We start from the raw sequence: 42,171 nt of genomic DNA, 5'->3' as shown, positions 1-42,171 counted from the left end.
CTCAACCCCACCGGGCCCGACACCGCCTCGGGCGGGGCGCGGGCCCCCCCCGCCCCCCCCCCCCACCGCCCCCGGCCCCCCCCCCCCCCCGGCGGGGCGCCCGGTCGCGTCCCCGGGGACCACGACCGCCCGCCAGGCGCTAGGTCGCGATCGGCGGCAGGTGCAGGTCGATGCCGAACAGCACCAGCGGCCACAGGATGACCGCCACGACCAGCGACAGGACCTCCGAGATCCCGGCGACGCTGTTGTAGCCCTGGGTGAGGGCCACGACCAGGCCGACCGCCAGGTACACGAGGGTGAACAGGGACATCCGCACGCTTCCCACCTCCGGTGTCGGGGGAGGGGAGTCTGCGCCGCCGGCCTGTGGCCCGGCTGCGAACAGGCTGGGAGTCCGGCGGTGACCGCACCGGCCGCCCCGCCACGGGGGACGGCGGCGACGGCCAGTGCGGGGTCCTCAGGCGCCGACCAGCGACCGCCACCCGCGGACGGCGAACCGGTCGGTGCCGGCGCGGGCGGCCAGCGCGGTGGCCGCCGCCGTCGACCGGGCACGGACGTCGGCCTCGTCCGCCGTCGTCAGCGCACCGCCGGACACCACCAGCCGGCCGTCGACGTAGACCCGCTCGACCTCGTCGCCCCGCTGGCTGTAGACCAGGGACGAGACCGCCGCGTGCACCGGCGTGGCGCAGAGGTTGGTCAGGTCCAGCACCACGACGTCGGCCCGCTTGCCGACCTCCAGCGAGCCGATCGAGTCCGCCATGCCCAGGGCGCGGGCACCGTCGATGGTGGCCATCTCCAGCGCCTTCTCGGCGGTCATGACCTCCGGGTTGCGGTGCACCCCCTTGTGCAGGAGCGCCGCGAACTTCATCGCCTGCAGCATCGAGTGGTTCGACGACGAGGCCGGGCCGTCCGACGCGAGGCCCACGGTGATGCCGCGCCGGTGCATCGCCGGCACCGGCGCGAAGCCCGACCCGAGGTAGAGGTTGGAGCACGGGTTGTGCGACACCTTGGTGTCGGTCTCCTGCAGCAGGTCCAGGTCGTGGACGTCGACCTGGACGCAGTGCGCCGCCAGCAGGTCCGGGCCGAGCAGCCCGGTCTCCGCGGCGAACGGCACGTCGCGCACCCCGAAGCGGCGGACGGACTCCTCGACGTCGAACGGTGACTCGGCGAGGTGCATGGTGACCAGCGCCCCCGTGGCGTCGGCCAGGGCGCGGGTCTCCCGCAGTGTCGCCTCGTCCACCGTCCAGCTCATGCACGGGGCCAGCCCGACGGTCACCCGGGACCCGGGCCGGTTGTGGGCGCCGATCAGCCGCTGCGCGTCGGCCAGCGCGTCGTCCAGCGGCTGCACCAGCTGCGCCGGGGCACCGACGTCCGCCCCCGCCGTCATGTAGCCCCGGGCCATCACGCCCCGGATGCCGACGTCGTCCATCGCCGAGGCGACGGCGTCCCCGAGCCCGGGGCGCGGGTGCACGTACATGAAGTCGAGGAGCGTGGTCGTGCCGGTGGTCAGGGCCTCCGCGCAGCCGTGCAGCGCGCCGGCGTAGCAGTCCTCGGGGGTCAGCTCGACCGCCGAGGGGCCGGTCATCGTCAGGAACCAGTCCGACAGCACCCGGTCGTCCCCCAGCCCCTTGAGCAGGGTCTGGAACAGGTGGGTGTGGGTGTTGACGAAGCCCGGGAGCACCAGCCGGCCCGCGCAGTCGACCATCTCCGCGCCCGGGTGCGCGGCGAGCACCTCCGCGGTCGGGCCGACGGCGAGCAGTTCGTCGGAGAAGGCCACCGCGCCGTCGGTGAGCACCCGGCGCTCGGCGTCCATGGTGACGACGGTGGCCCGGGACAGCACCGTGACCGGCGTCGACGGACTCACTCCGGCGCCCCCGCCGACCGCAGCAGCTGCCACACGACCGCCGGTTTGAGCGGGGTCCGCGTGACCCGGACGCCGAGGTGCTCGATGGCGTCGGCGACGGCGTTGGCCACCGCGGAGTGGCCGCCGATCGCGCCGCCCTCGCCCATGCCCTTGACACCCAGCGGGTTCAGTGGGGACGGGGACTCCAGGTGGCCGATCTCGACGTCGGGCACGTCCAGCGACCCGGGCATCAGGTAGTCCATGAACGACGTCGACTGCGGCTGGCCGTCGGGGGCGTAGACGAGCTCCTCCATCAGCGCCCCGCCCAGGCCCTGGGCCACCCCGCCGACGATCTGCCCCTCGGCGTTGCGCGGGTTGATGATCGTGCCGGCGTCGTTGACCACCACGTACCGCTCGACGGTCGTGTAGCCGGTGTCGGGGTCGACCTCCACCTCGGCGACGTGGATGCCGTAGGAGTACGGCGCGGCCGTGTTCTCGAAGTACTGCACCGACTCGAGGTCGGGCGCCATGCCCGCCGGCCGGCTCCCGCCGGGACTCGCGGCCGCCGCCACCTGCGCCCAGGTCACCGACGCGGACGGCACGCCCTTGACCGCGAAGGAGCCGTCCTCCAGCACCAGGTCGGCCGGGTCGGCCTCGAGCAGGTGCGCGGCCAGCTCCTCGGCCTTCTCCCGCACCGTGCGGGCGGCCAGCACCACGGCCGAGCCGGCCATGACCGCGTTGCGGCTGGCGTAGGTGCCCATGCCGAAGGGCAGCCGGCCGGTGTCGCCGAACACCACCTTGATCGAGTCGTGCGGCACCTGCAGCTCGTCGGCGGCGATCTGGGACAGCATGGTCGCCGTCCCCTGACCCATCGGGGCGGCACCGGAGACGATCGTGACCTCGCCGGTGGGGTCCACCCGCACGCTGCCGCCCTCGAACGGGCCCGGCCCGGTGATCTGGTGGTAGACGCAGATCCCCAGGCCGATCAGCCGGCCCTCCGCCCGGGCGGCGTGCTGACGGGCGGCGAACCCGGCGTAGTCGACCATCTCGAGGGCCTTGTCCAGCCCGGCCGGGAAGTCGCCGCTGTCCAGGACGACGGCCGCCTCCAGCGACGCCAGCCCCGTGTCGAAGGGCAGCTCCTCGGGGGTGAGCAGGTTCTTCCGGCGCAGCTCGGCGCGGTCGATGCACAGCTCGCGGGCGACGATGTCGAGCAGCCGCTCCCGCGCGAACGTCGACTCGGGCGCACCCGCGCCGCGGTAGGGCGACGCCGGTGCCTTGTTGGTGGAGGCGCACACCGCCTCCACCCGGTAGGCGGGCACCCGGTAGACCCCGCCCAGGCTGGTGGCGGCCAGCGAGGCGTTGATGACGCCGAGCGGCCGTTGGTAGGCCCCGCAGTCGGTGACGTGCCGCGCCCGCAGGCCGAGGATCGTGCCGTCGGCGCGCAGCGCGATCTCCACCTCGTGGACCTGCTCGCGCGAGTGCGCGATGGACAGGAAGTGCTCGTTGCGGTCCTCGATCCACTTGACCGGCCGGCCGGTGCGGGCGGCGGCGAAGGGCACGAGGAAGTCCTCGGCGTTGAAGTCGGCCTTGACGCCGAACCCGCCGCCGATGTCGGGGATGAGCACGCGGATCGCGCGCACCGGCACGCCCAGCATCCCGGCGAGGATGGTGCGCACCGTGTGCGGCCACTGCGTGGAGTCCCAGACGGTGAGCTCACCGGTGACGGCGTCCCGCGAGGCCACGACGCCGCGGGTCTCCAGCGGGATGCCCGTGTAGCGCTGCATGTCCAGCCGCTCGCGGACCACCCGGTCGGCGGCGGCGAAGGCGGCGTCGACGTCGCCGTACTCGTAGACCGAGCGGGCGGCCACGTTGTCCGGCGCGTTGGGGTGCAGGACCGGGGCGCCCGGCGCGATGGCCTCGAGGGCGTCGACGACCGCCTCGAGCGGCTCGTACTCGACCTCGATCAGCTCGAGGGCGTCCTCGGCGACGTGCCGGCTCTCGGCGACCACGACGGCCACCGGCTCGCCGACGAACCGGACGGTGTCGACGGCCAGGGGGTGCTGCGGCGCGGGGTGGAAGGTCTCGAGCGCGAACAGGGCGGGGATCGCCGGGGGCCCGGGACCCAGGTCGGCGGCGGTGAAGGCGTCGACGACCCCGGGCAGCTCGCGGGCGGCGCGCACGTCGACCGACAGCAGCCGGGCGTGGGCGTGCGGGCTGCGCAGCACCGCCATGTGCTGCAGCCCCGGCACGCGGAGGTCGTCGACGTAGGCCGCCTCGCCGCGCAGCAGCCGAGGGTCCTCCTGGCGCGGGACGCTGGCGCCGATCGTCTGCACGCCCATGTCAGCGCTCCCAGGTCTCGTCGGCGGCCTGGACGGAGCGGACGATCCCCTGGTAGCCGGTGCACCGGCAGAGGTTGCCCGACAGCGCCTCGCGGATCTCGGCCTCGTCGGCTCCGCGGTTGTCCCGCAGGAAGTCGTAGGTGGTCAGCAGGATGCCCGGGGTACAGAAGCCGCACTGCAGGCCGTGGTGGTCCCAGAACGCCTGCTGGATCGGGTGCAGCCGCTCGCCGTCGGCCAGGCCCTCCACGGTCGTGAAGGCCGCGCCGTCGCCCTGGACGGCGAACATCAGGCAGGCCCGGATCGGTTCGCCGTCCATCAGCACGGTGCAGGCACCGCACACGCCGTGCTCGCACCCGACGTGCGTGCCGGTCAGCCCGAGGTCCTCGCGCAGGAAGTCGGCCAGCGAGCGCCGCACCGACACGGTCCGCTCGTGGACGGTCCCGTTGACCGTGACCCGGATCTGCCGTTCCGCGACGGGCGTGCCGGTCGGCACGGCCGGGCGGTCCTCGACGTGCATCGTCTGCTCTCCTCCTCGGCCGGCCGGAGCCGGCGCACTGGTCGGGTCGGGTGCTGCGGTCAGCGGCGGCACGGTCAGGCCGCCGTGGCGGTGGACGTGCCGGTCGCCTCGGTGAGCGCGCGCTCCAGCAGGTGGGCGGCCAGCGCCCGGCGGTACTCCGCGGGGCCGTGCACGTCCGGCGGCGGGTCCAGGGTGGCGGCGTAGTCGGCGGCCAGGCCGGCGAACGTGGCGGGCGCCGGTTCCTGGCCGACCAGCCCGGCGACGAGGTCCTGCGCGTCCACGGTGCCGGCGGCCACGCCGGCGAGGGCCACCCCGGCCCTGGTGATCCGGCCGTCGTCCACGGTGACGGCGGCGGCGACCGCGACCTGGGCGAAGTCGCCCCGGCGGCGGCTGACCTCCAGGAAGGAGGTGCCCGTGCCGGCCGGCCACGCGGGGAAGCGGACGGCGACGAGCAGCTCCTCGGGAGCCAGGCAGGTGGTGAAGAAGCCCTCGAAGAACTCGTCGGGGCCGACCTCGCGCTCACCCTCCGCGCTGCGCAGGCAGAAGGTGGCGCCCAGCGCGGTGACCGCGGCCGGCAGCTCCGCGGCGGGGTCGGCGTGCGCGAGGCTGCCGCCCACCGTCCCGCGCGCGCGGATCTGCTTGTGCCCGACGTGGGCGACGGCCCGTGGCAGCAGCGTCCACGCGGAGGACGGCGGCAGCCGGTCGGGCAGCCGCGTCTCCAGCGCCCGCTGGCGCACGGTGGCGCCGAGGGTGAGCGTCTCGCCGTCGACGGCGACCTCGTCGAGCCCCGCGACGGAGTTGACGTCGACGAGCACCGCCGGCCGGGCGAGCCGGAAGTTGAGCATCGGCACCAGGCTCTGGCCGCCGGCCAGGACCTTGGCGTCGTCGCCGTGCTCCCGCAGCACGGCGAGGGTCTCCTCGACCGTGGTGGGCGCGAGGTAGTCGAACGGGGCTGGCTTCACGAACTCGATCTCCTCCCGGGCGCGGTGCCGAACCCGCGCGCGGGAGTCATCGTGGCCGGACCGGCCCGCCGGCTCCATGGACGTCCTGTGGCGAGTTGGCCGGTCCGGACTGGACGTTCTGTCCGGTCGTTGGTGGACTCCCCCTGTGCTGACGACGCTGCGCGAGGTCCTCGGGGTCGACGCCCTGCAGCGCGCCGCGCCGGAGGTCGTCGTCGGGTCCGACCTGCTCGACCGGCCGGTGCGCTGGGTGCACACCAGCGAGCTCGCCGAGGCGGCCTACCTGCTGCGGGGCGGGGAGCTGCTGCTCACCACGGGCCTGGGCATCGGCGGCCGCGGGGCGGTGGGGGAGGCCGCCTACGTCGCCGCCCTGGCCGAGCGCGGGGTCGCGGCGCTGGCCCTCGAGCTGGGCTGGACGTTCCCGGAGGCGCCCGCCGCGCTGGTCGCCGCCTGCCGGCGGCACGCCCTGCCGCTGGTCGTGCTGCGCGAGATCGTGCCCTTCGTCGACATCACCGAGCAGATCCAGACGCTGCTCATGGAGCGCGCCGCCGCGAGCTCCCGCCGGGACCGCGACGTGCGCCAGGTGCTGACCGACGCGCTGCTCGACGGCGCCGGCCCACAGGAGCTGACCGCGGTCATGGCCGAGCTCGCCGGAGCCCCGGTCGTGGTCACCACGGCCGACGGCGCCCTGGTGGCCGCGGCGGGGCAGGCGCCCGGTGCGGCCCGGCGGTCCGGCCGGCCGGTGGCGCGCCGCGACGTCGTCCTGCTGGAGCGGCACTGGGGCCAGGTCGCGGTGCTGCCGCCCGGGCGGCCCGACGACCCGGCGCTGCCGGTGGTGGCGTCCTACGGCGCGGAGGCGCTGGGCCTGTCCCTGCTGCGGTCGGCCGTGGGCGGTGACCTCGACGACCGTCGCCGCCAGCTGCTGGCCGACCTCAGCGAGCGGCGCTGGCGCACGCCCGGCGAGCTGGTCACCCGGGCGCGCGTGCTGGGCCTGCCGTTCCCGGCGGACGGTCGGTACGCCGCGCTGCTGGTCACCGACCTTGGGGACGCCGACCTCGACGGCGTGGTCCGGGCGGTGGGCGGGGCGCTGGCGCCCGGCACCGCGCTGGTGGCCGACGTGGGGGGCGATGTCGCGGCCGTCGTCCGGACGTCGGCGGTGCTCGCCGCCGCGCGGGCGGTGCTCGCCGCCGTCGACGCCCTGGGCGTGCCCTCGGCGCGCGTGGTCGCCGGCACCGTCGTGGGCCGGCTGGAGGACGTCGACCGCTCGGTCGGCCGCGCGCGCAGCGCCCTGCACCTGGCCGGCGCCGGCGAGCGCGTCGTCGCGGCCGGGGCGATGACCGCCCGGCTGCTGCTCGACGGGGTCCGCCGCGAGCAGCTGGCCGAGCAGCTCGTCACCGAGGAGATCGGCCGGCTGGTCGCCCACGACGCCGCCTCCGGCAGCGAGCTGGTGCACACGCTGCGGACCTACCTGGCGCACTCGTCGTCGAAGGTGCGGACGGCCGACGCGCTGCGGCTGCGGCGGCAGACGCTGTACCTGCGGCTGCAGCGGATCGAGGAGCTCATCGGGGACGTGCACGCCCCCGGGCGGCACGCGGCGCTGGTCCTCGCCCTCGCCCTGGCCGACCTCCCGGGAGCGGGCGTGCGCCGAGGGCGTCCGTGACCGGGGGACCTCCTGCATGACGGTCCAGTGACGTGTCGTCACACGCATCCCGCGCGGGGGTGCCGCGGGCGTCGGGCCTGGCAGGGTTCCCGTCCGGCGAGAGTCGCCCGGACTTCCGAGAACGAGGAGGACCCCATGACCTGCGCTTCCTGTGGGGCTGCCGACCAGCGCGGTCGGTTCTGTGTCGGCTGCGGCACGGCCGTTCCGCCGTCCCCCCGCCCGGCGCCCCGCCCGCGGTCGCCGCTGGCCGACGAGCTGACCCAGCCGGTGCTGCGGCTCGAGCGCCCCGCGAAGCCCGCCGTCCCGGCCCGGTGAGGGACCCCTCGGGGGCGAGGGTCGATGACCGGCGCCCCCGAGGACGTGACGCGGTTCACTGCTAGCAATCCGCTTGCAGGAGTTAGCGGCGTCGGTCGGCGGGGCATGCCTTGTGGCGTCAGGTCATCCCCGATGTCTGGAGACCCCCGTCATGACCGACACCCGACTCACGGCCGACACGGCCAGGATCATCAACCAGCTCCGCGCCCTCGTGCTGCTGACCCAGACCGAGGAGCAGGTCGCGCGCACCCGCGTCTCGCAGGCGCGTACCGACGCCGTCCGCCGGGAGCTCAGCCAGAACGCCGACCACGCGGCCGAGCGGACGCAGGCGATCACCGAGCAGCTGCGCGACCTCGGTGGCGTGCCCGACGTCGTCACCCCCGCCGTCGGGCGCCTGTCCGCCCTCGTCAAGGCCACCCTCGAGCAGAGCGGGCCGGTCGAGGAGGCGCTGCTGCAGGACCTGCAGCTCGAGCACCAGCTGCTCGACCGTGCCACCTACCTGAAGGTGCTGGCCGACAAGGCGCAGCTGCCGAAGGTCCGCCAGCTGGCCGAGCGGCTCATCACCGCCCACGAGGCCACCGTCGAGTGGCTCACCGTCGTGCTGGCCGAGGAGGCGCTGGGCGGCCCGGCCGCACTGCAGCCGACCCCGTTCCAGCGCGTCGCCGGTGGCGCGGTCCGCGTGGCCAACGCCCCGGTCCGCTTCTGGGCCAACCGGGTGAACGAGGCCCTCGAGACCGCGCACCAGCGCCGCGAGGAGGCCGGTCAGAAGCTCGGCCAGGTCGCCGGCAAGGCCAGCTCCTTCACCGACGCCGTCCGCGAGACCCTCACCGTCGGCCGCAGCGCCGCGCTGCGCCGGGCCGAGCGGATCGCCCGGCGCGAGGGCAACACCGAGGCCGCCGACGCCGCCAAGGCCGCCCGTGAGGAGCTCGGCGACGTCTCGGCCGACGAGCTGCCCATCAAGGGCTACGACTCGATGTCCACGCAGGACGCGATCAAGGCCGTCAAGCAGCTGACCACCGCGCACGACCTGAACGTGGTCATCCGCTACGAGGAGACCCACAAGAACCGGTCCAGCATCGTGAGCGCGACGCAGACCCGGCTGGCCGCCCTGGCCAAGGAGGCCGTGGGCGTCGACAGCGAGAGCTGATCGGCTCGAGCCGACGAGGGCCCGCACCCCACGGGGTGCGGGCCCTCGCGGCGTCCCGGGGAGGAACGGGCGGTGTCCCCGCGGATGAGATCTGCGTGACACACCGGTTTGACCCGCCGAGCGCCCCGGGGATGGGATGCCTCATGCGCATCACACCCGGTGACCTCGAACGTGAGTTCTCCGTGACGACGGCCGTGACCCGCCTGGACTTCCTGAGCCGGCGGGACAGCGGCGCGACCACCCTCAACACCGCCGCCGAGGCCGACGCGGACGACTGGAGCTCGCTGAAGGACACCACCACCTCGCTGGACGTGCCCGAGTCCCTGGAGCTGCTGGCCCTCGGCGAGGTGGTGGCCCGCAAGGCCCACGACAGCCAGCTGGTCGGCTTCCGGGCCGCGTTGCGCGGCGGTGCGACGTGGGCGCAGATCGCCGAGGCGCTCGACGTGACCCCCGCCGAGGCGTGGGCGCTCTTCCAGCGGCTGATCGAGCGCCAGGAGCGGGCCCGGACCCTCGACCCGGCCGACGCCGCGGCCGCCCGCGAGCTGGCCGGCGCCCAGCCGCGCTGACGGCGGACGGCGGCCCTGGTGGCCCAGCCGCCGATGCGGTGGACTGGGGTCGCCGGAGCCGCTCGGCGCCTGCGGGGTCGACGGGCTCCGACGTGCAGGGGATCGCACCGACGTCGAGGAGGAGCGCCATGACCGGCACCCAGGAGACCGGGCACGTCACCGGCACCAAGGACAAGGACTACAACCTGGTCTGGTTCACCGAGCAGTGCCTGAGCAACGCCCTGCGGCTGGAGACCTACATCCAGGACGCGGAGCGAGACGGCGACCGGGAGGTCGCGGAGCTGTTCCGCAAGGCGCAGGCCGACAGCCGCAAGGGCGCCGACCAGGGCAAGGCGCTGCTCAAGGCCCGGCTGGGCAGCTGAACCGGACAGGGGCCGCCGGCCTGCCGGCCAGCGGCCCCTCTCCCACGGTCGTCCCGGTCAGCTGACCTCGACGCCGCGCCAGAACGCGACGCGGCCGGTGATCTCCTTCGCCGCGTCCTTGGGCTCCGGGTAGAACCAGGCCGCGTCGCGGTTGGTCTCCCCGTCCACCACGAGCGAGTAGTAGGACGCCGTCCCCTTCCACGGGCAGAACGTCGTCGTCTCCGACGGGCGCAGGACCTCGTCCCGGACGGCGTCCCGGGGGAAGTAGGCGTTGCCCTCGACGGTGACGATGTCGTCGGACTCGGCGAGGACGGTCCCGTTCCAGCGTGCGGTGGCCATGTGACCGCCAACACCCCGCCCCGGTACCGCATTCCGCCCACTCCTCGGGACGGGCGGGACGGCGTCGTCGGCGCCCCGTCCGTCCCCGGGCGGCCCGGCCTCAGCCGCCCTGGATGTGCCGCACCACCGCCTCGAGCTCCTCGGACGGCGAGACGTCGACGTACTCGCAGTCGGTCAGGGCCACCGGGGCGTGGCCGGGCTCCCAGTAGAAGGCCCGGCCGGCCTCGTAGGTGGTGACCCCGCCCTCGCCGTGCATCTCGAGGCGACCGCTGATCACGTACCCCCAGTGCGGGCAGGGGCAGCGGTCCCCGGGGAGGCCGGCCAGGGCCGGTCGCAGGTCCGTGCCGGCGGGCAGCCGCACCCAGGCGATGGTCATGTCCCCGAAGCGCTGGGCCCGGAAGTCGACCCCGTTGCCCTCGATCTCCACCGGCAGGTCGGTGCGCGCGATGGACTGCACAGCGGCCTCCTCACGGCCGGATGTTCTGGTTGAGGCGGAACAGGTTGTCCGGGTCGTAGCGGCGCTTGACCTCGCGCAGCCGCTCGTAGTTCGCCCCGTAGTTCTCGGCGACCTTGGACTGGTCGTCGCCGGAGGCGAAGTTGGTGTAGCCACCGGGCTCGGAGTGCGGCGCGATCGCCGCGTAGTAGTCGCGCACCCAGCGGGTGTTGGCCTCGTTCTGCCCCGGGTCGGGCCACATCCCGGCGATGACGGTGGCGAACGTGGCGTCGCGGTGGCCGAAGGCGGTGGCGTCGGGGCCGACGTCGTGCACCGCGCCGTTGATCGGGTACAGGTGCATCGTCGAGTTGACCACCGGTACGCGGGCGCCGTGCTCGACGTGCGCGGCGATCGCCTCGTCGGTCAGCTCGGTGACGAACGCGGCCTTCCAGTAGTGCTGCAGCCCGGGGGGCACCAGCGGGTCGAAGGCGGCGTTGAGCGCGGGGTAGGGCATCGGGCCGACGTGCTCGGCGACCGGCCGGGCCACCTGGCGGAACCGGTCGACCACCCGCTCGCCCTCGGCGTGCGAACCGCTCCAGCAGGACACCACCGCGCAGAGGGTGTCGCCGACCCGGTCCTCCGGCACGAAGGGCAGCGGCGGAGCGATCTGGAACGCCGGGAAGCCGCCGTACTCCCGCGGCGCCTCGCGGATGAAGTCGCGGAAGAACGCGAAGACCGCCGCCGCGTCGGAGAGCTCGAAGAACACCGGCCCGCCGTAGACGGTCTCCACCGGGTGCAGCCGGTAGGTGAACCGGGTGACCACGCCGAAGTTGCCGCCACCGCCGCGCAGTGCCCAGAACAGGTCGCTGTTCTCGTCCTCGTCGGCGGTGAGCACGGTGCCCTCGGCGGTCACCACCTCGGCGGCGAGCAGGTTGTCGCAGGAGAGGCCGTAGCCGCGGGACAGGTAGCCGATCCCACCGCCGAGGGTCAGCCCGCCGATCCCGGTCGTCGAGATGATGCCGCCCGTCGTGGCCAGCCCCGAGGCACTGGTCGCGTCGTTGAACCGGCCCCAGGTGGTGCCGCCGCCGGCCGACGCCGTCCGCGCCCCGGGGTCGACGTCCACCGCCTGCATCAACGACAGGTCGGCCACCACGGCGCCGTCGCCCGTGCCGAAGCCGGGCACGCTGTGCCCGCCGCCCCGGACGGCCAGCGGCCGGCCGCTCTCGGCCGCGTACCGCACCACCGCGACCACGTCGTCGGTGCCGGCGCAGCGCACGACCAGGTCGGGGTGCGCGTCGATCATGCCGTTGTAGACCCGGCGCGCCTCCTCGTAGTCGGCGTCCCCCGGCCGGATGACCTGGCCCCGCACGCGGTCGGCGAGCGTCCCCGGTAGCTGTGTGGTCATGGCCCCTCCTCGGTGCGGGTCGGTGCGGCCGACGCTAGGCAGGACACCGGTACGCGCACATGACCAGAAGTGCGCGAATCGGCGACGGCGCGCCGGGGGTCAGTTCTGACCATCGACAGCCCCCGAGGGGAGGGCTAGCGTCCGGGAGGGTGTCCGGGTGGACGCCGCCGGCCCTGCCGGCGCGCTGGACGAGGGCCGCGCGCCCGTTCTTCGTCGGCCGCCGGGGCGAGCTGGCCTGCCTCGAGGACCTGTGGACGGCGGTGCTCGGCGGCGCCCGCCAGGTGGCCTTCCTCGGCGGTGAGCCCGGGGCCGGCAAGTCGCGGTTGCTCGCCGAGTTCTGCACGCTGCTCCACGACCGGGGGGCGACGGTGCTCCTCGGCACCTGCGCCGCCGAGCTCGGCCCGCCCTACCAGCCGTTCGTCGAGCCCATCGAGGCGCTGCTGCCGGCCGTCGAGCCGGGCAGTGCCCGCGAGGCGCTGTCCCGGCTGGTGGGGCGGGCCGACGACAGCGCGGAGCCCGACACCCGCCGGGAGCTCTACGACGCCGCCGTGGACGCCGTCCGGACGCTGACCCGGAGCGGGCCGGCGGTGCTGGCCCTGGAGGACGTGCACTGGGCGGGCAGCGCCGGGCTGCAGCTGCTGGGCCACCTGGTCGAGCGGACGGCGGAGTCACCGCTGATGGTGCTGGCCACGCACCGGACGACGGCGCCGGAGCGCTCCGCCGCGCTGACCGCCACCATCGCGCAGCTGTACCGGCTCGACGGTGTCCGGCGGCTGGACCTCGGCGGGCTGGACACCGAGGACATCGCCGAGTACCTCGCCCACGAGGCGCGGCTGCCGCTGCACCGGGCCCGGGTCAGCGCGGCGCTGCTCCGGGACCGCACCGGCGGCAACCCCTTCCTGCTGCGGGAGCTGTTGCGCGACGCGGCCGTCCCGGGAGCCGTGCCGGACCCGGCCGCGGCGACGCCGCTGTCGGTGCGGGACATGACCGCCGGGCGGCTGGAGCGCCTGACCGCCCCGGAGCGCCAGACCCTCGAGCTGGCCGCCGTCGTCGGGGAGGAGCCGGACCTGGCGACGGTGCTGGCCGTCTCCTCGTGGAGCGCGGACACCACCCTGGCGGCGCTGGACACCGCGGTCGCCTTCGGCCTGCTGGAGCCGTCCGGGGCCGCATTCCGGTTCCCGCACAGCCTCGCCCGGCAGGCGGTGCTCGACCTCATGCCGGCCACCCGCCGGGCCCGGGAGCACCTCCGGGTCGCCGCCGTCCTGGAGGCCTCCGGGACACCGTCGGACCGGCGCACGCAGCGACTGGCCCACCACTACGCGCAGGGTGCGGCGCTCGGAGCGGCCGACCAGGCGGTGCGCTACCTGACCGAGGCCGCGGAGGCCGCCTCGCGGAGCCTGGCCCACGAGGACGCCGCGCGGTGGTTCGAGCAGGCCGCGGCGCTGGCCGCGGACCCGCCGGACCGGCACCGGTTGCTGCTGTCGGCGGCCTCGGCGCACCTGCTCGGCGGCGACTTCGCCCGGGCCCGGGCGCTCTTCGCCGAGGTCGCCGGCGCGGCGGCCGCCCGGGACCGCCTGGCGGCGGCCATCGGCTTCGAGGCGGCGTCCTGGCGGCCCGGGCTGCCCGGCCACCGGGCCGTCGAGCTGCTCACCGAGGCGCTGCGCGGCGTGCCGCACGACCCGGCCGACCCGCTCTACGTGCGCGGACTGGCCGGGCTCGGCCGGGCCCTGGCCTTCCTGGGGGCGACCGAGCAGGCCGGCGAGCTCGGCCGGCGGTCGGTCGAGCTGGCGCGGGCGCTGGGCGACGACGTCCTCCTCGCGGCCGTGCTGGAGGCCAGCCTCTGGAACGGGTTGCACCCCGCGGACGGCCCCGCGAAGCTGGCCCGGGCCACCGAGCTCTCCGCGCTGGCGCATCGGATCCGCGACCCGAGCCCGCTGGGGCCGGCGGGCTTCTGGCGGGCGGCCATCGCCTACCAGCAGGGCGACCCCGAGGAGCTGGCCGCGGCCTACTGGGACGTCCTGCGGATGGCGCGGGCGACCGGCGAGGCCTACTTCGAGTACGTGGCGGGGTGCATCCGCTACGGCCGCCAGTTCCTCGCCGGCGACTTCACCGGCGCGGACCGGACCTGCGAGCAGCTGCTCGAGCTGGGGGAGACCTTCGGCACCGACGACACCGAGGGGTCCACGGCGGTGCAGACGTTCATGGTGCGGCGGGAGACCGGGGCGCTGGAGGCCGTCCGCGCGCTGGTGAGCGGCGAGGAGTCCCCGGAGGAGCACTGGGCGCCGGGCCTGCTGGCCCTCTACACCGAGCTGCGGCTGGACCGCCCGGCGCACCGGTTGCTGCGCTGGCTGGTGGACGGCGGGCTGGAGCGGTACGAGGACGCCCAGTGGCCCTGCGTCCTCGCCTTCGTCGGGGAGGCGGCGTTGCACCTGGGCGACGAGGAGGTGCTGCGCGCGCTGCGGCCGCGGATCGCCGAGTACAGCGGGACGAACCTGCGGGCCGGCCAGTTCGTCGCGCTGTTCGGCAGCGCCGACCGGTACCTCGGCCAGGTCGACGCCGCGCTCGGCCGGGCCACGGCCGTGCCGCTGCTGGAGGCGGCTGTCGAGATGGACACCCGGATGGGCGCGGCGGTGCACCGGGCCCAGAGCCTCGCCGCCCTCGCCGACCACCTCCGGCGGAACGGGGACCCCGGCCGGCGGGTCCGCGCGCTGGCCGAGGAGGCCGGGCAGCTGGCCCGGGACCTCGGCCTGCGCCGGGTGCTGCGGGCGCTGGGGCCCGCGGCGGTGCCCGGCCCCGCTGCCGCACCGACCCGCCCGGCGGGGCTGACCGCGCGGGAGGCCGAGGTGTTGCGCCTGCTGGGGGAGGGGCTGCTCAACCGGGAGATCTCCGCGCGGCTGGTGATCAGCGAGAACACCGTCGCCAACCACGTGCGCAGCATCCTGGCCAAGACCGGCGCGGGGAACCGCACGCAGGCGGCGATGTACGCCGCCGCGCACGGCCTGCTGGACGGCTCAGACGGGTTGCAGTGACCCGTCGGGCTGCACGGTCGCCGAGACCTCGACGACCACGTCGGCCGGCAGCCCGGCGCGCACGGCCGCGCGTCGGATGGCGTCGGCGGACGGCGCCTCGTACAGGCAGTAGGTCTTGCGCTTGTCGACCGACAGGAAGGAGTACAGCCAGCGCACACCCTCGTCGGCGTTGATCCGGTTGACGCCGTCGGCGATGTCGGCGGTGAGCTCCAGCGCGTCGGAGTACCGGCGCTCGATCATGAAGACGGGCATCGCGGTTCCTCACCGGAGGGGGCGGTCGGCCGGGGGCGACGGTACCGCCGCGACCCGCCAGCCGACAGGTCCGGACGTCACTGGACAGGTTGCCACTCCGCCTGCTCGCGCAGCGGCGGCTTGAGCACCTTGCCGCCCGGGTTGCGGGGCAGCGGGTCGGTGCGCAGCACCAGGTACTGCGGCACCTTGAAGTCGGCCAGCCGCTCGCGGGCGAAGGCGACGAGGTCGGCGGCGGTGAGCTCCCGGCCCGGCCGCGGGACGACGACCGCGCCGACCTTCTCGCCCATCATCGGGTCGGGCACGCCGAGCACGGCGACCTCCCCGACGTCGGGATGGGCGGCCAGGGCGTTCTCCACCTCCACGCAGTACACGTTCTCGCCGCCCCGGTTGATCATGTCCTTCTTCCGGTCGACCACGTAGGTCAGGCCCCGGGCGTCGATGCGGGCCAGGTCGCCGGTGTGCAACCAGCCCTCGACGAAGGTCTCGGCGGTCTGCTCCGGCTTGCGCCAGTAGCCGGACACCACGTTGGGGCCGCGGACCAGGAGCTCGCCGACGCCGGTCCGCGGGTCGACGTCGGCCAGGTCGAGCTCGACCACCGGAGCGGGGAAGCCGACCGAGTCGGCGTCCTCGGCGGCGTACTCGTGCGGGAGGAAGGTCGCCACCGATGAGGTCTCGGTGAGCCCGAAGCCGTTGCCGACCTGCGCGGTCGGGAAGGCCCGCTGGATGCGGTGCACCAGGTCCGGGGCGATCGGCGCACCGCCGTAGGTCACCGCCCGCACGGAGGAGGTGTCGACGCCGGCGAAGCCCGGTTGCTGCAGGGCCAGCCAGTAGATGGCCGGCACGGTGACCAGCAGGGTGATGCGCTCCTCCTCGATCGCCCGGAGGAAGGCGCCCACCTCGAAGGCCGGCATCACCACCGTGGTGCCGGCGACCGCGGTGGCGACCAGCAGCTGGGAGTTGCAGCCGGTGACGTGGAACAGCGGCACCGAGACCAGCGTCGTCAACGGCTCGGTCCGGTCCAGCGACATGACCCGCAGGCAGGTCTCGACGTTGGACAGGAAGTTCTCGTGGCTGGTCATCGCCCCCTTGGGGAAGCCGGTGGTGCCGCTGGTGTAGAAGATCGCCGCCAGGTCCGCGTGCCGCGGCTCTGCCGGCTCCGGGGGCTCGCCGTCGGGCAGCGCGGACCCGGGCTCCACGACCACGGCGGCGCCGGAGTCCTCGACGACGTAGCGGACCTCCGGCTCGGCGAACCGGGTGTTGACCGGCACGGTGACCGCCCCGGCCAGCAGCGTCCCCCAGAACACCAGCACCCAGTCCAGGCCGTTGGGCAGCCGGTTGGCCACCCGGTCGCCGGGCCGGACCCCGGCCGCCCGCAGCCCGCCGGCCACGCGCAGCGCCCGCGCCTCCAGCTGCCGGTAGGTGAGCCGCTCGCCGCCGAGCCCGGCGACCGCGACGCCGTCCGGGCGCCGGTCCACCGCGGTCCGCAGCAGGGACAGCAGGGAGGGCGGCAGGCCGGTGTAGTGCCGGACCCCGTCGGGGCCGGTCTCGATGCCGCTCTGGTCGAAGGGCTGGGTCACCGCGGCCTCCGCTGACGAGTCGTCAGCGGGCAGCGTCGTGACGCCGGGGCCGTGCGGTCAAGGGGTGAGCAGGGCGAAGGTGGCGACTGCGTGGGCGATCGCCTTCCCGTCCTGCTCGACGTCGGCCTCGCAGACGGTGAGGTGCTCGCCGCGGGTCCGCACCGCGGCGGTCACCGACAGCGGCCCGGGTCTGCCGGGGCGCAGGTAGGTGACGGTCAGCTGGCTGGTGGCGGGCACCTCGCCCTCGCCGGTGGTGGTGCGGACCGCCTGGCCCATCGCCGTGTCCACGAGCGTGGCCACCACGCCGCCGTGCAGCGTGCCGGCCGGGTTGAGGTGCTCCTCGCGCGCCTCGAACTCGATCCGCGCGCCACGCTCCTCGGTCTCGGCGACCTCCGCCCCGAGCCGTTCGGCGAACCCGCCCGGTCCTCGTGCTGCCATGGGCAGCCCCTACCCGGGAGCGCGGCGGTCACGCCGCGGGATCAGGACGGCGTCCGGAGCCGCTCCTCGATGAGGGCGGCGCCGCGCCGCACGGCCGGGGCGAGCGCCCGGATGGCCTCGACGTCGCCCATCCGGCTGCTGGGGGCGGCCACGCCCAGCCCGGCCAGGGGCTGGCCCACCGTGTCCTTGAGGGCGACGGCCACCGCGCACACGCCGTCGGCGGTCTCCTCCCAGTTGAGCGCGTGGCCCTGCGCGCGGATCGCGGCCAGCTCCTCGCGCAGCTCGGCCAGCCGGGTGTGCGCGGCCGCGGTGGGGGCCGGGGGCAGCGTGCCGTCGGGGTAGCGGCGGTCGAGCTCGGCGTCGGAGAAGCCGGCGAGGATGGCCTTGCCGACGGCGGAGGCGTGCGCTGGCCGCACGACGCCGGTGCGGTTGCCGACGCGGACCGACCGCGGGCTCTCCGCGCAGTCGAGGAAGCGCACGGTCGTCCCCTCGAGCAGGGCCAGGCTCACCGTCTCCTGGGTCTCCTCGCGCAGTTGCTCGAGCACCGGGCGGGCCACCCGCCGGATGTCGATGCGGCTGACCGCCGCCAGGCCGATCTCGTACAGCGCCGGACCCGGCCGGTAGGCGCCGTTGGGCCGGTCCTGGGTGACGAAGCCGCGCCGGCGCAGCGCCGTGAGCAGCCGGTGCGCGGTGGACCGGGCGACGCCGAGCAGCTCCGCGGCCTCGGCCACGCGCAGCGCCTGGCGGTCACCCACGAGCTGCAGCAGCCAGAGCGCGTTGTCGACCGACGTGGTGGTCGGCCCCTCCGGTGGCGCGGACGCCGCGGGAGCGGGTCGACGCGGATTCGACATGGCGGAACTATAGGCCACCTCCTAGGTGGAGAACGGAACTCGGCCCTAGCCTGAGCGCCATGACGGGGACCCGGCCGCCGCGTGCGCCGGCGGACCCCCGGCGGCCCGCTGGAGCAGCCGGTGGAGCCACTGCCGCGCTTCTCCGTCCGAGGGCCCGCCGGTCGACGCCCGCCCCGCGCGCCCCGCGGCACGAGAACTGGAGGTCCTTGCGATGACCGCGAGCCCCGAGACCCGCACCGACCTGGAGCTGGAGGCGCTCTACCGCGACCTGGCCGCGGTCGACCTCCGGCCGCTGTGGACCATCACCGAGCAACTGCTCACCCCCACCCCGCAGCCGCGGGCGATCCCGTGGCTGTGGTCGGCGGCGACGATGAAGCCGCTGGCCCGCCGGGCGATCCAGCTCGTCCCGGTCGAGCGCGGCGGTGAGCGGCGGGTGCTCAGCCTGCAGAACCCCGGCCTCGGCGGCCGGCCGTACGCCGCCGGCACGCTGTGGGGCGCCCTCCAGTGCCTCGGCCCGCGGGAGACCGCGCCGGCGCACCGGCACACGCCCGGCGCGGTCCGGTGGGTGCTCGAGGGCGAGGGCGTCTGGACGACCGTCGACGGCGACGCCTGCGACATGCACCCCGGCGACCTGGTGCTCACCCCGTCGTGGAACTGGCACGACCACGTCAACGGCGGCGACTCGGAGATGTTCTGGTTCGACGGCCTGGACCTGCCGATGGTCGAGGCGCTGGACGCCGTCTTCTTCGAGCCCTACCCCGGGCCGGGGGAGAGCCAGCCCCAGCCGGCCGAGCACAACCTCTCCGAGCGGGCGCACCCGCCGGGCACCCGCTACGTGCGGGGCGCCGTCGACGGGCCACTGACCCCCGGTCCCTCGCCGCTGCTCATCTACCGCTGGGCCGACACCGCCGCCGAGCTGGACCGGCTGGCCGCGGAGTCCGACGAGCCGGTCATCGCCCTGGAGTACGTCAACCCCACCACCGGCGCCAGCGTGCTGCCGACCCTGGGCTGCTCGGTGCTCCGGGTCCGGGCCGGCGGGCACAGCCTCCCGGTGCGCCGCTCGGGCAACGCCGTCTTCGTCGCGTTCCAGGGCTCGGGCTCGACGGTGATCGACGGCCAGCGCTTCGACTGGGGCCCCGGCGACATGTTCGTCGCGCCGTCCTGGTCGGCCGTCGAGCACACCGCCGGCGAGGAGAGCGTGCTGTTCCTGCTCACCGACGCGCCCGTGCTGCGCGCGCTGGGCATCTACCGCGAGCAGGTCCTGCCCGGCCCGCAGCCGGTGACCGGCACCTTCACCCCCCGCTGAGAACCACCCCCGCTGACTCTGGAGACCCGTGAAGCTCGCCCTCTTCGACGACAACCGGCTCGGCGTGGTCGCCGCGGACGACACGTCGCTCGTCGACGTCACCGACGCGCTGCCCTGGCCGCACGACCCGGACCCGGTCACCGCCGGCTGGTGGCGGGCGCTGTGCCGCGACGCGGCCACCGTGCTGCCCCGGCTGCGGGAGGCCGCCGGGGCCGGGACGCCGCGGCCGGTCGCCGAGGTCGCGCTGCGGGCGCCGGTCCTCGGGCCGTCCAAGGTGATCGCCGCGGCCAGCAACTACGGCGAGCACGTCGCCGAGATGCACGGCGTCCAGGAGCGGACGCTGGGCCGGGTCGAGTCCTGGATGATGGAGTTCGACGTCTTCCTCAAGGCGCCGTCCTCGATCGTCGGCCCGGGCGCGGAGATCGTGCTGCCGCCCGACGTCGTCGCCGCCGGCTCCGAGGTGCACCACGAGTCGGAGCTGGTCGTGGTGATCGGCACCGGGGGCAAGGACATCCCGGTCGAGTCCGCCCTGGACGCCGTCCTCGGGTTCACCGCCGGGCTGGACATCACCGTCCGCAGCGCCGCGGACCGCTCCCGGCGCAAGAGCTACGACACCTTCAGCCCGCTCGGCCCCTGGCTGGTGACCGCCGACGAGGTCGGCGACGGGTCGGACCTCGACATCCGGCTCACCAGCGGCGGGGAGGTGCGGCAGTCGGTGAACACCCGGGACCTGATCACCCCGGTGCGCCAGATCGTCGCCTACGCCTCGACGATCATGACCCTGGTGCCCGGCGACGTGCTGTTCACCGGCGCCCCTCCCGGTGTGGGCCCCATCGCACCCGGTGAGAAGCTGGAGATGACCATCAGCCGGATCGGGTCCATGGCGGTCACCGTCCGCTGACCCGGCCCTCGCCGAGGAGGAGCGCATGACCACGCCGGAGACGCTCGACTGGTGGGCCGACGGGGAGCGGCTGTTCGGCACCGCCCTCGGCCGGCTGACCGACGAGGAGTTCGGCTCCCCGTCGCTGCTCCCCGGCTGGAGCCGGCACTTCCTGCTGGCCCACGTGGCCCGCAACGCCGACGCGCTGTGCAACCTGCTGGCCTGGGCGCGGACCGGCGTCGAGACGCCGATGTACGCCTCGCCCGAGGCCCGCGAGGCGGGGATCGCCGAGGCGGCGGAGCTGTCCCCGGCCGAGCTGCGCGGGGAGGTGCTCGCCGCGACCGGCCGGCTCGCCGAGGCGGTGCGCGGCCTCCCCGGCGAGGCCTGGTCGGCGACGGTGCGGACCGCGCAGGGCCGCGAGGTCCCGGCGTCGGAGGTGCCGTGGATGCGCTGCCGCGAGGTCTACGTGCACGCCGTCGACCTCGACTCCGGGGTGACCTTCGGCGACATCGCCGAGGACATCCAGGCGGCCATGATCGACGACGTGTTCCGCATGTGGGACCGCCGCGACCAGGTGCCCGACGTCGTGGTGTTCGCCGGCGACCGCGAGTGGGGGACCGGCTCGGTGGCCGTCTCCGGCCCGCTGCCGGCGGTGACCGCCTGGCTCACCGGGCGCTCCCGGGGCGAGGGGCTCGAGGCCGACGGCGGCATCCCCGAGGTGCCCGCGTGGCTGTGAGCGCGCCCCGCACGGCGCGGTAGCCGGTGGAGCTGCGCCACCTGCGCTACTTCGTCTCCGTCGCGGAGGAGCTCCACTTCCGCCGCGCCGCGCAGAAGCTGCACATCGTCCAGCCGGCGCTGAGCAAGCAGATCAGCGCGCTGGAGCACGAGCTCGGGGTCCAGCTGCTCGACCGCGACCGCCGCGGGGTGACCCTCACCGAGGCCGGGCGGGTCTTCCTCGCCGAGGCCGTCGAGGTGCTCGCCCGCGCGGACGGCGCCGTCGACCGGGCCCGCGCCGTCGTCCGTGGCGAGGTGGGCCGGCTGTCCATCGGGTTCATCCAGCCCGCGCTGGCCGATCTGCTCCCGCGGTCGTTGCGGGCCTTCCGGCGGCACCACCCCCGCGTCGTCCTGACCCTGAGCGAGGCCACCAGCCGGACGGCGCTCGAGCGGGTCACCGACGGCAGCATGCACCTCGCGTTCACCCGGCTGCCCATCCCGCCGCGGCCGGAGCTGCGGACGACGGTGGTGAGCGAGGAACCGGTGCTGCTGGTCGTCCCGCGCGGGCACCGGCTGGCCGAGCGCTCGTCGGTCCCCCTGGCGGAGATCGCCGGCGAGGAGGTCATCCTCATCGACCGCGCGGTGGAGCCCGGGCTGCACGACTACTACGTCACCGCGTGCAACCGGGCCGGGTTCAGCCCGCGGGTCGCCCACGAGGTCAGCAGCACCTCCATCGCGCTCGGTCTGGTGGCCGGCGGCCTCGGGGTCGCCTTCGCCCCCGCGTCGGCCCGGCTGGCCGCGCAGGCGAGCGTCGCCCACGTGCCCCTGGAGGACGGCGACCTGACCCTGACGATGGGCGCGATGTGGCGTGCCGGGCCCCGGCCGGCCGTGCTCGACAACTTCCTGGCGCTGCGCCCTTGGGAGGACGGCGAGACGAGGCCGGGCGACTGAGACCCGCGGGTCATCACCGGTCCGGGACGCCGGTCCCCGGCCGCCTCCCTCGCCGAGGTCCCCGCAGGTCGGCCCGCTCATTCCCGGGCGGAATCAGTGCGGGCCGATTCCCTATCAGCCGGACCCGTGTCACCCCCGTTCCCGCTCCCTACAGTCGGTCGCGGAACGCGATGGCACGACGGCGGAACGCCGCTGGAACGACGGCGGACGCCGATGGCACGACGGAGAGGCAGGGCATGACGACCGTGCAGGAGCAGCCGGTGACCACGGGGCGGACGCCGGCCGAGGTAATCCGCGCGGCCGAGGAGCTCACCGACCTCGTCGACCGGTACGGGGAGGAGAACGACCGCGAGGGCCGGATCGCCGAGCCGGTCGTGGAGGAGCTCTACCGCATCGGGGCGATCGGCGTCTTCACCCCGCGGGAGCTGGGCGGCGCGGAGATGACGCCGCGGCAGTCGATGGACCTGTTCCGCACCCTCTCCCACGCCGACCCCTCGACCGGCTGGGTGACCATGGCCATGGGGCTGGCCACCGGGCTGGCCGGCGCGTTCTTCGGCAAGGACGCCGCCCGCGAGCTGTTCGCCACCCCGCGGCTGGGCATCGCCGGCCAGGGCACCAGGCCCGGTCGCGCCGTCCCGGTCGCCGGCGGTCACCGGATCAGCGGCGAGTGGTCCTTCGCCTCGGGCATCAAGCACTGCACCCACCTGCACACGGCCGCGCTGGACACCGAGACGGGCCAGACGCGGTTCTTCATCGTGCCGGTCGAGCAGGTCACCTTCATCGAGAACTGGGACGTCCTGGGCCTGCGCGGCACGGGAAGCATCGACTACACCCTCGAGGACTGCTTCGTCCCGATCGAGTACAGCTACCCGTCGCTGTCCACCGAGCCGGTGACCGGGGGAGACCTCTACCGGATCGGCATCGGCAACTTCGCCAGCATCAACCACGGCGGCTGGGTGCTCGGCGTGGGCCGCCGGGTGCTCGACGAGCTGGCCGCCGTCGTCCGGGCGAAGGCCGGCCGCCCCGGCGCGCTCACCGACACCGACGCCTTCGCCGAGCGCTACGCGAAGGCCGAGGTGCAGCTGCGCGCCGCCAAGGCGCTCCTCTACGAGGTGTGGGAGGAGATCGAGGCGACGCTGGCCCGGGGGCAGGAGATCCCGCTGCGGCAGCACACGCTCAACCGGGTCGCGCTGCACAACGCCACGTTCTCCGTCGCCGAGATCGCGCAGTTCGCCTACGTGTCGGCCGGCACCGACGCGCTGCGCCGCGGCACCCTGCAGCGACTGTTCCGGGACGTGCACGGCGGCACGCAACACGTCTCGTCGTCCCCGCTGATCATGCAGTCGGCCGGACGCGAGCTGGCCGGTCAGGCCGAGGGCAAGCGCTGGGTGCACTTCTCGTTGAAGTGACTCCGATTCGACGTAGCGGAACTTCCCTCCCGTCGATTGTCCAGCGTGGAACGGTGACGTACGTTACAGCGCGCCGACCGGTCGGCCGGCGTCCCCGAACGACCTCCAAGGAGATCGGATGAAGTCCTCTCGAGCCGCGTGGGCGCTGCTCACCGCCGCTGTGCTGGTGGCGGGTACGGCGTGCGGCGGGTCCGACGACTCGGCCGACGCGGCCGGCTCGGCCGGGTCGACGGGCGCCGGCGACGGCGGCCTGACGACGCTGACCATGGCCGAGACCCCCGGCGGCCCGTACTCCTTCGTGGCGTACGGCGTCCAGCGCGGGCACTTCGAGGACGAGGGGATCGACCTGCAGGCGCGGGTGAACCCCGGTGGTGGCACCGCCACGGTCCCGGCGCTCGTGCAGGGCGACATGGACGTCCTCGGCCTGGACCTGGTCTCCGCGATCACCAGCATCAACGCCGGCCTGCCGATCAAGATGGTCGCCGCCGGGAGCGCCACCTCCGAGGAGCCCGACGGCGACTTCGCCGCGGTCCTGGTCAAGCCCGACAGCCCCATCCAGGGCCCGCAGGACCTCGACGGCGTCCGGATGGGCGTCAACGCGCTGCGCAACGTCAACGACCTGGCGATCGGCCGGATCCGGGACGACCAGGGCTTCGCCGAGGACGCGATCAACCCGGTCGAGCTGCCGTTCCCGGACATCCTGGCCGCCATCGACCGCGGGGACGTCGACGCCGGCATCGTGATCGAGCCGTTCGCGACCATCGGGCAGAACCAGGGCCTGCGCGTCGTCCACCGCCCGTGGGTGGGGATCGAGCCGGGCCTGCAGATCGGCACCATGGTCATGACCGACGAGACCATCGCCCGGGTGGGCGACGACGTCGTGGCGGCCTTCGGGCGGGCCGTGCAGGCGACCGCCGACGACATCCGGCAGGACCCGGAGTCCTTCCGGCAGGCCATGCCCGAGCTGATCGAGATCGACCCGGCCCTCGCCGAGCAGATCAACCTCATCCAGTGGCGCGGGAAGAACGACCCCGAGTCGATCCGGACGTTCGGCGAGCTGATGGTCAAGTACGGCCTCGTCGACGAGGAGATCGACTACGACGCGGCGATCATCGACGACTGACCGCGAGCTCCCGGTGCGGCGACCGTGCCGCACCGGGGGCGCCTCCGGCGACGACGGGAGCCCCATGACGACGGCCCCGCCCGGCCTGCCCACCGGCGGCCCGCAGCTGGTCGACGTCCCCGCCGAGGACGGCGTGCTGCTGCAGGGCCTGCTGTACCCGCCGCCGCGGGAGCCGGTCGCGGCGCTGCTGCACGTGCACGGCAAGGGCGGCAACTGCTACTCCGGCCCGCCGCGGACCCTCCCGCCGCTGGTGGCGCCCGACCGGTTCGTGCACCTGTCGCTCAACCTGCGCTGCCACGACCTCGGCTACAGCCGGCTCGGCGACGCCCCGGGCATCGCGACCGGCGCCGAGGCGGCCCACGGCGGCATGTGGGAGCGGCTGGACGACGGGCCGGTCGACCTGCGTGCGGGCGCGGCCTGGCTGCGCGAGCGGACCGGCCTGCCGGTGTTCGTCGTCGGCCACTCCGCGGGCGGGTACTCCCTGGGCGACTGGGCGCCGGGCGCCGACGAGGTGGCCGGACGGGTGTTCCTCTCCCCGCTGACCTCGGTGCGCTTCCCGCTGTCGGCCTGGTTCGACGACGACGCGGCGCTGGACCGGGCGCGGGTCCGGGCGCAGGCGATGGTCGACCGCGGCGAGGGCCACCTGCTGATCCCGGTCCCGGCCTGGTACTTCGCCATCTCCGCGGCCTCCTTCCTCGAGCGCCTCGCCGAGCGCCCGGGTCGCTGGCTGCAGGGCTGCAACGCCTCGCCGTCCCCGCTGCTGCTGGCCTGGGGCGGTGCGGAGACGCGGGCGCCGGCCTGGCGGGACCTGTTCGACCGCATGACGGTCGCCGACCGGCACTGCGTCGAGCTGCCTGGTGCCGGGCACGAGTACGGCGGCGCCGAGGCGGCCCTCGCCGGGGAGCTCACCCGGTTCGTCGACGCCCACCGCTGAGGGGCTCGCGACGCGGAGTCGGTGCGTCGTGTCGATCGGCGCACCGGCTGTTCGACGTGTCGGTGAGGGTGGGGTGCACGCCGGTCGGCCCAGGCCGGCGCCCCGCCGACGAGGAGGAGACCCCGATGCGCTTCATGGTGATCGTCAAGGCGTCCGAGGCCAGCGAGAGCGGCGTGCTGCCCACACAGCAGGAACTGGCCGAGATGGGTGCCTTCAACGAGCAGTTGGTCAAGGCCGGCGTGATGCTCGCCGGCGAGGGCCTGCAGCCGAGTTCGACGGGCCTCCGGCTCCGTTACGACAGGGAGGGGAAGAGCACCGTGGTCGACGGCCCGTTCGCCGAGACCAAGGAGCTCATCGCCGGCTTCTGGATCCTGCAGGTCAGCTCGCGGGAGGAGGTCGTCGAGTGGATGAGGCGGGCTCCCTTCCGCGACGGCGAGGTGGAGATCCGGCAGGTGGCCGAGGCCGAGGACTTCGGCGAGGCGTTCACCCCCGAGCTGCGCGAGCAGGAGGACCGGCTGCGGGCGACGGTGGAGGCGCAGCAGCAGGCGTGACCGGAGGGCGGCGATGAGCGGCGCGACGACGACGCACCGGGTCGTCGAGGCGGTCTGGCGGATCGAGTCGGCCAAGCTCGTCGCCGCCCTCACCCGCGTCACGGGGGACGTCGGGCTGGCCGAGGAGCTGGCCCAGGACGCCCTCGTCGCGGCGCTCGAGCGCTGGCCCGAGACGGGGGTGCCCGACAAGCCGGCCGCCTGGCTCATGGCCACCGCCAAACACCGGGCGATCGACGTCTTCCGCCGGGCGCAGCGCCTGGAGGCCAAGACCGCCCTGCTCGCCCGCGAGCTGACCGACGCCGAGGAGCCGGACTGGGCGGCCGCACTGGACGAGGTGGTCGAGGACGACCTGCTCCGGCTGGTCTTCATCGCCTGTCACCCGGTCCTCTCCCGCGAGGCGCGGGTCGCGCTCACCCTGCGCCTGCTCGGCGGCCTGACCACCGACGAGATCGCCCGCGCGTTCCTCGTCCCCGAGTCCACGGTGGCCCAGCGGATCGTGCGCGCCAAGCGCACCCTCGCGGCCGCCCGGGTGCCCTTCGAGGTGCCGGCCGGCGCGGACTCCACCGCCCGCCTCTCCTCGGTGCTCGAGGTGGTCTACCTGGTGTTCAACGAGGGCTACGCGGCCACGGCGGGGGAGTCCTGGACCCGCCCGGAGCTGTGCGAGGAGGCGCTGCGGCTGGGCCGCGTCCTCGCCGGCCTGGCACCGGGCGAGGCCGAGGTGCACGGGCTCGTCGCGCTCATGGAGATCCAGGCCTCGCGCCTGCGGGCCCGGGTCGGTCCCGGCGGTCAGCCGGTGCTCCTCCTGGACCAGGACCGCGCCCGCTGGGACCACGTGCTGATCGGCCGGGGTCTGGCCGCGCTGCGCCGGGCCGAGGAGCTCGGCACCGGGCTGGGGCCCTACGGCTTGCAGGCCGCCATCGCCGCCTGCCACGCCCGCGCCCGGACGGCGGAGGAGACCGACTGGGTGCGCATCGCCGCCCTGTACGAGGCGCTCGCCGAGGTGGCGCCCTCCCCGGTCGTCGAGCTCAACCGTGCCGTCGCCGTCTCCCGCGCCTACGGGCCGGCGGCCGGCCTGGAGCTGGTCGACGCGCTGGCCGGCGTGGCCGCGCTGCGCGGTTACCACCTGCTGCCCGCGGCCCGTGGGGACCTGCTGCTGCAGCTGGGCCGCGCTGCCGAGGCGCGGGCCGAGTTCGAGCGGGCGGCGTCGCTCACCCGCAACGAGCAGGAGCGCGCGGTGCTGATGGGCCGGGCCGCCGCCTGCGGTCTGCCGGGCTGAGCGCGCTCAGCTGCGCAGCAGCCGCCCGGCGAGGTCCCGCTCCTCCGGGCGCCGGGGCCACCGCGCCGCCGGCGGGGGTCATCCTGAACGAGGTCGTCTCGTAGACTCGGGTCCGGGCGGGGACCCGGTGTCTCGGGGGGCCCGGGCCTCCGCCCGGCCCCGGCCCCGGTCGGCGGAGGCGTCGAGCCGGGCCAGCAGCGCCCGCGCGACGGAAGTCGCCGCCGGGTCGGCGGGGGCCGCGGCACGCAGCCACGCGGCCAGCGGTGCGGCGAGCGCGGGCGACAGCGCGGCGATCCAGGCGCCGGTGCCCGCCCGCGCCTCGGCCACGTGCTCGGTACCGCCGTCGGGCAGGTGTGCGACCACCTCGGGCCGCGACGCCAGCAGGCCCGTGGTGCGCCAGTCGCCCGGGGTCGTCCGCGCGGCCAGCGCCTCCAGCCGGTCGGCCGCCGTCCGCAGGAGTTCGGCAGCGTCCACGACGGCATCCTTCTCGACTGCGGAGAGTGTCCGCACCGTCACCCTCGCGGCGTGTTCCCCGACGCGCCGTCGTCGTCCCCGGCCGTCCGGCCGGGGGATCCGGGACGTTCGCCCCTCGTTGGGGGACGCGCCACCTCCCCTGTCCAGCGTGTGCCCGACCGCGTACTCGGCGACAGAGAGAGAAGCTCCGTGACGACATCCGAACGACTCCCCGAGACCGCCGGCGTCTCCCGCCGCTCCTTCCTCGGCCGCGGTGCGGCGACGGGGCTGGGCATCGTCCTCGTCGGCAGCGTCGACACGATCTTCGGCGCCGGGGCCGCCGCCGCGCACGACGGGGACCCGGGGAGCGACGGAGGGACCGGGTACGGCCCGCTCGTGCCGGACCCCGCGGGCATCCTCGCGCTCCCGGCCGGGTTCTCGTACCGGATCATCGCCGAGACCGGCGTCACCGACCTGGAGGAGGGCGGCAAGACCCCCGCCGACCCCGACGGTGCCGCGAGCTTCCCGCGCCGCCGCGGCGGCGCGGTCCTCGTCTACAACCACGAGGTCGGTGGCGACGAGGAGAACCCGGTCCCGCTCGTCGAGGGCCTCGTCTACGACCCGGCCGGCGGCGGCGGGACGACGAACATCGAGGTCGACCGCGACGGGAACCGGGTGCGCGAGTACGTCAGCCTGGCCGGCACCGTCAACAACTGCGCCGGCGGCAAGACGCCCTGGGACACCTGGCTGACCTGCGAGGAGACCGAGGTGGTCGAGGGCGAGGAGGGGTCCTACGGGGCGCTGACGAAGCGGCACGGCTACGTCTTCGAGGTCGACCCCCACGACCGGGACGCCAACCGGGACCCCCGGCCGATCAAGGCACTGGGCCGCTATCCGCACGAGGCGGTCGTCGTCGACCCCCGGCGCGGCCACTTCTACCTGACCGAGGACGCCAGCCAGCCCTACGGGCTGTTCTACCGCTGGACGCCGCCGGAGGACTTCCGCCACGGCAAGGACCGGCTGCGGGACCTCGCCGACGACGCCGGCACGCTCGAGGCGATGCGCGCGCTCGACCGCGGCCGGCACGTGCCCGACCTGTCCGTCGCCGAGGAGATCGGCACCACCTACGCCGTGGAGTGGGTGGAGGTGCCCGACCGGGACGCCGCGACGACGTCCACCCGCAAGCAGTTCGGCGACGACGAGGTCACCCGCAGCCAGAAGCTCGAGGGCATGTGGTGGGGCGACGGGGGCGCGTACTTCACCGCCTCCTTCGCCCGGACCGCCGAGGACGACGCGGAGGAGGCCAGCGCCGCGTCGCACGACGGGCAGGTGTGGTTCCTCGACCCGAAGGCGGGGACGATCGAGCTGACCCTGCGCTTCGCCTACACGCCCGGGGACCAGGACGGCGACCCCGACGGTCCCGACAACATCACCGTCTCGCCCTTCGGGGGCGTGATCATCGCCGAGGACGGCGAGGGCGTGCAGCACCTGGTCGGCGCGACCGACGACGGCGAGGCGTTCTTCTTCGCGCGCAACGAGACCGCTGCGCAGTCGGAGTTCACCGGGCCGAACTTCTCCCCGGACCAGCGCATCCTCTTCGCCAACATCCAGGGTGACGGCAGCGGCCGCGCGGAGGGGGAGGAGGGGCCCGACGAGGGGGCGGACCCGGCCAACCCGGGTTACGTCTTCGCCATCACCGGTCCGTTCCGGCACCTGCGCTGAGGACGGCCCGGGTGGGCGCCGGCGACCCCGGCGCCCACCCGGGCCGGCGTTCGACCGCGGTCCCCGCCGCGCCGAGGGGTTGGGGCGGATGCCCTGACGGGTAGCCCGGGGGAAACCCACCTCGCCCGGAGTCGCCCGTGGATCCCTCGGACCCGCCCGTGCCCGAGTTGCAGACCATGCCACTGGGCCTCTACGACGTGGTGCAGCTGGCCATCCTCGGCGCCGGCTTCGCCCTGTTCGCCTACTTCCTCTACTCCTGGGCCAGCAAGGACGAGGTCTCCGCGCGCTACCGGCCCTCGTCGTACGCAGCCCTGTGCCTGGCCGCGGTGGCGACGGTGGCCTACCTCGTCCTCTACCTCGACTGGGACGGCGGCTTCCGGCTGGAGGGCGGCGTCTACGTGCCGACCGAGGAGGCGCGGACGACCGAGGGCACCCGCTACATCGACTGGTCGGTCACCGTGCCCCTGCTGACGGTCGAGTTGCTCGCCGTGTGCTCGGTGGCCGGTGCGGCCGCCCGGCGCCTGCGGTTCAGCACGATGGCCGCGGCCTTCCTGATGATCGTGACCGGGTACGTCGGCGCCCAGGTCGCCGACCAGGGCCGCGATCGGCTCTCCCTCGTCGTGTGGGGACTGGTCAGCACGGCCTTCTTCGCCTACCTGTACGTGGCGCTCATCGGGGCGGTCCGCCGGTCCCTGCCGACGATGGGGCCCGAGGCCGCGGCCAGTCTGCGCAACGCCACGATCGTCCTGCTGGGCAGCTTCGGCATCTACCCGCTGGTGTACGCGGTGCCGGTCTTCGCCGACGTGACCCCTGCCTGGTTCACGGCCATGCAGGTCGCCTACTCGGTCGCCGACGTCATCGCCAAGATCGGCTTCGGCGTCCTCGTCCACAAGGTCGCCAAGCTGCGCACCGCCGAGGACGTCGCCGCCGGCGCGGACACCCACCCGGAGCCGGTGTGGTCCAGCCACGTGCACAAGAGCGACGGCGTCCTCCCGGAGCTCGGGCGGGTGTCCCCGGAGGTGCTCGACCGGCTGCGCCGCAACGGGGAGCGGGAGGTCCGGGCGGGAGAGGTGGGCGCGCCCCGTACGCGGGACTCCTGACCGGTCGTGGCCACCCGGACGGCGCCCTCGCGGCCCCGGCGTCGCACGCCGCTGGAGGTCGGGACGATCGGGTCCCTGACCGCCGTCGTGGTGGCGCTCGCCCTCGGGGTCGTCGCGCCCGGTGCGGTGGAGTCGCACGCGGAGGCGGTGCTGGTCGCCGGCCTGCTCCTGGCGCTGCCGCACGGCGCGGTCGACGCCCTGCTGCTCGGCCGCGCGCGGGGTCGCACGGGACGGCGCCGCGTCGGGCCCCTGGCCGGGTACGCGGTGCTCGCCGTCCTGACCCACCAGCTGTTCCAGGCCGCGCCCGGGCCGGGCCTCGCCGCCTTCGTCGCCGTCTCCGTCTGGCACTTCGGCAGCGGGGAGACCGCGGTCGCCGACCTCCGCGCCGGCAGGGGAGTGCCGCGGCGGGTCACCGCCGCACTGGTCCTCGGCTCGGTGGTGGTCCTCGTCCCGCTGGCACGGCCGTCACCGGAGGCGGCCGCACTGGTCGCCGCCGTGGTCCCCGGTCACCCGGAGGGCCGTCCGCTGCTGCCCCCGGCCGTCGTCCCCGTGGTGACCGGTGCTGCTGTGCTGGTGATCGCGCTGTTGCTGCTCCGGCGGCGCCGGCTGGAGGCGCTGGAGGCGGCGGTCCTGCTGGCGGTGGCGCTCGTCCTCCCACCCGCTGCCGCGCTCGGCGTGTACTCCGGCGTCTGGCACGCTCCCCGGCACGTCGCCCGGCTCGTGGCCGGCGACCCCGCCGGCGACCCGGCCGGCGCGCTGTTCCGCCTGGCCCGGTCGGCAGCCCTGCCGACGGCCACCGCTCTGGGGGCGCTGCTCGCGCTCTGGGTCACCGCGAACGGTGCGCGGGGCCTCGCGGTCCCGCTGCTGCCCCTGCTGGCCGCGCTCACCCTGCCGCACGCCCTGGTCGTCGCGTGGCTCGACCGCACCGAGCGCACGGCCGGTGCTCAGGAGGCCTCCCGGCGCATCGGCACGTGCGGGATGCCGTCCTCGACGTAGCCGGGACCGCTCCTCCGGAAGCCGAACCGCTCGTACCAGCCCTCCAGGTGGGCCTGCGCGCCGAGGGTGATCGGGAAGCCCTCGCACAGCGCGATCCCGGCCTCGATCAGCTCGGCCGCCAGCCCCTGACCCCGGTGGCCCGCCGCGGTCGCCACCCGGCCGATCGCCCGGGTGGCGCCGTCGTCGAGCACCCGGACGGTCGCCGCGACCTCGCCGTCCACCTCGTGCCACAGGTGGACGGTGCCCGGCTCGACGTCCCGGCCGTCCAGTTCGGGGTACGGGCACTGCTGCTCGACGACGAAGACGTCGACCCGCAGCCGGCACAGCGCGTAGACCTCGAACGGGGTGAGCTCGGCGAACCGGGCGGTGCGCGGGCGCGGTCGGACAGCGGAGGGCTCGGGCATGGCCCAGTTGTAGCCCACCCGACCCGGCCCACCGCGGGGCTCCCCGTGGTACACCTATCGGTCAGGTTTGCCTTGCCTTGCCTTGCCTTGCCTTGCCTTGCCTCGCCTTACCTCGCCTACCTGCCGGAGGACCGCACGTGACCAGGCCCGGGCGGGCGACCGCCACCCTCGCCTCCGCCCTGACCGCCGCGGGCGTGCTCGCCGGCTGCGGCTCCGACGAGGGCTCTGGAGGAGAGGCGCTGACCGTCTACAGCGCCCAGCACGAGAGCCTGGTCCGAACCATGCTCGAGGACTTCACCGCGGAGACCGGCATCGAGCTGGAGTTCCGCGACGCGAACGACGCCGAGCTGGCCAACCAGATCGTGCAGGAGGGCGAGGCCTCGCCGGCCGACGTCTTCCTGACCGAGAACAGCCCGTCGATCGACATCCTCGACCGCGAGGGGCTCCTGGCGCCCCTCGACTCCTCGACCCTCGAGCAGGTGGGCGAGCAGTACCGGCCGGAGTCGGGCAACTGGACCGGCTTCGCCGCCCGGTCGACCGTGCTGGTCTACAACCCCGCGCAGCTGCCCGAGGCCGAGCTGCCGGCGTCGATCCTCGACCTGGCCGAGCCCGAGTGGGCGGGGCGGATCGGCATCGCGGCCGGCGGCCCCGACTTCCAGGCGATCGTCAGCGCCGTCCTCGCCCTGCGCGGGGAGGAGGCCACCCGCGCGTGGCTGGAGGGCCTGGAGCGCAACGCGTCGGTCTACCAGAGCAACACCGCGGTCATGGTCGCCGCCGACGAGGGCGAGATCGACGCCGGCGTGATGTACCACTACTACTGGTACCGCGACCAGGCCGAGAACGCGCTCAAGGGTGATGACGCGGCCCTGCACTACTTCCGCAACTCCGATCCCGGCGCCTTCGTGAGCGTCTCCGGCGCGGGCGTGCTGGCCTCCACCGACCAGCCGGAGGAGGCCCAGCAGCTGGTCGCCTACCTGACCAGCCCCGCGGCCCAGGAGCGGCTGGCCCGCAGCTCGGCGCTGGAGTACGCCGTCGGCAACGGCGTTGCCTCCGCCGAGGCGCTGCCGCCGCTGGCCGACCTGCAGGCTCCCGACGTCGACCCCGGCTCGCTGGACCAGCAGCGGGTCACCGAGCTCATGCAGGAGGTGGGGCTGCTCTGAGCGCCCCCGCAGCACCGGTCGCCGGCTCCGGGACCCGGCCGGTCCCGGGGCCCGCCCGCGCGCGCCCGGGCCTGCGCCGCACCCCGGTCCTGCTGCTGCTGACCACGGCCGTCGCGGTCCTGGCGCTGCTGCCGCTGGGCTACATCGCCGCCTCCACCGTCGACGTCGGGTGGAGCGGCATCCGCGAGCTGGTGTTCCGGCCGCGGGTGGGGGAGCTGCTCTGGAACACCGCCCGCCTGGTCGGCGGCACGGTGCTGCTGTGTGCCGTCCTGGGGGTCGGCGCCGCGTGGCTCGTGGAGCGCACCGCGCTGCCCGGACGGCGGGTCTGGCACGTGCTGCTCGTGGCGCCCCTGGCCGTGCCGGCGTTCGTCACCAGTTACGCCTGGATCTCGCTGCTGCCGGGCCTGGACACCTACTTCGGCGCGCTGCTGGTCGTGACCCTGTCCTACTCCCCGTTCGTCTACCTGCCGGTGGTGGCCGCCTTCCGCGGCCTGGACCCGGCGCTGGAGGAGACCGCGCGCGGGCTGGGGCTGTCGGGCTGGGCGGTGTTCCGGCGGGTGCAGCTCCCGCAGCTGCGGGTCGCCCTGCTCGGCGGCAGCCTGCTCGTCGCCCTGCACGTCCTCGCCGAGTTCGGCGCGCTGCAGATGCTGCGGTACCCGACCTTCACCACCGCCATCTACGACCAGTACCGGGCCACCTTCAACGGGCCCGGCGCCACGATGCTGGCCGGCGTCCTCGTGCTGCTGTGCCTCGCGCTGCTGCTCGCCGAGCTGCGGCTGCGCGGCCGGCGCGGCTACGCGCGCACCGGCGCGGGGGTCGCCCGACCGGGTCGGCCGGTGCGGCTGGGCGCGCTGACCGGCCCCTCGCTGCTGGCGCTGGCCGCCCTGGTCGGGCTGTCGCTCGCGGTGCCGCTGGCCAGCCTGGTCACCTGGCTGGTCCGCGGCTCCTCCACCGGCCTGGACCCGGCGTCCCTGGCCACCACCACCGGGACGACGCTGGGGCTGGCCGCCGCGGCCGCCGTCGTCACCACGGCGATGGCGCTGCCCACCGGCTGGCTCGCCGTCCGGGCGCGGGGCCGGGTCGCCACGCTGCTGGAGCGCAGCACGTACCTGGGCAGCTCGGTGCCGGCGATCGTCATCGCGCTGGCGCTGGTCACCCTCGCCATCCGCGTCACGCCGTGGGTCTACCAGACCGTCCCGGTGCTCCTGGCCGCCTATGCGATCCTCTTCCTGCCGCGGGCGATCGTGACCGTGCGGGCCGCGGTCGAGCAGTCACCGCGGATCTACGACGACGTGGCAGCCTCGCTGGGGTCCTCGGCGACCGACCGGCTGCGGCGGGTGACGCTGCCGCTGCTCGCGCCGGGCATCGGAGCCGGTGCCGCGCTGGTCTTCCTGGCCGTCGTCACCGAGCTGACCGCGACCCTGCTGCTCGCACCCACCGGGACGACGACGCTGGCCACGGCGTTCTGGTCGGCGAGCAGTGCCCTGGAGTACGGGGCGGCGGCGCCCTACGCCGTCGTCATGGTGCTGCTCTCGGCACCGGCCACCGTGCTGCTCTCCCGCGATGCCCGACGAGGACTGACGACCTGATGCCGACCGAGGACCCTCCCGCATGAGCTCCCTGACCGTCACCGGCCTGACGAAGTCCTACGGCACCACCTCGGTGTTGACCGGGGTGGACCTGCACGTGCCCGAGGGCGGGTTCACCGCGCTGCTGGGGCCCTCGGGGTGCGGGAAGACGACGCTGCTGCGGCTGGTCGCCGGGTTCGACGACCCCGACGCCGGGACGATCGAGGTGGGGGGCCGGCAGGTGGCTGGTCCCGGTCGCGGCGTGGCCGCCCGCCGCCGGCGCATCGGGTTCGTGCCGCAGGAGGGTGGTCTGTTCCCGCACCTGACCGTCGCCGGCAACGTCGCCTTCGGCCTGCCCCGCCGGCAGCGCCGCGACGCCGGGCGGGTGCGCGGGCTGCTGCGGCTGGTCGGGCTGGACGGCGGCCTCGCCGAGCGCTCTCCGCACCAGCTCTCCGGCGGACAGCAGCAGCGGGTGGCGCTCGCCCGCGCGCTGGCCCCCGAGCCCAGCCTCGTGCTGCTCGACGAGCCGTTCTCCTCCCTGGACGCGTCGCTGCGCGAGGAGACGCGGCAGGCGGTGGCCGACGCGCTCGCCGCCGCAGGCGCGACCGCGGTGCTGGTCACCCACGACCAGGCCGAGGCGCTGTCGATGGCCGACGAGGTGGCCGTGCTGCGCGGCGGCCGGCTGGTGCAGCTGGCCGATCCGCGGACGCTCTACCGCAGCCCGCGGGACCTGGACGTCGCCACGTTCGTGGGGGAGTCGGTGGTCCTCGACGCCGAGGTCCGCGGCGGCCGGGCGCGCTCGGCGCTCGGCGACCTCGTGCTGGGGGATGCCTGCCCCGACGGTCCGGCGCGGGTGCTCCTCCGTCCGGAGCAGCTCCGGCTCGGCCCCGCGGACGAGGGGCCGCGAGCCCGCGTCCGCGGCGTCGACTTCTTCGGCCACGACGCGCGGGTCCGGCTGGAGCTCGCCTCGGGGCTGACCCTCAGCGCCCGGCTGGAGGGCTGGGACCTCCCGTCGGCGGGGGACGAGGTGTCGATCCGCGTGGTGGGTGCCGCGCTGCCGTTCCCGGCCGGACCGGCCGCCGTCGTCTGACGCCGTCCGGAGCATCGCAGCGAGCGGGCCGAGCCGACAGCGAGTGAGCATCGCCGCGAGCGCCAGCGAGCGAGGAGCGGAGCGAGCGCGGAGGTGAGGAGCCGGCGGAGCGAGCGAGGAGCGGACCGGCGGCGGAAGGCGACGATCCTGACCGTCGGCTGACGCCGTCGTGCGCCGCCCCGGGGATCGTCGTCTGACCTCGCCGGATGCGGCGCCCTCCGAGGCGCCAGGATGCATTAGGCATGCCTAAGCTCACCCCGTGGACCTCTTCCTCTTCACGGTCGACGCGGACTGGGGAGCCGACGTGGTGGCCGCCGGCGCGGCCGGGATCGTCGTCGACTGGGAGCGCCGCGGGAAGCACCGCAGGCAGCGGGGGGAGGGCACCCAGATCAACGCCGACACGCCCGCGGACCTCAGCCGCGTGCGGGCGGCGACGTCGGGCCGGCTGCTGTGCCGACTCAACGGCTTCGGCCCGTGGACGCCGGGCGAGGTGGACGACGCCGTCGCCCGCGGCGCCGACGAGCTGCTGCTGCCGATGGTCCGCACGCCCGAGGAGGTCGACCGCACCCTCGACCTGGTCGCCGGTCGCTGCGGCCTGGGCATCCTGGTCGAGACGCAGGACGCCGTGGCGCGCACCGCGGAGCTGGCCCGCCGGCCGCTGTCGCGGGTCTACGTGGGCCTCAACGACCTGCGCATCGACCGCCGCTCGGACTCCCTGTTCGCGCCGCTCACCGACGGGACCGTCGACACCGTCCGCGCCGCGGTGCCCCAGCCCTTCGGCGTGGGCGGGCTGACCCTCCCCGGGGGCGGCTTCCCGGTCCCGGGCCGGCTGCTGGCCGCCGAGCTGGTCCGGCTGGGCACCGACTTCACCTTCCTCCGCCGGTCCTTCACCGCCGACATGGCCGGCCGGGACCCCTCGGTGGAGGTGCCCCGGCTGCTCGCCGCCCTCGACGAGCTGGGCCGGGCCACGCCGGCAGAGGTCGACGAGCGGCGTGCGGCCTTCGTCGCGGCGGTCACCGGCGTGCCGGCCGTCCCGGCGCAGGCCGCTCCCGCGCCGCCGGGAGCTGCTGTGCCGGTGCAGGTGGCCGCCGGGCCGGTGCCGGGCGGCGTGCCGGTGACCCAGCCGGCATGAGGGCTGTGGTGACCGGGGCCGGCGGCTTCGTCGGGCGACACCTGGTGACCCGGCTGCGCTCCGACGGCTGGTCGGTCGTCGGGCTCACCCGCACCGACGTCGACCTGACCGACCCGGACGCCGCGGCGACCGCCGTGCGCGCGGCCGACCCCGACGTCGTCTTCTCGCTGGCCGCGGGCCGGGGCAAGGCGACGCCCGCGGAGCGGGCCGCCACGGTCGCGGTCAACACCAGCCCCTGGCTGGTCGACGCGCTGCCCGACCGCTGCCGGGCCGTGGTCCGGCTGGGGTCGTCGACGGAGTACGCGGCCGGCCCGGCGCCCCTGACGGAGGGAGCCCCCCTGCGCCCGCGCGGCTTCTTCGGGGCCACCAAGGCGGCCGGGTCCCTGCTGCTGCAGGCCGCGGCGGCCGAGCGCGGCGTCCGGGCGGTCGTGCTGCGCGCGTTCCAGGTCTACGGCCCCGGCGACCACCCCACCCGGCTGGTCCCGGTCGTGCTCGACGCCGCCCGGAGCGGCGCCGTGGTCCCGCTGCCGGCCCGCGTCAGCCGCCGGGACTGGGTGTGGGTCGGGGACGTCGTCGACGCCTGCGTCCGGGCCGCACTCGCCGACGACCTCCCGCCGGGGCAGGTGCTCAACGTCGGCACCGGCCGGCAGACCTCCACCGAGGAGCTCGTCGAGGTGGCCGCGCGGGTCACCGGGCGGCCGATCGCCACGGCACCCGGCGCCCACCCGGGGCGGGAGTGGGACAGCGACTGCTGGGTCAGCGACCCGTCCCTCGCCGCGGCACGGCTCGGCTGGCGGCCGACGGTCGACCTCGCCGAGGGGCTGGCCCGCACCTGGGCCGCGGGCGCATGAGCTCCACCGGACCGCGCGTCGCCGTCGTCGTCCCCGTCTACCGGAACGAGGCGACGCTGGAGCCGCTGGCCGAGCGGCTCGCCGCCGTGCTCGCCGAACGGGACTGGCGCCTGCGGCTGGTCATCGACGCCTCGCCCGACGACAGCGCGCGGGTGGCGTTCGCGCTCAGCTCCGCCGATCCACGGATCGCCGTCACCGGTCTCACGGTCAACGGCGGGCAGCACGCGGCGCTGACCCGCGGGCTGGCCGCCGAGCCCGCCGCCGACGTCTGGGTGTGCATGGACGCCGACCTGCAGGACCCGCCCGAGGCGGTGCCCCGGCTGCTGGACCGCCTGGCGGTCGGTGACGTCGAGGCGGTCTTCGCCGGACGCCGCGGCGAGTACGAGTCGCGGCTGCGCAGGCTGACCGGGACGGCGCACCGCCGGCTGGCCGCCCGGCTCACCGGCCTGCCCCCGGACGCCGGTGCCTTCCTCGCCATGGGGCCCCGCGTGCGGGACGCCGTCCTCACCGCGGAGGCGCCGAGCATCGTGCTCGCCGTCGGGCTGGCAGGGCTCCCGGTGACCAGCGTGCCGGTGCCCCGCGACCGCCGTCCGGACGGCCGGTCGGCGTGGACCGCCCGCGCCCGGCTGCGCCAGTCGGTCCGGTCGCTGCTCTGGGCGGTCCGCGACCGCCGCCGCTGAACCGGTCGCTGCTCGGGGTGCCCGCCGCCGCTGACCCTGGCCGACCTGGTGGTGCGACGTGCACCACCTGATCGAGTGGATCCACGGCGGACCGACCAGCCTCGACAACAGCGCCCTTCTGTGCGAGCGGCACTCGCACCTGTGTCCACGCCGGGTTCCGGATCCAGCGACGACCCGACGGCCGATGGCGCACCCGGCGACCCGACGGCACCGAGATCCACACCGGCCTGGCCCTGCCCGCCGCAGCTTGAGGGCAGGAGCGGATGTGCGGCGACCTAGCGTTCCCAGACCTGGAGGACGAGGTCGGTCTTGGTCGCCGGGAAGGCGTACTCGGCGGTCATCCGCATCCCCGCGGACTCGAGGATCCCGTCGTCGTCCGTGGGGACCGGCTCCCCGTCGATGATGCGGCGCACCAGCCAGACGCGGGCCGCGTCGGTGGGGGCGTCGTCCGGCGGGAGGACGACGTCGGGGCGCAGCTGCGGCGCCGCCGTGCGGACGTAGTGGTCCAGCCCGGTGGCCGACCGCTGGTCCGCGGCCACGACCGGCTCTCCGGCCCGGTGCCCCTCGGCGATCAGGGCCACCACCTCGTCCGCGCGCTCCCGCGGCTCGCGGTCGGCCAGGGACGCACTGGCCAGCAACGAGCAGGCCACGAGCAGCCCGGCCACCGGTGCACGCGCGGCCCGTGGCACGGTCAGCGCTCCCGCCGCCGCCAGGACGCCGAGGCCGAGCAGGCCGGCGAGCAGGTAGCGGGGGAGGTACACCGGTCGCACCAGCTCCGCGACCAGCAGGAGCAGGAGCGGCACGAGCACCCAGCAGGCCCCCACGACCCGCACGCCGACGGCCCGCACGGCGCCGAGCACGGCCAGCCCGACCGTCAGGTACAGCAGTGGCCCCCGCCCGCCGGCCCAGGCCTCGACGGCCTGGTTCGCGAGTGTGCCGCCGGTGTCGCGCAGGTGCTCGGCGTTGCGGGCTCCGGTGCCGTTGAGCAGGTTGACCAGCACCAGCCCGACGGTCGGCAGGACGGCGGCCGCCCCGATGAGCAGGACCGGCAGGGCCCGCCGCCCGCGCAGCAGCAGCGCGGCCACGACGAAGGCGGCCAGCACGGTGACCGCGTACCAGTGCATCAACCCCATGGCGGTGCCGGCCAGGCCGAACAACAGTCGCCCGCGCGGCGCCTCCTGCAGCCACCGGACCAGTCCCAGGGCGGCTCCACCGGTCGCCAGCACCGCCAGCCCGTAGCTGCGCGCCTCGACGGACTGCTCGAGCACCAGGGGAGCGGCGGCCAGCACGGTGCCCGCCAGGACGCCGGTCGCCCGCGTGGTCAGCCGGCTCACCGCTCGGGTGACCAGCGCGATCCCGCCGGCGGTCGCGAGCAGCGACAGCACGCGCAGCGACGTGTCCCCGCCGACCCCGGGCAGCGACAGCCAGGCGTGCACGACGAGGTAGTAGGGCGCGTTGTAGGAGGGCGGGACGTCGACCAGATAGCTCGTCGTCCCCCTGCCCTCGACGACCGCCGCGAGGATCTCCCGGAACGGCAACCGGCCGACCTCCGCCGTGAACAGCTCGTCGAACCACAGTCCGTGTCCGGCGGCCAGGAGCACCGTGCCGAGGAGCGCGACGAGCAGTGGCGGGAGGAGCTCGACCGCCGACCACCGCACCCGGTCGGGCACCGCCGACGGCGACGGGGGCGCCTGCTCCCGGGCCGCCGTCGCGCTCACACCGGCAGGTTAGGCGAGCCTTGCCGGCCGCCGGCCCATCCCGCTCCCGTCAGACCCCGCGCCTACCGTCCGGCCGAGGAGGTCACATGCCGGAGGACGACACGGCAGAGCGGCCGGTCCCCGGCCCGGGTCCCGCACCGGCGGCGTCGGACGAGGTCGTCGCCCGGCGCTTCCGGCGACAGCCGCGCCGTGACACGGCGCACGAGATGGCGGTCCGCCGACGGCTGCACGCGCGCGGCGTCCGCTACCGGGTCGATGTCCGGCCCTGCCCGCAGATCCGGGCCCGCGGCGACCTCGTGTGGAAAGGGCGGCGCCTGGTCGTCTTCCTCGACGGGTGCTTCTGGCACGCCTGTCCGACCTGTGGCCACACGCCCCGGGCCAACCGCGACTGGTGGGCCCGCAAGCTGGCCGGCAACGTGGCCCGGGACCGCCGCGCGGACGCGGTCCTGCGCGCGGCCGGGTGGCGGGTCCTGCGCTTCTGGGAGCACGAGGAGCCGGACGCGGTCGTGGAGGAGATCTGCCGCGCCCTGGACACCGGTCGGGAAGCGCGACAGCCGTCAGTCCTGCAGGTCGTCCTGCCGCTTGTGCGCCCGCTGCCAGAACGGGACGGCGATCCACCACCACACCAGGAGGAGGGCGACCACACCGCCGGTGACCCATGCCTGCGTCAGGTCGAAGACCACGTCGGTCACCAGCAGCACCGCCGATGAGATGGCCAGCGCCAGCACGATGAGCCCGGCGAACGCCGACCGGTGGCTGCGCCGCAGCAGGTTTTCTTTGTCGTGCTGACGGAACAGCACCCGGTGTTGCGCGGCCGGGGCGATGAGCAACCCGGTGGCCACCGCGGCGGCCAGCAGGGTCACGAAGTAGACGTCCCGCTGGAACTCCGTGAGCTCGTCGCCCCCCTGCTGGAACGGCACCACCAGCAGGAAGGCGAAGAGGAACTGCACCCCGGGGAGCGCCACGCGCAACTCGTTGAGCAGTTCGATCAGCTCGCGGTCGATCCGCTCCTTGCGGGTCTCCTTCGGTTCACCGTCGCTCTCGCGCCCGGGACGGCGTGCCGGGCTCCGCTCCGTGTCGACCATGCCGCTCACCGCTCTCCGCCGTTCACCCGCCGTTCAAGTGGGGTGGGGTACTTCCACCGACGCGGCCCGGGTATGCGCATGACGTCCGCGACGGAGCGACGAGAGGTGACCGGGCATGTCGATGTGGGCGCCGATGGAGGCAGGGGGCGGCAGTGGCGAGGACGGCGGCGGGATCCCCGCTGCCGACCCGGGGGGGGGGGGGGGGGGGGGGGGGGGGGGGGGGGGGGGGGGGGGGGGGGGGGGGGCCGCCGCCCGCCCCCCCGCCCCCGCCCCCCCCCCCCCCCCCCCCCCCCCGGCCGAGGGTTTCGGGATCGGCGGGGAGGAGCCCGACCGGCCGGAGGAGGGGCGACCGTCGGCGGACGACGGCGGGCAGCACGCCGATCCGCCGTTCCGGACCCCCGACCCCGACGACGTCTCCCGCCGGGGCTGACCTCGCCGGTCACCCCCGGCGGTTGGATCGGCCGACGCCAGCAGACGCGGGTCACTCCGGCCGACCAGCAACGCTCGATGGGTCACAGGGTGCGGGCGGTCACCGACCCGGGCGGTGGTGGCCCCGTCGACCGGGTCGTAGCGGTTCGCGGCCCAGGAGGCGGCGCCGGCCGCGGCCAGGTCGCCCAGCGTCACCGCCGGAGCCGACCGGGTGCTCCCGGGCGTGCCCCCACGCGTCAGGCGCCCAGCGGCGGAACCTCGCGACGATCCGCGCGCGCCCGGTCGGACTCGGTCGACCACATCCGCGGGCCGGCCAGGACCGGGGAGATGGTCAGCGGCCCGGGCAGCGCGGTCCGCGCCAGGCCGAGCAGGCGCACAGCGGCCCGGCGACGAACACCCCGACCCGGTGGACGGACGCCGGGCCGGGCTCCCGGCGGATGCGGTCCGCCACGACCTCGGCCGCCCCGGCCGCGGCGTGCCGAGCCCGTCGGTGCAGTTCGGGGCAGCGGTGGGGGGGGGGGGGGGGGGGGGGGGGGGGGGGGGGGGGGGGGGGTGCGGGCTGGGGTGTGGAGCGACCGCCCAGCCGCTCTTCGCTCCCTAAGGCCCCCCT

At 75.4% G+C, this 42,171-nt stretch carries 40 protein-coding genes and 1 pseudogene; 25 read left to right on the top strand and 16 right to left on the bottom strand.

Features of this window, described 5'->3' with window-relative positions; genetic code table 11:
• Positions 1-139 precede the first annotated feature (139 nt).
• The 5 genes from ACI79I_RS23085 to ACI79I_RS23065 all read right to left on the bottom strand — a co-directional run bounded on the left by ACI79I_RS23085 (position 140) and on the right by ACI79I_RS23065 (position 5,658).
• Positions 140-316: a hypothetical protein gene (locus tag ACI79I_RS23085; RefSeq protein WP_456994684.1), complete on the bottom strand. Its 177-nt coding sequence runs from the start codon at positions 314-316 to the stop codon at positions 140-142.
• Between the two features lie 138 nt (positions 317-454).
• Positions 455-1,861 carry an amidohydrolase family protein gene (locus ACI79I_RS23080; RefSeq protein WP_456994682.1) on the bottom strand — a complete coding sequence of 469 codons (1,407 nt, stop codon included), beginning with the start codon at positions 1,859-1,861 and terminating at the stop codon, positions 455-457.
• Complete coding sequence (locus ACI79I_RS23075; RefSeq protein WP_456994680.1) at positions 1,858-4,179, bottom strand: xanthine dehydrogenase family protein molybdopterin-binding subunit; 2,322 nt, start codon at positions 4,177-4,179, stop codon at positions 1,858-1,860. The genes ACI79I_RS23080 and ACI79I_RS23075 overlap by 4 nt, the downstream gene beginning before the upstream one ends.
• Position 4,180: 1 nt before the next feature.
• Positions 4,181-4,696: a (2Fe-2S)-binding protein gene (locus tag ACI79I_RS23070; protein ID WP_456994678.1), complete on the bottom strand. Its 516-nt coding sequence runs from the start codon at positions 4,694-4,696 to the stop codon at positions 4,181-4,183.
• A gap of 74 nt (positions 4,697-4,770) precedes the next feature.
• A complete protein-coding gene (locus ACI79I_RS23065; protein ID WP_456994676.1) occupies positions 4,771-5,658 on the bottom strand; it encodes an FAD binding domain-containing protein in 888 nt (295 codons plus the stop codon).
• 145 nt (positions 5,659-5,803) lie between these two features.
• Between ACI79I_RS23065 and ACI79I_RS23060 the strand changes: the two genes are divergently transcribed.
• The 5 genes from ACI79I_RS23060 (at position 5,804) to ACI79I_RS23040 (ending at position 9,705) form a co-directional block, all read left to right on the top strand.
• Positions 5,804-7,315, top strand: a complete 1,512-nt coding sequence (locus ACI79I_RS23060; protein WP_456994674.1) for a PucR family transcriptional regulator — start codon at positions 5,804-5,806, stop codon at positions 7,313-7,315.
• Between the two features lie 135 nt (positions 7,316-7,450).
• Positions 7,451-7,630, top strand: coding sequence for a hypothetical protein (locus ACI79I_RS23055; protein WP_456994672.1), 180 nt, complete (start codon positions 7,451-7,453; stop codon positions 7,628-7,630).
• Between the two features lie 151 nt (positions 7,631-7,781).
• Positions 7,782-8,777 carry a ferritin-like domain-containing protein gene (locus tag ACI79I_RS23050; RefSeq protein ID WP_456994670.1) on the top strand — a complete coding sequence of 332 codons (996 nt, stop codon included), beginning with the start codon at positions 7,782-7,784 and terminating at the stop codon, positions 8,775-8,777.
• Between the two features lie 143 nt (positions 8,778-8,920).
• Positions 8,921-9,343: a hypothetical protein gene (locus ACI79I_RS23045; RefSeq protein WP_456994668.1), complete on the top strand. Its 423-nt coding sequence runs from the start codon at positions 8,921-8,923 to the stop codon at positions 9,341-9,343.
• Positions 9,344-9,471: 128 nt separating this feature from the next.
• A complete protein-coding gene (locus ACI79I_RS23040) occupies positions 9,472-9,705 on the top strand; it encodes a hypothetical protein (RefSeq protein ID WP_456994666.1) in 234 nt (77 codons plus the stop codon).
• Between the two features lie 57 nt (positions 9,706-9,762).
• On the opposite strand, the gene ACI79I_RS23035 is transcribed toward ACI79I_RS23040, so the two are convergent.
• The 3 genes from ACI79I_RS23035 to ACI79I_RS23025 form a co-directional block, all read right to left on the bottom strand.
• Positions 9,763-10,044: a DUF427 domain-containing protein gene (locus ACI79I_RS23035; protein ID WP_456994664.1), complete on the bottom strand. Its 282-nt coding sequence runs from the start codon at positions 10,042-10,044 to the stop codon at positions 9,763-9,765.
• A 100-nt stretch (positions 10,045-10,144) separates the two neighbouring features.
• Complete coding sequence (locus tag ACI79I_RS23030; protein WP_456994662.1) at positions 10,145-10,501, bottom strand: hypothetical protein; 357 nt, start codon at positions 10,499-10,501, stop codon at positions 10,145-10,147.
• A 10-nt stretch (positions 10,502-10,511) separates the two neighbouring features.
• Positions 10,512-11,882: an FAD-binding oxidoreductase gene (locus tag ACI79I_RS23025; protein WP_456994660.1), complete on the bottom strand. Its 1,371-nt coding sequence runs from the start codon at positions 11,880-11,882 to the stop codon at positions 10,512-10,514.
• A gap of 149 nt (positions 11,883-12,031) precedes the next feature.
• Between ACI79I_RS23025 and ACI79I_RS23020 the strand changes: the two genes are divergently transcribed.
• The gene (locus ACI79I_RS23020) at positions 12,032-14,911 is read left to right on the top strand and encodes a helix-turn-helix transcriptional regulator (RefSeq protein ID WP_456994658.1); all 2,880 of its coding nucleotides are present in this window, start codon (positions 12,032-12,034) and stop codon (positions 14,909-14,911) included.
• Here ACI79I_RS23020 and ACI79I_RS23015 read toward each other — a convergent pair.
• The 4 genes from ACI79I_RS23015 to ACI79I_RS23000 form a co-directional block, all read right to left on the bottom strand.
• Positions 14,894-15,163, bottom strand: a complete 270-nt coding sequence (locus tag ACI79I_RS23015) for a DUF4242 domain-containing protein (RefSeq protein WP_456994656.1) — start codon at positions 15,161-15,163, stop codon at positions 14,894-14,896. The genes ACI79I_RS23020 and ACI79I_RS23015 overlap by 18 nt on opposite strands.
• A gap of 77 nt (positions 15,164-15,240) precedes the next feature.
• Positions 15,241-16,740: a class I adenylate-forming enzyme family protein gene (locus ACI79I_RS23010; RefSeq protein WP_456994654.1), complete on the bottom strand. Its 1,500-nt coding sequence runs from the start codon at positions 16,738-16,740 to the stop codon at positions 15,241-15,243.
• Between the two features lie 57 nt (positions 16,741-16,797).
• Entirely contained in the window at positions 16,798-17,178 is a 381-nt protein-coding gene (locus ACI79I_RS23005; protein WP_456994652.1) for a PaaI family thioesterase, read from the bottom strand.
• Positions 17,179-17,219: 41 nt separating this feature from the next.
• Entirely contained in the window at positions 17,220-18,029 is an 810-nt protein-coding gene (locus tag ACI79I_RS23000) for an IclR family transcriptional regulator (protein ID WP_456994650.1), read from the bottom strand.
• Positions 18,030-18,240: 211 nt separating this feature from the next.
• On the opposite strand from ACI79I_RS23000, the gene ACI79I_RS22995 reads away from it, so the two are divergent.
• The 9 genes from ACI79I_RS22995 (at position 18,241) to ACI79I_RS22955 (ending at position 27,173) form a co-directional block, all read left to right on the top strand.
• The gene (locus ACI79I_RS22995) at positions 18,241-19,335 is read left to right on the top strand and encodes a cupin domain-containing protein (RefSeq protein WP_456994648.1); all 1,095 of its coding nucleotides are present in this window, start codon (positions 18,241-18,243) and stop codon (positions 19,333-19,335) included.
• A 28-nt stretch (positions 19,336-19,363) separates the two neighbouring features.
• Entirely contained in the window at positions 19,364-20,236 is an 873-nt protein-coding gene (locus ACI79I_RS22990; RefSeq protein ID WP_456994646.1) for a fumarylacetoacetate hydrolase family protein, read from the top strand.
• 25 nt (positions 20,237-20,261) lie between these two features.
• Positions 20,262-20,951: a maleylpyruvate isomerase family mycothiol-dependent enzyme gene (locus ACI79I_RS22985; protein WP_456994644.1), complete on the top strand. Its 690-nt coding sequence runs from the start codon at positions 20,262-20,264 to the stop codon at positions 20,949-20,951.
• Positions 20,952-20,977: 26 nt separating this feature from the next.
• On the top strand, positions 20,978-21,880 hold the full coding sequence (locus ACI79I_RS22980; protein WP_456994642.1) for a LysR family transcriptional regulator: 903 nt from the start codon (positions 20,978-20,980) through the stop codon (positions 21,878-21,880).
• A 236-nt stretch (positions 21,881-22,116) separates the two neighbouring features.
• Positions 22,117-23,289, top strand: coding sequence for an acyl-CoA dehydrogenase family protein (locus ACI79I_RS22975; RefSeq protein ID WP_456994640.1), 1,173 nt, complete (start codon positions 22,117-22,119; stop codon positions 23,287-23,289).
• A 118-nt stretch (positions 23,290-23,407) separates the two neighbouring features.
• Positions 23,408-24,412: an ABC transporter substrate-binding protein gene (locus ACI79I_RS22970; RefSeq protein ID WP_456994638.1), complete on the top strand. Its 1,005-nt coding sequence runs from the start codon at positions 23,408-23,410 to the stop codon at positions 24,410-24,412.
• 64 nt (positions 24,413-24,476) lie between these two features.
• Positions 24,477-25,346: an alpha/beta hydrolase gene (locus ACI79I_RS22965; protein ID WP_456994636.1), complete on the top strand. Its 870-nt coding sequence runs from the start codon at positions 24,477-24,479 to the stop codon at positions 25,344-25,346.
• A gap of 125 nt (positions 25,347-25,471) precedes the next feature.
• Complete coding sequence (locus ACI79I_RS22960; RefSeq protein WP_456994634.1) at positions 25,472-25,897, top strand: YciI family protein; 426 nt, start codon at positions 25,472-25,474, stop codon at positions 25,895-25,897.
• A 13-nt stretch (positions 25,898-25,910) separates the two neighbouring features.
• Complete coding sequence (locus tag ACI79I_RS22955; RefSeq protein ID WP_456994633.1) at positions 25,911-27,173, top strand: RNA polymerase sigma factor; 1,263 nt, start codon at positions 25,911-25,913, stop codon at positions 27,171-27,173.
• 78 nt (positions 27,174-27,251) lie between these two features.
• Here the strand turns inward: ACI79I_RS22955 and ACI79I_RS22950 are convergent, their stop codons facing one another.
• Positions 27,252-27,647 (bottom strand): hypothetical protein, encoded by a 396-nt coding sequence (locus ACI79I_RS22950; RefSeq protein ID WP_456994632.1) that lies wholly within the window; start codon positions 27,645-27,647, stop codon positions 27,252-27,254.
• 189 nt (positions 27,648-27,836) lie between these two features.
• Here ACI79I_RS22950 and ACI79I_RS22945 point away from each other — a divergent pair, with 189 nt between their 5' ends.
• The 3 genes from ACI79I_RS22945 to ACI79I_RS22935 all read left to right on the top strand — a co-directional run bounded on the left by ACI79I_RS22945 (position 27,837) and on the right by ACI79I_RS22935 (position 31,444).
• Positions 27,837-29,348: an alkaline phosphatase PhoX gene (locus ACI79I_RS22945; RefSeq protein ID WP_456994631.1), complete on the top strand. Its 1,512-nt coding sequence runs from the start codon at positions 27,837-27,839 to the stop codon at positions 29,346-29,348.
• Positions 29,349-29,506: 158 nt separating this feature from the next.
• On the top strand, positions 29,507-30,448 hold the full coding sequence (locus ACI79I_RS22940; protein WP_456994630.1) for a bacteriorhodopsin: 942 nt from the start codon (positions 29,507-29,509) through the stop codon (positions 30,446-30,448).
• A 6-nt stretch (positions 30,449-30,454) separates the two neighbouring features.
• Entirely contained in the window at positions 30,455-31,444 is a 990-nt protein-coding gene (locus tag ACI79I_RS22935; RefSeq protein WP_456994629.1) for a beta-carotene 15,15'-dioxygenase, Brp/Blh family, read from the top strand.
• Here ACI79I_RS22935 and ACI79I_RS22930 read toward each other — a convergent pair.
• Entirely contained in the window at positions 31,393-31,848 is a 456-nt protein-coding gene (locus ACI79I_RS22930; RefSeq protein WP_456994628.1) for a GNAT family N-acetyltransferase, read from the bottom strand. The two genes, ACI79I_RS22935 and ACI79I_RS22930, sit on opposite strands and share 52 nt — an antisense overlap.
• A 137-nt stretch (positions 31,849-31,985) precedes the next feature.
• Here ACI79I_RS22930 and ACI79I_RS22925 point away from each other — a divergent pair, with 137 nt between their 5' ends.
• The 6 genes from ACI79I_RS22925 to ACI79I_RS22900 all read left to right on the top strand — a co-directional run bounded on the left by ACI79I_RS22925 (position 31,986) and on the right by ACI79I_RS22900 (position 38,329).
• The gene (locus ACI79I_RS22925) at positions 31,986-33,008 is read left to right on the top strand and encodes an iron ABC transporter substrate-binding protein (RefSeq protein WP_456994627.1); all 1,023 of its coding nucleotides are present in this window, start codon (positions 31,986-31,988) and stop codon (positions 33,006-33,008) included.
• 191 nt (positions 33,009-33,199) lie between these two features.
• Positions 33,200-34,597: an ABC transporter permease gene (locus tag ACI79I_RS22920; RefSeq protein ID WP_456994626.1), complete on the top strand. Its 1,398-nt coding sequence runs from the start codon at positions 33,200-33,202 to the stop codon at positions 34,595-34,597.
• A 22-nt stretch (positions 34,598-34,619) separates the two neighbouring features.
• The gene (locus tag ACI79I_RS22915) at positions 34,620-35,666 is read left to right on the top strand and encodes an ABC transporter ATP-binding protein (RefSeq protein WP_456994625.1); all 1,047 of its coding nucleotides are present in this window, start codon (positions 34,620-34,622) and stop codon (positions 35,664-35,666) included.
• Between the two features lie 259 nt (positions 35,667-35,925).
• Positions 35,926-36,798 (top strand): aldolase/citrate lyase family protein, encoded by an 873-nt coding sequence (locus ACI79I_RS22910; RefSeq protein WP_456994624.1) that lies wholly within the window; start codon positions 35,926-35,928, stop codon positions 36,796-36,798.
• Positions 36,795-37,649 (top strand): NAD-dependent epimerase/dehydratase family protein, encoded by an 855-nt coding sequence (locus ACI79I_RS22905; protein WP_456994623.1) that lies wholly within the window; start codon positions 36,795-36,797, stop codon positions 37,647-37,649. The genes ACI79I_RS22910 and ACI79I_RS22905 overlap by 4 nt, the downstream gene beginning before the upstream one ends.
• Positions 37,646-38,329 carry a glycosyltransferase gene (locus ACI79I_RS22900; RefSeq protein ID WP_456994622.1) on the top strand — a complete coding sequence of 228 codons (684 nt, stop codon included), beginning with the start codon at positions 37,646-37,648 and terminating at the stop codon, positions 38,327-38,329. Before ACI79I_RS22905 ends, ACI79I_RS22900 begins: the two co-directional genes overlap by 4 nt.
• 275 nt (positions 38,330-38,604) lie before the next feature.
• On the opposite strand, the gene ACI79I_RS22895 is transcribed toward ACI79I_RS22900, so the two are convergent.
• On the bottom strand, positions 38,605-40,047 hold the full coding sequence (locus ACI79I_RS22895; protein WP_456994621.1) for a hypothetical protein: 1,443 nt from the start codon (positions 40,045-40,047) through the stop codon (positions 38,605-38,607).
• Positions 40,048-40,133: 86 nt separating this feature from the next.
• On the opposite strand from ACI79I_RS22895, the pseudogene vsr reads away from it, so the two are divergent.
• Positions 40,134-40,526: pseudogene (gene vsr, locus ACI79I_RS22890) on the top strand (DNA mismatch endonuclease Vsr); the annotation flags it as partial.
• A gap of 78 nt (positions 40,527-40,604) precedes the next feature.
• Here vsr and ACI79I_RS22885 read toward each other — a convergent pair.
• Complete coding sequence (locus ACI79I_RS22885; protein ID WP_456994620.1) at positions 40,605-41,132, bottom strand: DUF6328 family protein; 528 nt, start codon at positions 41,130-41,132, stop codon at positions 40,605-40,607.
• Positions 41,133-42,171 lie beyond the last annotated feature (1,039 nt).

This window comes from Geodermatophilus sp. SYSU D01105 (assembly GCF_054050095.1).
Note: the sequence above shows the minus strand (reverse complement) of the source record. Positions and strands in the feature narration are given on the sequence as shown.

Excerpts from the sequence above, each read along its gene's own strand:
- ACI79I_RS23075 (WP_456994680.1), bottom strand. The coding sequence starts at position 4,179 with ATGGGCGTGCAGACGATCGGCGCCAGCGTCCCGCGCCAGGAGGACCCT.
- ACI79I_RS22930 (WP_456994628.1), bottom strand. The coding sequence starts at position 31,848 with ATGCCCGAGCCCTCCGCTGTCCGACCGCGCCCGCGCACCGCCCGGTTC.
- ACI79I_RS22995 (WP_456994648.1), top strand. The coding sequence starts at position 18,241 with ATGACCGCGAGCCCCGAGACCCGCACCGACCTGGAGCTGGAGGCGCTC.
- ACI79I_RS23040 (WP_456994666.1), top strand. The coding sequence starts at position 9,472 with ATGACCGGCACCCAGGAGACCGGGCACGTCACCGGCACCAAGGACAAG.
- ACI79I_RS22975 (WP_456994640.1), top strand. The coding sequence starts at position 22,117 with ATGACGACCGTGCAGGAGCAGCCGGTGACCACGGGGCGGACGCCGGCC.
- ACI79I_RS22905 (WP_456994623.1), top strand. The coding sequence starts at position 36,795 with ATGAGGGCTGTGGTGACCGGGGCCGGCGGCTTCGTCGGGCGACACCTG.
- ACI79I_RS22900 (WP_456994622.1), top strand. The coding sequence starts at position 37,646 with ATGAGCTCCACCGGACCGCGCGTCGCCGTCGTCGTCCCCGTCTACCGG.
- ACI79I_RS23045 (WP_456994668.1), top strand. The coding sequence starts at position 8,921 with ATGCGCATCACACCCGGTGACCTCGAACGTGAGTTCTCCGTGACGACG.
- ACI79I_RS23005 (WP_456994652.1), bottom strand. The coding sequence starts at position 17,178 with ATGGCAGCACGAGGACCGGGCGGGTTCGCCGAACGGCTCGGGGCGGAG.
- ACI79I_RS23070 (WP_456994678.1), bottom strand. The coding sequence starts at position 4,696 with ATGCACGTCGAGGACCGCCCGGCCGTGCCGACCGGCACGCCCGTCGCG.
- ACI79I_RS23055 (WP_456994672.1), top strand. The coding sequence starts at position 7,451 with ATGACCTGCGCTTCCTGTGGGGCTGCCGACCAGCGCGGTCGGTTCTGT.
- ACI79I_RS22985 (WP_456994644.1), top strand. The coding sequence starts at position 20,262 with ATGACCACGCCGGAGACGCTCGACTGGTGGGCCGACGGGGAGCGGCTG.
- ACI79I_RS22885 (WP_456994620.1), bottom strand. The coding sequence starts at position 41,132 with ATGGTCGACACGGAGCGGAGCCCGGCACGCCGTCCCGGGCGCGAGAGC.
- ACI79I_RS22965 (WP_456994636.1), top strand. The coding sequence starts at position 24,477 with ATGACGACGGCCCCGCCCGGCCTGCCCACCGGCGGCCCGCAGCTGGTC.
- ACI79I_RS23000 (WP_456994650.1), bottom strand. The coding sequence starts at position 18,029 with ATGTCGAATCCGCGTCGACCCGCTCCCGCGGCGTCCGCGCCACCGGAG.
- ACI79I_RS23025 (WP_456994660.1), bottom strand. The coding sequence starts at position 11,882 with ATGACCACACAGCTACCGGGGACGCTCGCCGACCGCGTGCGGGGCCAG.
- ACI79I_RS22960 (WP_456994634.1), top strand. The coding sequence starts at position 25,472 with ATGCGCTTCATGGTGATCGTCAAGGCGTCCGAGGCCAGCGAGAGCGGC.
- ACI79I_RS22955 (WP_456994633.1), top strand. The coding sequence starts at position 25,911 with ATGAGCGGCGCGACGACGACGCACCGGGTCGTCGAGGCGGTCTGGCGG.
- ACI79I_RS23035 (WP_456994664.1), bottom strand. The coding sequence starts at position 10,044 with ATGGCCACCGCACGCTGGAACGGGACCGTCCTCGCCGAGTCCGACGAC.
- ACI79I_RS23015 (WP_456994656.1), bottom strand. The coding sequence starts at position 15,163 with ATGCCCGTCTTCATGATCGAGCGCCGGTACTCCGACGCGCTGGAGCTC.
- ACI79I_RS22970 (WP_456994638.1), top strand. The coding sequence starts at position 23,408 with ATGAAGTCCTCTCGAGCCGCGTGGGCGCTGCTCACCGCCGCTGTGCTG.
- ACI79I_RS22915 (WP_456994625.1), top strand. The coding sequence starts at position 34,620 with ATGAGCTCCCTGACCGTCACCGGCCTGACGAAGTCCTACGGCACCACC.
- ACI79I_RS23050 (WP_456994670.1), top strand. The coding sequence starts at position 7,782 with ATGACCGACACCCGACTCACGGCCGACACGGCCAGGATCATCAACCAG.